Annotated in this window: 65 protein-coding genes and 1 tRNA gene (2 of these 66 running past the window's edge); 29 read left to right on the forward strand and 37 right to left on the reverse strand. The window is 67.5% G+C overall.

What is annotated here, in order from left to right:
• Both ASF71_RS13795 and ASF71_RS13800 read left to right on the forward strand, forming a co-directional pair.
• On the forward strand, positions 1-266 hold the 3' portion of the coding sequence (locus tag ASF71_RS13795) for a TatD family hydrolase (RefSeq protein WP_056301232.1). The gene continues 499 nt to the left of window position 1, outside the view; the window shows 266 of its 765 coding nt (coding positions 500-765); its start codon lies off the left edge, out of view; its stop codon occupies positions 264-266.
• Positions 267-326: 60 nt separating this feature from the next.
• Entirely contained in the window at positions 327-1,487 is a 1,161-nt protein-coding gene (locus ASF71_RS13800; RefSeq protein ID WP_056301236.1) for an acyl-CoA dehydrogenase family protein, read from the forward strand.
• Between the two features lie 223 nt (positions 1,488-1,710).
• Here ASF71_RS13800 and ASF71_RS13805 read toward each other — a convergent pair whose 3' ends face one another.
• Together ASF71_RS13805 and ASF71_RS13810 are read right to left on the reverse strand one after the other, a co-directional pair.
• Positions 1,711-2,223 (reverse strand): GNAT family N-acetyltransferase, encoded by a 513-nt coding sequence (locus ASF71_RS13805; RefSeq protein WP_056301240.1) that lies wholly within the window; start codon positions 2,221-2,223, stop codon positions 1,711-1,713.
• Positions 2,216-3,130, reverse strand: a complete 915-nt coding sequence (locus ASF71_RS13810; RefSeq protein WP_056301243.1) for a carbon-nitrogen hydrolase family protein — start codon at positions 3,128-3,130, stop codon at positions 2,216-2,218. Before ASF71_RS13810 ends, ASF71_RS13805 begins: the two co-directional genes overlap by 8 nt.
• A gap of 159 nt (positions 3,131-3,289) precedes the next feature.
• On the opposite strand from ASF71_RS13810, the gene def reads away from it, so the two are divergent.
• Genes def through ASF71_RS13825 form a run of 3 tightly spaced genes read left to right on the forward strand, consistent with a single transcriptional unit; the run spans position 3,290 to position 5,491 of the window.
• Positions 3,290-3,916: a peptide deformylase gene (gene def / locus ASF71_RS13815; RefSeq protein WP_056301245.1), complete on the forward strand. Its 627-nt coding sequence runs from the start codon at positions 3,290-3,292 to the stop codon at positions 3,914-3,916.
• Complete coding sequence (gene fmt, locus ASF71_RS13820; RefSeq protein ID WP_056301248.1) at positions 3,913-4,860, forward strand: methionyl-tRNA formyltransferase; 948 nt, start codon at positions 3,913-3,915, stop codon at positions 4,858-4,860. Before def ends, fmt begins: the two co-directional genes overlap by 4 nt.
• A gap of 16 nt (positions 4,861-4,876) precedes the next feature.
• Complete coding sequence (locus ASF71_RS13825) at positions 4,877-5,491, forward strand: hypothetical protein (RefSeq protein WP_056301251.1); 615 nt, start codon at positions 4,877-4,879, stop codon at positions 5,489-5,491.
• Here ASF71_RS13825 and nth read toward each other — a convergent pair.
• The 8 genes from nth to ASF71_RS13865 form a co-directional block, all read right to left on the reverse strand.
• Positions 5,458-6,195, reverse strand: a complete 738-nt coding sequence (gene nth / locus ASF71_RS13830; protein ID WP_235514505.1) for an endonuclease III — start codon at positions 6,193-6,195, stop codon at positions 5,458-5,460. The genes ASF71_RS13825 and nth overlap by 34 nt on opposite strands.
• Positions 6,196-6,269: 74 nt before the next feature.
• Positions 6,270-6,449, reverse strand: a complete 180-nt coding sequence (locus ASF71_RS13835; RefSeq protein WP_056301254.1) for a hypothetical protein — start codon at positions 6,447-6,449, stop codon at positions 6,270-6,272.
• Between the two features lie 83 nt (positions 6,450-6,532).
• Positions 6,533-6,997 (reverse strand): hypothetical protein, encoded by a 465-nt coding sequence (locus ASF71_RS13840; RefSeq protein ID WP_235514461.1) that lies wholly within the window; start codon positions 6,995-6,997, stop codon positions 6,533-6,535.
• 10 nt (positions 6,998-7,007) lie between these two features.
• Complete coding sequence (locus ASF71_RS13845) at positions 7,008-8,180, reverse strand: DUF1501 domain-containing protein (RefSeq protein WP_056301257.1); 1,173 nt, start codon at positions 8,178-8,180, stop codon at positions 7,008-7,010.
• A gap of 25 nt (positions 8,181-8,205) precedes the next feature.
• Positions 8,206-9,486: a DUF1800 family protein gene (locus ASF71_RS13850; RefSeq protein WP_056301260.1), complete on the reverse strand. Its 1,281-nt coding sequence runs from the start codon at positions 9,484-9,486 to the stop codon at positions 8,206-8,208.
• A 37-nt stretch (positions 9,487-9,523) separates the two neighbouring features.
• Positions 9,524-10,261: a transcriptional regulator gene (locus ASF71_RS13855; RefSeq protein ID WP_235514464.1), complete on the reverse strand. Its 738-nt coding sequence runs from the start codon at positions 10,259-10,261 to the stop codon at positions 9,524-9,526.
• A 38-nt stretch (positions 10,262-10,299) separates the two neighbouring features.
• Entirely contained in the window at positions 10,300-10,623 is a 324-nt protein-coding gene (locus ASF71_RS13860) for a hypothetical protein (protein ID WP_056301266.1), read from the reverse strand.
• 41 nt (positions 10,624-10,664) lie between these two features.
• Positions 10,665-11,225, reverse strand: coding sequence for an RNA polymerase sigma factor (locus ASF71_RS13865; RefSeq protein ID WP_369815000.1), 561 nt, complete (start codon positions 11,223-11,225; stop codon positions 10,665-10,667).
• 93 nt (positions 11,226-11,318) lie between these two features.
• Here ASF71_RS13865 and ASF71_RS13870 point away from each other — a divergent pair, with 93 nt between their 5' ends.
• From ASF71_RS13870 to ASF71_RS13880, 3 genes are read left to right on the forward strand one after another with little or no spacing between them, the layout of a single operon-like run.
• Positions 11,319-12,002, forward strand: a complete 684-nt coding sequence (locus tag ASF71_RS13870) for a metal-dependent transcriptional regulator (RefSeq protein ID WP_056301269.1) — start codon at positions 11,319-11,321, stop codon at positions 12,000-12,002.
• Between the two features lie 4 nt (positions 12,003-12,006).
• On the forward strand, positions 12,007-12,246 hold the full coding sequence (locus ASF71_RS13875) for a hypothetical protein (protein ID WP_056301272.1): 240 nt from the start codon (positions 12,007-12,009) through the stop codon (positions 12,244-12,246).
• Positions 12,243-12,872 carry a phosphoribosylanthranilate isomerase gene (locus ASF71_RS13880; protein ID WP_056301275.1) on the forward strand — a complete coding sequence of 210 codons (630 nt, stop codon included), beginning with the start codon at positions 12,243-12,245 and terminating at the stop codon, positions 12,870-12,872. The genes ASF71_RS13875 and ASF71_RS13880 overlap by 4 nt, the downstream gene beginning before the upstream one ends.
• Before the next feature lie 160 nt (positions 12,873-13,032).
• On the opposite strand, the gene ASF71_RS13885 is transcribed toward ASF71_RS13880, so the two are convergent.
• Positions 13,033-13,905, reverse strand: coding sequence for a metalloenzyme domain protein (locus ASF71_RS13885; protein WP_056301279.1), 873 nt, complete (start codon positions 13,903-13,905; stop codon positions 13,033-13,035).
• Between the two features lie 151 nt (positions 13,906-14,056).
• Between ASF71_RS13885 and ASF71_RS13890 the strand changes: the two genes are divergently transcribed.
• The 4 genes from ASF71_RS13890 (at position 14,057) to ASF71_RS22905 (ending at position 17,459) form a co-directional block, all read left to right on the forward strand.
• Positions 14,057-15,223, forward strand: coding sequence for a tetratricopeptide repeat protein (locus tag ASF71_RS13890; RefSeq protein WP_056301281.1), 1,167 nt, complete (start codon positions 14,057-14,059; stop codon positions 15,221-15,223).
• A 67-nt stretch (positions 15,224-15,290) separates the two neighbouring features.
• Positions 15,291-15,367, forward strand: a tRNA-Arg gene (locus tag ASF71_RS13895).
• 257 nt (positions 15,368-15,624) lie between these two features.
• Positions 15,625-16,299, forward strand: a complete 675-nt coding sequence (locus ASF71_RS13900; RefSeq protein WP_056301284.1) for a hypothetical protein — start codon at positions 15,625-15,627, stop codon at positions 16,297-16,299.
• A gap of 5 nt (positions 16,300-16,304) precedes the next feature.
• Complete coding sequence (locus ASF71_RS22905; protein ID WP_156372827.1) at positions 16,305-17,459, forward strand: ImmA/IrrE family metallo-endopeptidase; 1,155 nt, start codon at positions 16,305-16,307, stop codon at positions 17,457-17,459.
• Between the two features lie 37 nt (positions 17,460-17,496).
• Here the strand turns inward: ASF71_RS22905 and ASF71_RS13905 are convergent, their stop codons facing one another.
• Complete coding sequence (locus tag ASF71_RS13905) at positions 17,497-18,723, reverse strand: tyrosine-type recombinase/integrase (RefSeq protein ID WP_056301286.1); 1,227 nt, start codon at positions 18,721-18,723, stop codon at positions 17,497-17,499.
• A 3-nt stretch (positions 18,724-18,726) separates the two neighbouring features.
• Positions 18,727-18,933 carry a helix-turn-helix transcriptional regulator gene (locus ASF71_RS13910; protein WP_235514466.1) on the reverse strand — a complete coding sequence of 69 codons (207 nt, stop codon included), beginning with the start codon at positions 18,931-18,933 and terminating at the stop codon, positions 18,727-18,729.
• 126 nt (positions 18,934-19,059) lie between these two features.
• On the opposite strand from ASF71_RS13910, the gene ASF71_RS13915 reads away from it, so the two are divergent.
• From ASF71_RS13915 to ASF71_RS23860, 3 genes are all read left to right on the forward strand, one after another.
• Positions 19,060-19,515 carry a hypothetical protein gene (locus ASF71_RS13915; RefSeq protein ID WP_056301291.1) on the forward strand — a complete coding sequence of 152 codons (456 nt, stop codon included), beginning with the start codon at positions 19,060-19,062 and terminating at the stop codon, positions 19,513-19,515.
• 125 nt (positions 19,516-19,640) lie between these two features.
• The gene (locus ASF71_RS13920; protein WP_056301293.1) at positions 19,641-19,979 is read left to right on the forward strand and encodes a hypothetical protein; all 339 of its coding nucleotides are present in this window, start codon (positions 19,641-19,643) and stop codon (positions 19,977-19,979) included.
• 101 nt (positions 19,980-20,080) lie between these two features.
• Positions 20,081-20,692 carry a hypothetical protein gene (locus ASF71_RS23860; RefSeq protein WP_156372828.1) on the forward strand — a complete coding sequence of 204 codons (612 nt, stop codon included), beginning with the start codon at positions 20,081-20,083 and terminating at the stop codon, positions 20,690-20,692.
• Between the two features lie 348 nt (positions 20,693-21,040).
• Here ASF71_RS23860 and ASF71_RS23865 read toward each other — a convergent pair whose 3' ends face one another.
• The 11 genes from ASF71_RS23865 to aguB all read right to left on the reverse strand — a co-directional run bounded on the left by ASF71_RS23865 (position 21,041) and on the right by aguB (position 29,492).
• Complete coding sequence (locus tag ASF71_RS23865; protein WP_156372829.1) at positions 21,041-22,531, reverse strand: hypothetical protein; 1,491 nt, start codon at positions 22,529-22,531, stop codon at positions 21,041-21,043.
• Between the two features lie 272 nt (positions 22,532-22,803).
• On the reverse strand, positions 22,804-23,061 hold the full coding sequence (locus ASF71_RS13925) for a hypothetical protein (protein ID WP_056301295.1): 258 nt from the start codon (positions 23,059-23,061) through the stop codon (positions 22,804-22,806).
• On the reverse strand, positions 23,058-23,240 hold the full coding sequence (locus tag ASF71_RS13930; RefSeq protein WP_056301296.1) for a hypothetical protein: 183 nt from the start codon (positions 23,238-23,240) through the stop codon (positions 23,058-23,060). Before ASF71_RS13930 ends, ASF71_RS13925 begins: the two co-directional genes overlap by 4 nt.
• A complete protein-coding gene (locus tag ASF71_RS13935; protein ID WP_056301298.1) occupies positions 23,237-23,500 on the reverse strand; it encodes a hypothetical protein in 264 nt (87 codons plus the stop codon). Before ASF71_RS13935 ends, ASF71_RS13930 begins: the two co-directional genes overlap by 4 nt.
• Positions 23,497-23,787 (reverse strand): hypothetical protein, encoded by a 291-nt coding sequence (locus tag ASF71_RS23870; RefSeq protein ID WP_156372830.1) that lies wholly within the window; start codon positions 23,785-23,787, stop codon positions 23,497-23,499. Before ASF71_RS23870 ends, ASF71_RS13935 begins: the two co-directional genes overlap by 4 nt.
• Positions 23,788-23,862: 75 nt before the next feature.
• The gene (locus ASF71_RS23875; protein WP_156372831.1) at positions 23,863-24,387 is read right to left on the reverse strand and encodes a hypothetical protein; all 525 of its coding nucleotides are present in this window, start codon (positions 24,385-24,387) and stop codon (positions 23,863-23,865) included.
• On the reverse strand, positions 24,384-27,041 hold the full coding sequence (locus ASF71_RS13940; protein ID WP_056301300.1) for a hypothetical protein: 2,658 nt from the start codon (positions 27,039-27,041) through the stop codon (positions 24,384-24,386). The genes ASF71_RS23875 and ASF71_RS13940 overlap by 4 nt, the downstream gene beginning before the upstream one ends.
• Complete coding sequence (locus ASF71_RS13945) at positions 27,038-27,310, reverse strand: hypothetical protein (protein ID WP_056301302.1); 273 nt, start codon at positions 27,308-27,310, stop codon at positions 27,038-27,040. Before ASF71_RS13945 ends, ASF71_RS13940 begins: the two co-directional genes overlap by 4 nt.
• An 83-nt stretch (positions 27,311-27,393) precedes the next feature.
• Positions 27,394-27,663 (reverse strand): helix-turn-helix domain-containing protein, encoded by a 270-nt coding sequence (locus tag ASF71_RS25815; protein ID WP_056301305.1) that lies wholly within the window; start codon positions 27,661-27,663, stop codon positions 27,394-27,396.
• 24 nt (positions 27,664-27,687) lie between these two features.
• Entirely contained in the window at positions 27,688-28,302 is a 615-nt protein-coding gene (locus ASF71_RS23880) for a hypothetical protein (RefSeq protein ID WP_156372832.1), read from the reverse strand.
• A 296-nt stretch (positions 28,303-28,598) separates the two neighbouring features.
• Positions 28,599-29,492: an N-carbamoylputrescine amidase gene (gene aguB / locus ASF71_RS13960; protein WP_056301312.1), complete on the reverse strand. Its 894-nt coding sequence runs from the start codon at positions 29,490-29,492 to the stop codon at positions 28,599-28,601.
• 192 nt (positions 29,493-29,684) lie between these two features.
• Here aguB and thrC point away from each other — a divergent pair, with 192 nt between their 5' ends.
• On the forward strand, positions 29,685-31,106 hold the full coding sequence (gene thrC, locus ASF71_RS13965; RefSeq protein WP_056301313.1) for a threonine synthase: 1,422 nt from the start codon (positions 29,685-29,687) through the stop codon (positions 31,104-31,106).
• A 30-nt stretch (positions 31,107-31,136) separates the two neighbouring features.
• Here thrC and ASF71_RS13970 read toward each other — a convergent pair whose 3' ends face one another.
• The 4 genes from ASF71_RS13970 to ASF71_RS13980 all read right to left on the reverse strand — a co-directional run bounded on the left by ASF71_RS13970 (position 31,137) and on the right by ASF71_RS13980 (position 34,189).
• Complete coding sequence (locus ASF71_RS13970; protein ID WP_235514468.1) at positions 31,137-31,949, reverse strand: ABC transporter permease; 813 nt, start codon at positions 31,947-31,949, stop codon at positions 31,137-31,139.
• A 95-nt stretch (positions 31,950-32,044) separates the two neighbouring features.
• On the reverse strand, positions 32,045-32,215 hold the full coding sequence (locus ASF71_RS23885) for a TOBE domain-containing protein (RefSeq protein WP_156372833.1): 171 nt from the start codon (positions 32,213-32,215) through the stop codon (positions 32,045-32,047).
• Positions 32,216-32,225: 10 nt separating this feature from the next.
• A complete protein-coding gene (modA, locus tag ASF71_RS13975) occupies positions 32,226-32,987 on the reverse strand; it encodes a molybdate ABC transporter substrate-binding protein (RefSeq protein WP_056301315.1) in 762 nt (253 codons plus the stop codon).
• Positions 32,988-33,037: 50 nt separating this feature from the next.
• Entirely contained in the window at positions 33,038-34,189 is a 1,152-nt protein-coding gene (locus ASF71_RS13980) for a substrate-binding domain-containing protein (RefSeq protein ID WP_056301317.1), read from the reverse strand.
• A 113-nt stretch (positions 34,190-34,302) separates the two neighbouring features.
• On the opposite strand from ASF71_RS13980, the gene ASF71_RS13985 reads away from it, so the two are divergent.
• Complete coding sequence (locus ASF71_RS13985) at positions 34,303-34,944, forward strand: DsbA family protein (protein ID WP_235514470.1); 642 nt, start codon at positions 34,303-34,305, stop codon at positions 34,942-34,944.
• Here the strand turns inward: ASF71_RS13985 and ASF71_RS13990 are convergent.
• The 6 genes from ASF71_RS13990 to ASF71_RS14015 form a co-directional block, all read right to left on the reverse strand.
• On the reverse strand, positions 34,941-36,110 hold the full coding sequence (locus ASF71_RS13990; protein ID WP_056301322.1) for a GNAT family N-acetyltransferase: 1,170 nt from the start codon (positions 36,108-36,110) through the stop codon (positions 34,941-34,943). The two genes, ASF71_RS13985 and ASF71_RS13990, sit on opposite strands and share 4 nt — an antisense overlap.
• Positions 36,095-37,171, reverse strand: a complete 1,077-nt coding sequence (locus ASF71_RS13995; protein WP_056301686.1) for an agmatine deiminase family protein — start codon at positions 37,169-37,171, stop codon at positions 36,095-36,097. Before ASF71_RS13995 ends, ASF71_RS13990 begins: the two co-directional genes overlap by 16 nt.
• Positions 37,172-37,225: 54 nt before the next feature.
• Positions 37,226-37,600, reverse strand: a complete 375-nt coding sequence (locus tag ASF71_RS14000; RefSeq protein WP_056301324.1) for a hypothetical protein — start codon at positions 37,598-37,600, stop codon at positions 37,226-37,228.
• Between the two features lie 58 nt (positions 37,601-37,658).
• Positions 37,659-38,000: a hypothetical protein gene (locus tag ASF71_RS14005; protein ID WP_056301326.1), complete on the reverse strand. Its 342-nt coding sequence runs from the start codon at positions 37,998-38,000 to the stop codon at positions 37,659-37,661.
• Positions 38,001-38,041: 41 nt separating this feature from the next.
• Positions 38,042-38,314, reverse strand: coding sequence for a hypothetical protein (locus ASF71_RS14010; RefSeq protein WP_056301329.1), 273 nt, complete (start codon positions 38,312-38,314; stop codon positions 38,042-38,044).
• Between the two features lie 139 nt (positions 38,315-38,453).
• On the reverse strand, positions 38,454-39,836 hold the full coding sequence (locus tag ASF71_RS14015) for a ribonuclease R family protein (protein WP_056301331.1): 1,383 nt from the start codon (positions 39,834-39,836) through the stop codon (positions 38,454-38,456).
• A gap of 171 nt (positions 39,837-40,007) precedes the next feature.
• Between ASF71_RS14015 and ASF71_RS14020 the strand changes: the two genes are divergently transcribed.
• From ASF71_RS14020 to ASF71_RS14030, 3 genes are read left to right on the forward strand one after another with little or no spacing between them, the layout of a single operon-like run.
• Positions 40,008-40,931 carry a hypothetical protein gene (locus ASF71_RS14020; protein ID WP_056301334.1) on the forward strand — a complete coding sequence of 308 codons (924 nt, stop codon included), beginning with the start codon at positions 40,008-40,010 and terminating at the stop codon, positions 40,929-40,931.
• Complete coding sequence (locus ASF71_RS14025; RefSeq protein WP_056301338.1) at positions 40,928-41,551, forward strand: hypothetical protein; 624 nt, start codon at positions 40,928-40,930, stop codon at positions 41,549-41,551. The genes ASF71_RS14020 and ASF71_RS14025 overlap by 4 nt, the downstream gene beginning before the upstream one ends.
• Positions 41,552-41,593: 42 nt before the next feature.
• Positions 41,594-41,950: a DUF2089 domain-containing protein gene (locus ASF71_RS14030; RefSeq protein ID WP_056301341.1), complete on the forward strand. Its 357-nt coding sequence runs from the start codon at positions 41,594-41,596 to the stop codon at positions 41,948-41,950.
• 32 nt (positions 41,951-41,982) lie between these two features.
• On the opposite strand, the gene ASF71_RS14035 is transcribed toward ASF71_RS14030, so the two are convergent.
• On the reverse strand, positions 41,983-42,495 hold the full coding sequence (locus ASF71_RS14035) for a GNAT family N-acetyltransferase (RefSeq protein ID WP_056301344.1): 513 nt from the start codon (positions 42,493-42,495) through the stop codon (positions 41,983-41,985).
• A gap of 62 nt (positions 42,496-42,557) precedes the next feature.
• Complete coding sequence (locus ASF71_RS14040) at positions 42,558-43,253, reverse strand: Crp/Fnr family transcriptional regulator (RefSeq protein WP_056301345.1); 696 nt, start codon at positions 43,251-43,253, stop codon at positions 42,558-42,560.
• Between the two features lie 296 nt (positions 43,254-43,549).
• On the opposite strand from ASF71_RS14040, the gene ASF71_RS14045 reads away from it, so the two are divergent.
• The 6 genes from ASF71_RS14045 (at position 43,550) to ASF71_RS14070 (ending at position 49,826) form a co-directional block, all read left to right on the forward strand.
• The gene (locus tag ASF71_RS14045) at positions 43,550-45,385 is read left to right on the forward strand and encodes an acyl-CoA dehydrogenase C-terminal domain-containing protein (RefSeq protein WP_056301346.1); all 1,836 of its coding nucleotides are present in this window, start codon (positions 43,550-43,552) and stop codon (positions 45,383-45,385) included.
• 320 nt (positions 45,386-45,705) lie between these two features.
• Positions 45,706-46,752: an SDR family oxidoreductase gene (locus tag ASF71_RS14050; protein WP_056301349.1), complete on the forward strand. Its 1,047-nt coding sequence runs from the start codon at positions 45,706-45,708 to the stop codon at positions 46,750-46,752.
• Positions 46,753-46,816: 64 nt separating this feature from the next.
• On the forward strand, positions 46,817-47,854 hold the full coding sequence (locus ASF71_RS14055) for a C39 family peptidase (protein WP_235514471.1): 1,038 nt from the start codon (positions 46,817-46,819) through the stop codon (positions 47,852-47,854).
• A 63-nt stretch (positions 47,855-47,917) separates the two neighbouring features.
• On the forward strand, positions 47,918-48,673 hold the full coding sequence (locus ASF71_RS14060) for a hypothetical protein (RefSeq protein WP_056301351.1): 756 nt from the start codon (positions 47,918-47,920) through the stop codon (positions 48,671-48,673).
• Entirely contained in the window at positions 48,670-48,858 is a 189-nt protein-coding gene (locus ASF71_RS14065; RefSeq protein ID WP_056301353.1) for a hypothetical protein, read from the forward strand. The genes ASF71_RS14060 and ASF71_RS14065 overlap by 4 nt, the downstream gene beginning before the upstream one ends.
• A 50-nt stretch (positions 48,859-48,908) precedes the next feature.
• A complete protein-coding gene (locus ASF71_RS14070) occupies positions 48,909-49,826 on the forward strand; it encodes a TAXI family TRAP transporter solute-binding subunit (protein WP_056301355.1) in 918 nt (305 codons plus the stop codon).
• A gap of 116 nt (positions 49,827-49,942) precedes the next feature.
• On the opposite strand, the gene ASF71_RS14075 is transcribed toward ASF71_RS14070, so the two are convergent.
• On the reverse strand, positions 49,943-51,406 hold the full coding sequence (locus tag ASF71_RS14075; protein WP_056301356.1) for an MBL fold metallo-hydrolase RNA specificity domain-containing protein: 1,464 nt from the start codon (positions 51,404-51,406) through the stop codon (positions 49,943-49,945).
• 92 nt (positions 51,407-51,498) lie between these two features.
• Here ASF71_RS14075 and ASF71_RS14080 point away from each other — a divergent pair, with 92 nt between their 5' ends.
• The 3 genes in view from ASF71_RS14080 to bshB1 are tightly spaced (at most 43 nt apart) and all read left to right on the forward strand, a layout consistent with a single transcriptional unit that may run on beyond the window.
• A complete protein-coding gene (locus ASF71_RS14080; RefSeq protein ID WP_056301358.1) occupies positions 51,499-51,969 on the forward strand; it encodes a universal stress protein in 471 nt (156 codons plus the stop codon).
• Positions 51,970-51,987: 18 nt separating this feature from the next.
• Entirely contained in the window at positions 51,988-52,896 is a 909-nt protein-coding gene (locus tag ASF71_RS14085; RefSeq protein ID WP_056301361.1) for an L-lactate dehydrogenase, read from the forward strand.
• Positions 52,897-52,939: 43 nt separating this feature from the next.
• Positions 52,940-53,349 carry the 5' portion of a bacillithiol biosynthesis deacetylase BshB1 gene (bshB1, locus tag ASF71_RS14090; RefSeq protein ID WP_056301363.1) on the forward strand. It continues 313 nt past the right edge of the window, so 410 of the gene's 723 nt are visible here — the first part of the coding sequence; its start codon is at positions 52,940-52,942; its stop codon lies beyond the right edge, outside the window.

Consider the following 53,349-nt stretch of genomic DNA (forward strand, 5'->3'; position numbering starts at 1 on the left):
CGTACTTCGGCTTCGCGGGCAACACGACCTACAAGACCGCCCAGCCCATCCAGGCAGCGGCGCGCGAGGTGCCGCTCGACCGTCTCCTCGTCGAGACCGACGCACCCTTTCTGGCCCCGGTGCCCAAGCGCGGCCGGCCCAATCGCCCCGGCTACGTGCGCCACACGCTGGAGTTCGTGGCGGGGCTGCGCGGTCTGGACGCGGCCGACCTCGAGCGCGTGACCGACGAGAACGCCCGGCGGGTGTACGGCATCCCGGCAGACTGACGCCGCGGGGCGGGCCGAGCTAAGGTGGGGCCACATCCACAGCCCCAAGGAGAACCACCCATGTTCGACGAATTTGCCGTTGCCGAGCTGCTGACCCCCGACGAACGCCTCATCCGCGAGAGCGTGCGCGCCTACGCCGACGCCGAACTGCTGCCCCACATCGCCGGGTGGTGGGACAGCGGCGAGCTGCCGGTACGGGACGTGATGCGCAGTTTCGGCAAGATGGGCCTGCTTGGCCCGACGATCCCCGAGGAATACGGCGGCGCGGGCGCGAGCTACAGCGCCTACGGGGCGATGATGTACGAGCTCGAGCGCGTGGACAGCGGCCTGCGCAGCGCGGCGAGCGTGCAGGGCAGCCTCGTGATGTTCCCGATTCATGCGTTCGGCAGCGATGAACAAAAGAGACGCTGGCTGCCGGGCCTCGCCTCCGGGGAACTCATCGGCTGCTTCGGCCTGACCGAACCCGACGGCGGATCGGACCCCGGCGCGATGCGCACCCGCGCCCGTAAGGACGGCGACCACTACGTCCTGAACGGCAGCAAGATGTGGATCACCAACAGCCCCGCCGCCGATGTGGCGGTCGTATGGGCCAAGGACGACGAGGGCGTGGTCCGGGGCTTTACCGTGCCGACCGATACCCCCGGCTTCCACGCCCCCAAGATCGAACGCAAGATGAGCCTGCGCGCCTCGCTGACCGGCGAGATCGTACTGGAGGACTGCCGCATTCCGGCCGAGAACCTGCTGCCCGGCAGCCGGGGCCTCAAATCGCCCCTGTCCTGCCTGACCTCGGCCCGCTTCGGGATCGCCTGGGGAGCGATGGGCGCGCTGGAGGCCGTGTTGCAGACCGCGCTGGACTATGCGGGCAGCCGCACGACCTTCGGCAAACCCATCGCCGGGCGCCAGCTCATACAGGACAAGCTCGTACGGATGGCGACCGACCACTCGACCGGCCTGCTGCTCGCGTGGCGCCTGGGCACCCTGAAGGACGCGGGCCGCATGAACTTCGCCCAGGTGAGCTACGCCAAACGCAACAACGTGCGCGTGGCCCTGCAGGGTGCGCGGCTCGCCCGCGAAATGCTGGGCGGCAACGGCATCACGACCGAATACCCCGTCATCCGCCACATGCTCAACCTGGAGACTGTGGACACCTACGAGGGCACCCACGACATCCACACCCTGATCGTGGGCCGTCACCTGACCGGAGTGGGCGCGCTGGAGTGAGGGAGGGGAGCGTGTGGCGCGTGGCCTGTGGCCTGTAGAGGCCACCCGGTTGCCCCACCGCGCACGTCCCCACCAAGGCCGTCTGGCGCGAAGCGCGCGGGCCAAGCAGGCGGGCTGGAGAACAGAGCGGTCCCGCCGACTTCCGGAACGACTCTTTGCCGAGCGCAGCGGAAAAGCTCCCCTCTCCTACCGGGAGGGGGGCTGGGGGGAAGGCACCGCAGCCCTACAAAGCCGCCCCCATCTCCCGCACCATATGCACCTCCGCCAGCATGGTCCCGTCCACCCACACCGCGTCCGGCTGAATTCCCCACGCCACGAACCCGTGCCGCTCGTACAGCCGCCGCGCCGCCGCCTGCGACGCCGTGACCCCCAGGTGCAGCGCGGTCACGCCTGTCCACCCCTGCACCTCGGCGATCCCGGCCCGTAGCAGCGCGTCCCCGCAGCCCTGCCCCCGCGCCGCCGGCAGCACGGCCACCCCGAACACGTTCGCGCGGTGCCGCAGCCGCTCCCGCGTCTCACGCGAGACGGTCAGGATGCCGGCCAGCTCACCGCCGACAAACGCCCCGAAGGTGACACTGGCCTCACCGGTCAGGCGGGCCTCGACCGTTTCCAGCGGCTGTGAGGCGAATTCCTCGGCCGTCGTGATGAAGGCCGCCGGATCGGCGTGCAGGGCGGCCAGCCGGACCTCGCGGTAGGCCGGGGCGTCGGCCAGACCCAGCCGGCGGACCTCAACCATGCGCGGCCTCCCCGGCGCCGTTCAGTTGGACGACTTCGGCCGCGCCGGGCCGCTCCTGCGCCGCCCCACGGTCACGCCAGTTCAGGACATGACCCTGCGCCCGCACGTGGCGTGTGAGGGTGAAGTCGAGGTCGTGGACGAGCCAGCCCTCGGCGTTCCACTTGCCCTGCGCGACCACGCCGTCCTCGGGCAAACCGTCGTCGGCGGGGGCGTACAGCGCACTCTGGCCCACCGCGTCCTCAACCGCGTAGCTCCAGGCGGCGTCGGCGATCAGCGGGGCGTGCAACGCGTACATCTGACCCTCCAGCGCGCGCGCCATGCTGCCCACCCGCACGCGCGTGTAGCCCCGGCGCGACCCCGTGAAGGACGGCACCACGAGCAGTTCGGCCCCCGCCTCGGCAATCTGGCGGGCCAGCCCCGGAAATTCCGAGTCGTAGCAGATCGCCACGCCGAAGCGCAGGTCCTCCAGCTCGAACACGCGCACGCCCTCGCCCGGCACGATGTCCCACTCCTCGGCCTCGAACCGGGTCATCAGGAGCTTGTCCTGCCAAGCGTATTTGCCGTCCGGTCCGAACACATAGGCGCGGTTCACGAACCCCCCCGCGTGCGCTACCGGATAGCTGCCCGCCACGATGCCCACGCCGTGCTCTCGGGCCAACCGGGCATGCAGGGCCAGGAAGTCGGGCAGGAAGGTCTGCAGGGCCGGGCGCATCCCCAGGATGTCGTGGTGCAGCGCCGGGGGCAGCAGGCTGACGAGTTCCAGCGCGGCGTACTCGGGAAACACCAGCAGCCGCGCGCCCCCAGAGGCCGCCCGCGCGGTCCAGGCCGCGAGCTTGGCCTCGTACTCGGCCCAGGTCTGGAAAAAAGAGATGGGATAGGCCGCCGCCGCGACGCGCAGGACTGTCATGCGGCCAGTGTAGGGGGAGCCGGGGCGAAGGCGAACGGCGCCACCGACCGCCCTAGCCACAAGGCTTAAACTGGGGCCATTGTGAGCGCGCCCGACGTTTCCCCCACTTCCCCGGCCCCCGGCCCATCCCGCTTCGGCGAGACCCCCCGCATCTACCCCATGCGCCTGTACGGCGACCCGGTGCTGCGGCGCAAGGCCCGGCCCCTCACGGCGACCGATACCCTCACCGTTCCCGGTTTCGGGCCGCAGACGGTGCGCGAGGTGGCCGACACCATGCTGGAGACCATGTTCGAGCAGCGCGGCGTGGGGCTGGCCGCTCCGCAGATCGGGCTGGGCGTGCGACTGTTCGTGGCAGTGGAGTACGAGGACGACGAGGAGGAAAACGAGGGCGACGACATGCCCCTCAAGTCGCGGGTGCTGCGCGACTTCGTGATGATCAACCCCGTGTTCGCCGTCCTGAACAAGAAGAAGGACAAGTCGTACCAGGAAGGCTGCCTGAGCATCCCCGGCATCTTCGAGGAGGGCGTGCCGCGCGCCCGGCAGATCGCGGTGCGCTATACCGACCTCGACGGCCAGGAGCAGACGGTCGAGGCCGAGGACTACCTCGCCCGCGTGTTCCAGCACGAGATTGACCACCTCGACGGCGTGCTGTTCCTCGACCGCCTGCCCGCCGAGGTCACCGACGATCACCGCAAGGACCTCCTCAAGATCCAGCAGCATTCGAAGAACCTCCTGGCCAACCTGAGCACCTGGGAAAAAGAACAGCACCTGCGGGAACGTCTTTGACCCGTCCCAAGGTCGCCTTCTTCGGCTCGCCCGCCTTCGCCCTGCCGGTGCTGGAGGCGATCCGAGCGGAGTTCGGGGTCGTGCTGGTCGCCGCGCAGCCAGACAAGCCGGTGGGGCGCGGCCTGAAGCTGACGCCGCCGCCCGTGGCCGCCCGCGCCACCGAACTGGGATTGCCGCTGGCCCAGCCCACGAAGCTGCGCGGCAACGCCGACTTCGCGGCGACGCTGCGGGAATCGGGGGCGGACGTGGCCGTCACCTGCGCCTACGGCAAGATCCTGCCTGCCGCGCTGCTGGCGGTGCCGCGCTACGGGTTCCTGAACACGCACACCAGCCTGCTGCCGCGCCTCCGGGGCGCCGCGCCGATCCAGTGGGCGCTGATCGGCGGCGAGACGGTCACGGGCACGACCATCATGCAGACCAACCCCGGCATGGATACGGGGCCGGTGCTGCTGCAAGAAGAGCTGCCGGTCGCTCCCGAATGGACCAGTCTGGAGCTGTCAGAAGCCCTGTCGACGCAGGCCGCGAGCCTCATCGTGTCGGCGCTCTCGCAGCTCGGCACGCTGACGCCCCGGCCGCAGGACGAGTCGCTCGCCACCCACGCCCCCATGCTGGTCAAGGAGGACGGTTTCGTACGCTGGCGCGACCCGGCCCTGGCGGTCGTGAACCGCTTCCGGGGCGTGGCCGCGTGGCCGCAGACAACCGCCTTTCTGGGCGGCGCGCGCCTCAAGCTCGGGGGCCTGGGCGCGGCGGGGGGCGAGGGCCAGCCCGGCGAGGTGCTGGCTGTGGACGACCAGGGAGTGACCGTCGCCTGCGGGGTGGGCGCCGTGAGGATCAATACCGTGCAGCCCGAGGCCCGCAGGGCCCAGCCGGCCGGCGCGTGGGCCTCGGCGGCCGGCGTGGGACCGGGCACGCGCTTCGACCTCTGGGAACCGCCCCGGCCCTGAACGCATACCCGGAGACGTGAATCCTCAGTTTCCGCTCTCCATCGAATTCCGGTTCAGCCTCTTCACGGAGCTGCGCGTCACTGACGCCTCAGGACGTCTGCTCGCCTTCGTCAAGGAAAAGACCTTCAGCATCCGCGACGAGGTGCGCGTCTACACCGACGAGTCGCGGCAGGTCCAGACCCACGGAATGCGCGCCCAGGGCCTCATGGCCGGAATGCTCGACTGGCGGGCGCGCCGGATCATCGTGCGGGCCGACGGCAGCGAGGTCGGTGCCCTTCAGGCGCAGGGGATGCGCACGCTGTGGGCCGCCGGCTACAACCTGCTGGGGCCGGGAGGACAGACCCGGTTCACCGTGCGGGACGACCACCCCTGGATGTCGCTCGTCGAGGCGGGAATCGGCGCGGTGCCCTTCATCGGGGACATCGTGGCGATGGGCTTCGACTACCTGGTCAACCCGACGTACACGGTCCTCGACCCAGGCGGCACGCCGGCCTACCGCGTCCACAAGAAGCGCAGCTTCCTGTCTCGCCGTTTCACGGTCGAGGAGCTGCGCCCGACCACCCCCGGCGACGACGAACTCGTGCTGTTGGGACTGATTCAGCTCGTGCTGCGCGAACGCGAACGCGGATGAGCGCCGTCCGCCGGTCCCGGCTTCGGCTTGCCCTTGCGGGCCGGCTTCTCGCTGAAGCTGGGCACGTGGCCGTCATAGATCCTGTAGGCGTCGCAGCGCTCACGGATAAAGCACTCGCCGCACTTCGGGGCCGTCCAGGTGCAGACCTGCCGGCCGTGCGACAACAGGTTGACGTGAAGCTCATACAGAAAGGGCGGATCGGGAGGCAGCAGCGCGAGCAGGGCGCGGTGGGCCACCTGCTCGCTCATCTGCGGGATGGTGCCCACCCGGATGTTGATGCGGAACACGTGTGTATCGACCGGAAACACGGGCCGGTGGTAGTTGAACAGCAGCACGAGCGAGGCCGTCTTGACCCCCACGCCCGGCAGATCAGTGAGCCATTTCAGGGCGTCTTTGACCGGCAGGTCGCGCAGAAAGTCGAGGTCGTAACCGCCCGGCGCGTCCCGGATGCGGCGCAGGGTCTCCTGGATACGCGGCGCCTTGCTCTCGGGGTAGTTGCTGCGGCGAATGGCGTGGGCCACGGCCTCGGTCGGCGCGGCGATGATGTCGGCCCAGTCGCCCAGTTCACGCAGCTCCTGGTAAGCAGCTTCCTCGTCAGCGTGGGTGGTGCGCTGCGAGAGGATCGTCGAGATGAGCTCGTGCATGGGGTCGCGCCGCGAGTCGAGCGGGCGCTCGCCGTATTCCTCACGGAGCCGGTCTTTCATCCAGACCAGCAGTTCGGCCCGCTCCTCGGCGGGGCGGGCCGCGTTCGGAACGGCGTCGTCAAAGAGACCCAGGGTCACGCGCCGGGGGTGCTGCTGCTCTCCACCTCATCGCGGCCGCCCTCGGCGGGCTCGTCCTTGGCGGCGGGGTCCACGTTCGGCGCCTTGCCCCGGTCTTCCTCGGGAATCGGGCGGCTCTGGCCCTCGGCGGGCGAGGTGTTGGCCGGATCGTAGCCCTTCTTCAGATCGTCGCTCATGCGCTCAGGGTGCGCCCCTGCTCTGCCCCGCAGGCGAGATGGGGGTAAAGAGTTTTTTAGAGAGGAGGCCGCCCCCGCCCGGTCTACTTTCCACCCCTCGGCACATACAGGGCCTCGCCGCCCGCCGCCCCGAAGGCCTCTTCGAGCTCGGCCACCGGCTGATCGGGATGGCTCTGCGGATCGCCGGGCAGGGTCTTCGCCCAGACCTCCAGCGCGTCGGCGTAGCCGTCGCCGTCGGCGTCCTTCCCGGCGGCCAGCACCTTGCCGAGCACCGCCGGAAACTTCACCCGGCCCCCGGCCTGCGCGTCGGCCCGGAACGCCGCGCGGATCTCCTCACCGAACGGATTCCAGGGCGCGCCGCCCGAGGCCCTCACGTGGCAGAAGGTACAGGCCATGACGCCCCGGTCGTACTCCCACAGCGGGTTGCCCTCGTCGTAGTGGAATTGCCGGATCGCGGCTGTGCGGTACTGCGGCAGCGCGAGGGCGGCCGGCACCGACAGGGCGAGGGCCGCGGCAATCAGCACTCCGGCGAGCCGCGCCCCCTTCACACCAAACCCTTCATGCCAACCACTGCGGCCCCTTGAACTCGCCGCCCAGCACACTGCGGGCGTCGAGGCCCAGCCAGCCGCCGAGCGCCCCGGCGTACACGCCCCGGAAGTCCTGCTTGTACCGGATGTCGCCCAGCGACAGGTTCTCCAGGTCGGGGCTGTCGCCGTGCACGCCGCCCTTCACGCCGTGCCCCAGCGCGAACATCACGCTGCCCTGGCCGTGGTCGGTGCCCGCGCTGGCGTTCTCGGCCACCCGGCGCCCGAACTCCGAAAAGCCCATGACGACCACCTTCTGCGCCAGCCCCTGCGCCTCCAGGTCGGCATGGAAGGCGGCCAGCCCGGCGGCGAGGTCGCCCAGCAGGCCGTCCTGCTCGCCGCGTTGCCCGGCGTGGGTATCGTAGTTGCCGTGCGACACGTACAGGATGCGCTGGCCCACCCCGGCGGCGATCAGGCGGGCGGCGTCGCGCAGTTGCGCGGCAAAGCGGCCCTCGGGATAGGTCGCCCCCTCGCGGTACTTCTTGGCATTTTTCTGCACGCGGGCGGTGTTTTTCAGCATCTGGCGGGTGGCGCGGCCCAGGTAGTCGGCCTCGCCGCCGCGCGGGGCGGCCAGCATCGCCCCGAAGGCGTCCTCCAGCCCGGCCGGCAGCTTGACCCCGAAATTGGCCACCGACTCGATGCTCGGCAGGCTGAAGGTGTCGGCCCGCAGCGCCAGGGGCGTGGTCCCGCCGACGTTGCTGGCACAGAACGGGTCGCCGAGTTTCTCGGCCACGCGCCCGATCCAGCCGTCCGCCTGCGCCTGGGCCGGGTCGGCCGTGTGCCAGATCGCCATGCTGGCGAAGTGCGAGCGGTTGGGATCGGGGTAGCCCACGTTCTCGATCCAGGCGAGCTGGCCCTTGTCCCACAGCCCCGCCAGGGGGCGCAGGCTGGGGTGCATCCCGAGGTCGGGGGTCAGGGTGAGCACGTCCTTTTTGGGAACGGCGATGGTGGGCCGCGCGGCGTAGTACGCGCCGTTCGAGTAGGGCACCAGGGTGTTGAGGCCGTCGTTGCCGCCCGTGAGCTGGATGACCACCAGGGTCCGGTCGCCGGTCGCCTGCGTGGCTGCGCGCGCCAGAAAGCCCGGCATCCCGGTCGTGGCCGCCACCGCGAGGGCGGAGAGTTTCAGGAAATCGCGCCGTGTCGTCATGAATACCTCGGAGAAAAGGCCCGCCCTAGGCGAGCTGGAATTCGGGGCTGATGAAGGCGAGGTACGTCCGCTGGGCCGGTTTGAGGCCCGCCATCGCCGGGCGCAGCAGCGTTCTCTCGCTGCCCAGCAGGGCGAGTTCGCCGGGCCACTGGGTCACCTCCGGCGCGGCCTTGCCCACAGTGAGGGACGCCGCCACGTTCATGCGGGTCAGCAGCGCTGAGTCGTTGATCCATTCCCGGCCCCCGTCCCAGCCCTTCACAGTGTCGGGTTGCAGCAGCAGTTGTCCCATGCGCCCGGCCGTCTGGGTCAGGGTCACGAGCTGCTTGGGGTCGAGCCGGGGCTGCCCCAGGGTGCGCAGCGCCGCCGCGAGATACTCGACCGGCCCCCGGATCACCGCCTGCCGCGAGCCGTAGAAGGCCGCGCTGGAGAGCAGTTCTTCGAGCACCGCTCCCAGGTCGCCCCCGGTGCGCCGGAAGGTCTCGGCGCTGCCCGTCACGGCCCCCTCGTCCGGCGTGTCGGCCACGAAGGCGCGGTGCAGCCGGCGGGCCACGAAGGTCGCCGTCTGGGGATGCGTGGCGGCCAGGCGCACCACGTCCTCGCCGGTCAGGTTGCCGCTCTGGCCCAGGTAGGTCTTGCGGCCGTCGTCGTGCTGGCGGGGCGTGAAGGTGAAGCGAGGCGTCTCCAGGTAGTTCTGGTTGCCGCGCCCACCCTCGAAGCCCCAGCCGCTCAGGGCGCGCGCCCCCTCGCGCACGTCGTCCTCGGTGTAGTGCCCGATGCCGGTCGTGAACAGTTCGAGCAGCTCGCGCGAGAAGTTCTCATTGGGCTTGCCCTTCTTGTTCTGGTCGTTGTCGAGGTAGCGCAGCATGGCGGGCGACCGCGCGATGTCCAGCGCGAAGGCCGCGAAGCTACGCCCCGCCGCGTGCGTGCGCAGCAGCCGCAGGTACTCGGCCAGCGCGGGACCGTTGCGGACCTTGTCGGTCCCGACCACGAAATGCCCGCTCCAGACCAGGGCCAGCTTTTCGCGCAGGGGCGTGGGCGAGTACGCCAGTTCGTACAGCCACCCCGCCCGCGTGAGCTGAATCATGGCGCCGGGGGTGGCCCCACTCTGGGGGTCGAAAGGATTGCCGGGCGTGGGCTGCGGCCCCGCACCCAGGGCAGGAAAATTCAGGGCGGCGCGGGCGACCTCACGGGCGTCCTTGCCGGCCAGGGCGCGGATCTGCGCGTCGGTCGCGCCGAAAGCCGTGCGCCGCAGGAAATGCGCGGCGTCCTCGGCCGAAAGGGGTTTGGAATAGGGGGACAGACTCATGGGCACCTCGCCGGAAAGCGGATAAAAAGAGGGGACTTCAGGGGTTGGAGGCGGCGGGAGGCAGAAAAGTTCCCAGCTCCGCCTCGGCCACGCCGCGCACCCCGGCCAGGGCCGCCGCTAGGGCGCTTTGCGGCAGGTTGCCGACGAGCCACACCGCCCGCGCGCCCACCCGCCGCGAGGCCACGCCGGGGGCCGGGGCGACCGCGCGCGGGGCCGTCACGAGGGCCAGCACGTTCACCCCGTCGCTGAGGGTGATCTCCACACCGCCCTGCGCGCGCGGCCGCGCTTCTACCGGCACGAACCCAGGCGGTAGCCGCAGGCCCGGCAGAGCGGCCAGGACCGCTGCCCGCAGGCCCGCAGGCGCGGCGGCGGGCGCGGGCCGGGCAACCCGCCGGGGCGAGGCCTCGACCGTCCGGAGGGCGGCGCGGCGCGACAGACCCCCCTGCGCGTCCCGTTCCTCATAGGCCAGCGGGACATTCCAGGCGAGGTCCACCCATAGCGACCATCGCGCCGCCTGCCCAGTCTTGGGCACGAGGTCGAACCGGGCCGTGGGCCGCCCGGCCACCACGTCGCCGTCTGCCCGCGTCACTGAGAAGTTGCGCAGGAGCAGGGCGGGGCGCAGGGGCACCGCCGGAAGCTGGGCCGCCGAGCGGGTGGGCTGCGCGCGCGGCGGAAAGTTCACGGTGATCTCGGCGGCGCCGCGCGCCGACTGCGTGCGCGATTGCCGCAGGGCCGAGAGAAGGTCGTCGGCGGGAGCGGCCAGGGCGCCGGACACCCCTCCGGGCGCCAATAGCGCGGCCCAGACGAGCGCCCTCACCATCCAGCCTCGGCGCCCGTCGTCTCTGTCTCTGTGCCGGCCGTCTCCGTGCCGCCGTAGGCCGCCTGCACATAGACGTCGTAGGCGGCGCTGACCGGCAGAGGGGAAGAGGGGCGCAGTGCGGCGACCCCCGCGACCGCCGCCGCCGAGGCGAGCAGCGCCGAGAGGCCGCCCGCCCACGTCCGCCGCCGCTGGCGGGCCAGCCGGGCGCGGTGAGCGCTCAGAAACCGTCCGGCCGCGCCCTCGTCGGCTGGGGTGGGCTGCCGGGCCTCGGCCAACAGGCGGTCGAGGGGATCGAAATCGGGATGGGGATAGGTCATGGCAGGTTCCTCGGGAATCGGGTGGGGGCTTCGGGAGCGCCTCAGTCGTCGGCGCGCATCCCGGCCGCGGTCAGCCACACCCGCAGGGCGGCGCGGCCCCGCGCGATGCGGCTCTTGACGGTGCCGAGTTCCGCGCCCGTCACAGCTGAGATCTCGGCATAGTCCAGGCCCGAGATCTCGCGCAGGGTCACGGCCTCGCGCTGCTCGGGGGACAGGGTCGCCAGCGCCTGCGCCAGCCGCTCGCGCACCTGCGCCTGCTCCCCCCCACGCGCCGGGCTGTGCGGGGCGGCGGGCTCGGGCAGGATGTCGAGCGGCAGCGCCGAGCGGCGGCGCAGGGCGTGGGCGCAGGCGTTCAGGGTCACGCGGTGCAGCCAGGTCGAGAACTGCGCCTCACCCCGGAAACTCTTCAGCCCCCGGTGAGCGGCGATGAACACCTCCTGCACCACGTCGTCGGCCGCGCCGGGGCCCACCGTGCTGGCGGCCAGGCGGTGCACGGCCGGGGCGTGCCGCCTCACCAGCGCCTCGAAGGCCCGCTCGTCGCGCGCCGAGAGGCGAACCAGTTCGGCGTCGTCCAGAGAATCGTGGGGATCACGCAAAGTCACCTCACAGCTTAGAGGCGCCGCACGCGCGCAAAGTTCCCGGCTTCCCGCTTCGTCCCGTTCCGGGGAAGGAGACGCCCGCTAGACTGGGAGGCGATGACTCCGCGTTCCCTCTCGCGCTCAGCCGAGGACTACCTCAAGCACCTGCTGCGGCTGGGCCAGAGCGGCAAGGTGAGTACCCAGGCCCTGGCCGACGCCCTGGAAGTGGCGCCGGCCAGCGTCACCGGAATGCTCAAGAAGCTGGGCGAGCAGGGCCTGGTGTCGCACGCGCCGTACCAGGGCGCGCGCCTGACCGCCGAGGGCGAGCGCGTCGCGCTGGAGGTCCTGCGGCACCACCGCCTCCTCGAACTGTTTCTGCACCGGGCGCTGGGCGTGCCGCTCGACGAGGTCCACGAGGAAGCCGAGCGGCTGGAACACGCGCTGTCCGAGCGCCTCGAGGCCCGTATCGCCGCGTGGCTGGGCGACCCCACCCACGACCCGCACGGCGACCCGATTCCCACGCTGGAGGGAGAACTGCCCGAGCGCGCCGAGCGCCGGCTCTCGCAACTGGCTCCCGGCGACCACGCCACCGTCGCGCGCGTCCCCGACACCGACGCGGTGCAGCTCCGGGCGCTCATCGCCGCCGACCTGACCCCCGGCGCGCGGCTGCGGGTGCGCGCCGTGGACACCGCCCTGGGCACCCTGACGGCCGAGGTGGCCGGCCACCCGCTGACCCTGTCGCTGGGAGTCGCGGCGCAGGTCCAGGTGCACGCGGCGGTGGACGAAGAGGCGCCACAATAGACCCATGTCCGACAAGGAACTCAATTTCGCCCGCGAGATCCTCGGCGAGCGCCGTTACCGCGAGGTGCCCGACGACGAGATTCTGCGTGAGGCCGAACGCCTGCTGCACGAGTGGATGAGCGGCGAGGTCCGGATGGAGCGCCCCAAGCTGTACGACCACTATGCCCTGCTGCTGCTGGCCCTGACCCGCCACACCCGCGAGCTCGAAAACCGTGTGGCCGCCCTGGAAGGCCGCGCGCCGTGACGCCGAGGGTCAAGGTCTGCGGCACGACCAATGTGGCCGACGCGGTTCAGGCCGCCGAGGCCGGCGCCGACGCCCTGGGCTTCATCTTCGCGCCGGTCAGCAAGCGGCTCGTGACGGCCAAGGCGGCGCGTGAGGCCGGGCTGGCGGCGGGACCGACGGTGGCGCGCGTAGGGGTCTTTCTCAACCAGGGTCTCGACGAGGTGCTGCGCACCGCCGAGGCCGCCCGGGTCTCGGCGGTGCAGGTACACGGGTCTTTACCTGGACTTTACGTGAGGCATCTAGCGGCGTATTATCCCGTCTTGCGTGTCGTGCGCCCGGACGAACTGACCGGCGCGGCGCGTGAGTGGGCCGGCGTGCCCGGCGTCACCCTGATGCTTGACGCCCCGGAGCCGGGCGCAGGAAGGCCGCTGGACTGGGCCGCCCTGCGTGCCGACTTTCCGGCAGGGGCGTGGCTGGCCGGAGGCTTGGGAGCCGCGAACGTAGCGCAGGCAATTTCCGAGTTGAACCCGGCAGGAGTGGACGCAGTCAGCTGCCTGGAGCGGGCCCCTGGCCGCAAAGAGCCGGCAGCCGTTCGGGCCTTCGTGGAGGCGGTAAGGGGCACGGCCGGGGCAGGTTATCCACAGTGAAACGGCCAGATGTGGATAAATAGGCGAGTCCAGGTCGCCGGGGGCTGCGGTCCGTGCTACACGTCATTCCTGTTCCCAGTCGTCTGGGAGCCCTGGCCCTTTCGCTCCCCCTTGTCCACAGGGGCTGTGGATAACTTTGTGGATAACCCGAAAGTGCCCGCTACGGCGCCGCCAGGGGGGAAAGCCCGAGCCCATTCGCCAGCGCGCGGCCAGCCTGAACGATGTCGGCCGCGCCGCCCAGATCTATGCCCACTCCCGCAAACGGCACCCGCGCGAGCGTGTGCGCCTTGACGTTCAGATTTTCCAGGTTGCCGTGATCGCTGCCCAGGACCACCCGCGGGCCCGCCTGCAAGATTCCTTCCAGCAGGGCATCCACCCGCGCCAAGTAGGCGCGGCACGCCGCCAGCACCTCTGGCGGCGTGGGCACGCGGCCCCGGTGGCCCAGCAGGTCCCCGAACCACAGGTCGGCCACGAGGAGGTCGGCACCGTGGGCCGCGAGACCCAGGGCCTCGCCCAGACGTGACAACTCGGCGAGGTCACGCACCGGCGTCCACGGCTCGGCGTAGCTCAGGCCCAGGGTCGCCGGAATCAGGGGGAACCCCGGCGGGTTCAGGGGGAGCCCGGCGGCCCCGAAAGCGTAGGGAAAGCAGCCGGCACGCGGCCGGCGGGCCTGCGCCGCGAAATACTCGGGCACGTAGGAGTTGACGAGGGCTGCGCGGCCCCCCGCCGCCGTCAGCCGCCCCGGCAGGCCCGCGGCGCGCAGCAGGCGCTGCAACGTGGGGCCAGGGTGGGGGCCGAAATGCTCGCCCATGTAGCGCACGGCGTCCTGACCGGTCAGCCAGCAGCTCTGGCCGGTCCCCGACTGCGGCAGGCCCGGCACCCCCAGGGTCGTGTCGAGGGCCAGTCCGGCGTCCACCAGCGGGCGCAGGGTAGGCAGGTCCTGATCCCACACCGATTCCGGCGGTGCGTCGGCCGGGTGGCCCACCCCGTCCAGGGCCAGCCACACCAGCCCGGCAGGGGAGGCGGCAGTCATGCCCCGAGGCTAGCGCAGCGGCGCACCGGGCTTCACGAGGATCAATCCTTCCTCACGCTCACCCCACGTCCGTTCAGGTCCGGTCGGGAGAATAGGCACACTGCGCCTCCTTTCTCCGCTCTCTTCCCTCGTCATCACCCCAGGAGTTTTCATGACCCGCACCGTCCTGCTGACCTTTTCCCTTCTTGCCGCGCCGCTGGCCCACGCCCAGACCGCGCCCGTCCAGACTCCGGCTGCACCCGCCCAGACCGCGCCCGAGGCCGCCACCTTCGCCTCGGCGGCCGACGCGGCGGCGCAGGCCCGCGACCTCGCCGCCCGTGCCCGGCAGACGTACCCCAGCGGCAGCGTCAATATCGACCAGCCGCTGTGGAAACAGGCCGCCGCCGCCGCCGAAGGCGCCGTGAAGGCCGAACCGCGCAACGCGGGCTACCTGCGCCTGCGGGCCGAGATCTATACCGAGGTGGGCTTCTGGCGTCAGGCGCAGCTCGGGTGGGAAGCCTATTTCCAGGTGAATCCGGGCGCGGGCGCGGAGGAAAAACGCGCCGCCGCGAGTGCGCTCTACAACCTCGGATACGCGGCCTACACGCGCAACCAGCCCTCACAGGCCTCTATCCTGTTCCGGCAGTGCCTGACGCTGGACCCCCAGAACGCGCTGTGCGCAGGCTGGGCGGCCCGCACCGCCCTGGAGGCTGGACAGTACGCCCAGGCCCAGGAGCTGTACGCCCAGGCGCTGCGCGGCGCCCCGAACGACAAGTCGCTGGCCTACTTCGCCGGACTGGCCCAGAAGGCCGGCACCTACGGCCCCGCCGCCACGCGGGCCTTCAGCCGGGCGTATGCCGACCTGGACGCGGGGCGTAAACCCCAGGCCCTGGCCGGATTTCAGGAGGCGGCGCGCTCGGCGCCCAACTTCGCCGAGGCGCAGCGAGAAGCCGGGCGACTGGCCCTCGAACTGGGCGACGCAGGCGCGGCCGTGACGGCTTACCAGGGCGCGACCGGACTGCCGGGCGCCAGCGCCGCCGACCGCTACAACCTCGCCCTGGCGCAGGAAGGCCAGCAGTTCGGTCTGGCGGCCGTGCAGACCTTCCGCGCGGCGTACGCCCGCTATACGGCAGGCGACAGGGCGGGCGCCGAGGCCGGTTTTGCCCAGGCGACCACTCAGAATGCCAACTACGCCAAGGCCTGGGCCTGGCTGGGCCGCGTGCGCTACGAGGCCAAGAACTACGCGGCGGCGGCCGAGGCCTACGGCAACGCCGCGCGCCTGGACCCTAATGACAAGACGAGCGCCTACTACCTGCGTCTGGCGCAGCAGGGCAAGTAACGCCGGAAAGGGGAGCCGGGCCGCTTGCTATACTGCGGGCTGCGCCGAAACTGCGCTCCCGTTCTCTGCACCCGTAGCTCAGATGGATAGAGCGGCCCCCTCCTAAGGGGCAGGCCACTGGTTCGAATCCAGTCGAGTGCACCAAGAAAGGCCCCGCCTAGTGCGGGGTTCTACTTTTCAAAGCCTCTTCCCTTCCTTCAGCCGTGACCAACCCATGACCAACGGTAAAACAGGAACAGTTCCCAAGGTCCTATCTAGACAAGTGTAGTGTTGGGTTACCCACAGAAAGACCGCTATGGCAAGGGCATAATTGAGACCATGGATACGCTATGAACAGTCATTAAATTTTGCCATGCTGCATTCCGGTTGACAAAATTGGCAGATTTCTTCAAGATTTGTCCATGACGATCTCTATCCCCCTGTTCGCGCATCTGGGCCCAAAACCTGACCTTGCCTTCCAAGCGGCGGTTGAGCATCCCGCTTTTTTCGCCATTGCTGGCATAGTCGAGCGGGTTTACGACGTCGCTATGGACGAGGGGAAGAAGCTTCTCGCATCTGGACCTGACAGGAGAAGGGTCGTTCCTCACCTGCGACAAGCCATCCTTGAGGAGGAGATTCGAAAGCTGCCGGTACGCTTCCCGGATGTGGTAGCGACAAATCAGCCCTACAAGACCGGGAATGGCAGCTTCGTCCTGCTGCGAATTCAAGATGCGCTGGTCTGTGTAGCGTGCGTAAGGAATGAGGACGCCTTGCCGCGTAAAGCAGAATTCCGGGCGGTGCTCAGACGCCTTAATCAGTGGACGTTGGAAGAGTCTATGAGTGGGGCAGGTCCTCTCCAACACATCTTGGTGACGCATGGGGCATCCAAAGGGGACATGAGTAAGCCCGCGTTCACCTTAGCTACCAAGCCCAGTGCCTGCGGCACTTACTACCTGCAAAAATACGACCTGCGTCAGCACCCTACGGCGAACTTGGTTCTCCCGACGCCGCAGACGCCTATTACCCCTGCTGCTGGTGTACAGCTTGAGCGCCAGGTATCTCTCAAAGCGCGCGCGAAGCAGCAGAACGAGGAGTGACGTACATGTCTGAAGTCCCCACAACTTTCGTTGGGACTCGTCTGAAACAAGCTCGTGAAGTTTTCGGTCTTTCAGTCGAGTCTTTGGGCGAAATGCTAGGTGTAACACGCCAAGCAGTCGATCAATTCGAGAAAGGTAAGGAACCGAGCTTGGATGTTCTCTTGAAGCTCTGTTCCATACTCAATAAACCTGCTAGCTATTTTGTAAGGCCAGTTATCACCTCTTACGCTGATGAAACTGTATTTTTTAGAAAACTTAAAAAGGCACCAGTAGTTGAGATTAAGAGTGCTAAATCCGTGGCTGAATGGGTAGGGGAAGTAGTTTACCTGTTAGATAAGGAGGTCAACTTCCCTAATGTAAATCTACCAAGAAGTCTAATAAGGCATGAAAATCCCCTACAAATTACCAATGATGAAATCGAGTTATCAGCAAAAACCCTAAGAAGTTTTTGGGGATTATCTGATCTACCAATAGATAATATGATTGCCCTATTGGAAAAAAACGGAATTGTCGTCGTTAGAACTCAACTACATTCGCACGATGTCGACGGCTTTTCAGTATGGGACAAAGCAATTGATAGACCCATTGTCGTGCTTAATGCAGACAAGGCTTCTGCTGTAAGATCGCGCTTCGATGCGGCACACGAATTAGGTCATCTAGTAATGCATCGCTGGATATCCAAGGATAAGCTTAAAGCTTACGACACAGAGCTTGAGAAACAAGCTCATTACTTTGCGTCATGCTTCTTGCTTCCTCCAGAGCCATTTACAAAACAGGTGTTTACAGCTTCTATGCTTGAACTTCGCTCACTAAAAACATATTGGAAAGTTTCTATTGGAGCTATGATCAAAAGGCTCGAAGCCCTTAGCTTAATTGACAAGGACGAGTCGCGTCGGGTATGGGCTAACTATAACCGTCGTGGCTGGAGAACAGAAGAACCTTTCGACGATGATTGGCAAGCAGAGTCGCCTTCTCTACTCAAAGACGCCGCTGAGATCTTAGTTGAAAATGATATATACGATAATATGCAACTCCTAGAATTACTTTTCCCAGACGAAAACTATCTTGCCAAAATTACCAACCTGGATCCATCTTTCTACAGACCTAAATCGAATATCTCCGTAAAGCAATCTCCTACTAATTTGAAATTTGCAAGATAGTGCAAGGGCCGGTAATTATACCGGCCCTTGCACTATCTTAGTTTACTGAAAACTTTCTACCGGATAATAGATCGGATAAACCAATCGCCCACTCTTCATGCTCGCTTTGATAGACGGTACGATAGACGTCCGCAGTGAAAGAAGGGCGCGAGTGCCCCAGTTTCTGACTAACTACTTCCAGCGGCACACCCCGGCGCAACATTAGGGAAGCGTGCGTATGCCGCAGCCCATGTACCGTCACCTGACGCACACGTGCCTTCTTGCAGAACACCTCGAGATAGCGCTTCAACTTATCAGGTAGTAAACGCACGCCAGAAATGCCCGTGAAGACATATCCTGTGTCCTGCCAGATACGTTTACGCTCATACCCTTTCTCATGCCCTGGCACAGGTTGCCCAGGCGAGAGAGCGGTCCGCTCCAGGTCTTGCACAGCCTGCTGCCGCCTCAGGCAATCCAGCGCCTCGCTGGACAGATGCACGCGCCGCGCACTCTTCGCCGTCTTGGGGGTGCTGATCTGCGACTTGCCGCCCACCGTGACCAGATTCTCAATGATACGGATGGTCCCCGCTTCTATGTCGACGTGCGCCCATTTCAGCCCACACGCCTCGCCCCTGCGTAGGCCGGTGTGCAGCATAAATTCAAAGACCAGCCCCCAACGACTCGCCTGAAGCGCGGGTAGAAGTGCGGCTACCTCTTCAGCCGTTAGGGCCTTCTCTTCCTGCGGTGCATCCCGCCTCACAGGCTGGGGCCGGATTACGGCTGTCGGGTCACGCATGACCAGCTCAAGGCGTAGTGCCTCGCTAAAGGCCCCATGCAAGATGTTGTGCGTCTGTCGCTGTGTGTCGGTCAGGCCGGCTGCGCCCAGCGCCGTGTACAGCGCTCGCAAGTCGGCGGGGCGCACATCCTGCAGGCGCTTCCGGCCTAGGCGAGGGGCAATGTGCAGGTCAATGAGCTTCCGGTAGTTGTGGTGGGTCTTGACGGCCAGACTAGAGCGCTTGCCTTCAAGCCATCTGTCCAGCCATTCGCTGAGCGTTACCCGATCGGGTGCTGCCACGCCGCCGCGCAGGTGGTCAGCCTGGGCCTGGGTCATAGCAGCCCAGGCGTCCTTCTCTGTGGCCTCTGTGCCGCTCTTACGGATGGGTGTCCCGTCCGGCTTCAGGCCGACTGTGATCCGCCAACGGTAGCGCCCACTGGGCAACAGGTCGAGACTGCCGCGCCCGTTCCCAGCCTTCTGCTCCCCAGCCTTTGCGCGCGCCTTGGGCATGGCTCAGCTCTCCTGCTTTGGGACGGCGATTAGTTCCATGCCTAGAGCGTCAAGCACCTTCTGCCAGTTGTCCGGCACCTTACCCACTGTCCCACTAAGTAGCCGGGTAACGTTTGCCCGCTCAATTCCAGTCATATCAGCGAGTTCTTGGTGGGTCAGATCTCGTGCCTTCAGGGTGTTTTTGACGCTCTGGCGAACCTTCTCATTCATTCCTTGCATTGTATCACCTCTTGACACAATGTATCATAAAGCGATACAATTTCAAGTAGCAGAAAGGCCGGTCAACCCTAGGAAAGTTCCCGGCCTTCTGACTCCCCCAAGACAGGAAGGAATCACATGCAAGAGTACGCCACCCACAGCACCACCGTTCCCGCCAAGGCCCGCGCGATCACCCGCACCTGGAACACCGTCACCCACGACTGCATGGACGGCGCAGTCGTGCAGGTCCGGCACCACACCGTCACCCTGACCCGCACGGACGCCGGCTTGGTCGCCGAGATCGACGGGCAGCCTGCCAACATACTCAAGGCTGACCAGATCCTGCGCGGCGCGACCTTCCGCACCGTGACGGCCGAGGTGCTTGAGGCCCCGGCCACCATCGGGAAGGCCCGCGCCTACCGCCTGCACAAGATCATGGGCCGCTTGGGTCTGCACGAGCACTACGGCCTGGCCGCCCGCGCCCTGGGCCGCGACGTCTTCAGCCTGGCCGCGCTGACCGAAGCCGAGGCGCGCACGGTCTGGGCCTTCGTGGTGAACTTGCTCCCCCACGCCCGCGAGCTGGCCGCCGCCTGATTCCCCAGAGGGACACGGCTCAGCGTGTCCCTTCCTGCTTCAAATCCCCCGGAGGAAGTCCCGGGCAGACCAGCCGCCGGGACCTTCCTTCAGTGCTCAGCTCGACCCGATAAGGAAGGCCCACCATGCGCGACAACACCCCAACCGCCCGCCTGGAAGACACGCCCACCCCCGAGGCCACCCCTGGCCGTGAAGATCGAGCCGCCGCCTACGCCGCGCTGCCCCGAGTGGCCCGACTCATCCCTGGGGCGCAGCCCTGGCACCTGACACTGGAACTGGACAGTGGAGAGCAGGTGGACCTCTCACCTGGGCGCATGAGGTGGGCCGCGCTGCACCCCAGCAGCCGCTTCGGTCCCGCTCTCACGGTGAACTGGGCGCCCGGTGAGCACACGGTCTACGCCGTGCCCGCTGAACTGCTCCCGGAGCTGCTGCCCTACTTCCCTGGCCTGGAGGAACAGTCATGAAGCCGCGCTTACCCCGCGCAGTCTGAAAGGTTTCAACTGATACTGCACTGCCCGCCATACACGGCGGGCAGTCGCCTATGGTGTCTCGGTACAATTATCCCGTGGCTTACTTTAGAGACGAATTCGAACTGGAATATAGACAGCCAGAGATTGTGCTTGGGCGTTTCCGAGAAGCGCTAGCTCTGTTTAGATCTGAGATTCCTCCCTTTGATCCTAAAACTGGTGAGCGAGCATTGGTCTTCCGCCTTGGTTTACATCTTCACACCCTATTTCGCCCTATGATTGTTGATTCTGAATATGATCGAAATATACGGGACAATAAGCGCATTCGTGAGCTTTTCGAAATTCGTTTCACAGATTTTGAAAATCAGCAGATTGGTCAGATCTTACCAAAGGTTCCGAATTCTTATCCAGCGCCACCGAGTACAAGGCGTTCGATCAAAGGAGATAGAATATATCCAGATTTGATTGTACATCACCGTCGTTATAATGATAATAATGTTTTAGTTGTAGAAGTAAAAAAGTCGAAAGGTAATCCTATAGCTATTCATAAAGATATACAGAAACTCAAGGGTTTTACTCAGCCTGATTACGGCTATGTGCTGGGAATATTTCTTGAACTTTCTCTTATTGAGCCGCGATGGCTCGCGTTTACTGAAGGCGAGCTTAATCTAGATCTCTCCTACTGGCCGCGGCCAGTTCCGAAGGCTTAGCACTCTCCATAGCAGTCACTAGCTATTTAATCTTTGCCTTGATTTGTAGCGGTGGTACGCTCAAGGCAGGACTGCGGCAAATCATAAATTCTCAGTGAGGTATGGTCAAGTGTGCGAGGTGTGACGATTAGCCCGCTACGAACTTACACTGGAATTAATAAAAGGTTGGTGCGTCGAAATGTGACGCGGCTGAGTTCTCTCGGTCGCGGAAGGCCTTCCCAGTGTATTGGCCAGAGTAGGAGAGGGGAGCGTCCCCGCGTTTTGCGGGCAGCTCCACTTATCAGTGCCTGAGATCCCGACTTAAATAAGCCACGCTTTATCTTTCGGCGTCACAGACGAACAAACATATTACTGCTCAGCTTCGATGCTGAACCTTTGCTCAATTAGCTTGTCGCCTCTGGGGAATCCAGCGAAGGCCATCACACCTTCACGAAAGGTGGCGGTCACCACTTCATTCCCCAGTTGGTCCGAACTGATGGTATTCCACGCCTGAACTTGGCGCTGCCCTGTCGGGTCCTCGTCTTGCGTCAGGCCTGTATGTTCAATCAGTTGCGCCTGGAAGCGGTTGACGGCCGAATGAATGGCTTCAGGTTGGCCCGTTGCTTCAATGTCTGGCTGACGGACCGGCTTGAATCGACCAGTCTCATCTCGCTCTTCTCGGACACCCCGTCGACCTGTAAATACTGCTAGAAGTTGCCGGAATATTCCTTCTTCAATGGCTATGAAAAGTGGTTTATCTTCATAGCCATCTTTCCAAAAACCTCTCGTCCCCCACCCTTCTTGACGGAAGAGGGAAAACGCCATTAGTTGACGAGAAGAGGAAAGTGATACTAGCTCGTACATATCATAGCCATCTCGGCTCACAGGAATGTTTACGACGAACGACATCGATCCCATAGTCAATATCGGCAGATCAATGGCACGGGGAGGCAATGTCAGGTTGATGAACGCGAGGTTGAAAAGTCGCCACCATTGCCGAAAGTGCGCCGTTGCAATAGCGCTTCCCGACAAGCCGCCTGCAACCGGGTGACCTACAGGCAGCTTGAAACGAATGGCATGAATGGCCGCGCCGGCGGGGGACTCATGGATATTCAGGCCACTCACGACACCATGCTGAATGTCTGCTCCTAGAGGAGCAGTACCTGGCGTGGTGGACATCGTCTGGATCATTCCAGGTACGAACGGATCTATTTGCCAGAGAGCGCCATCCAGAATTGAGCTGTCCATGAATCTCTGAACCTTCCCCGAGCCAGCCGTTGCTTTCGCTTCGAGCATGCCGAATTCATTCCTAGCGTTGACGGTTACGAAATCACCCTTTCTAGTGGACATGCGTGGTGCTTTTCCGCTACTTGAGGGTGGTGCACGCCTCGCGTACAACCTCGTCAGTCGGGCAACCGTGCCGTCGTCCACATCCTCGGCGTGCGCAAGATAGACCGCTCCGAGCTCCCGGGCGTACAGCGCCGCTACACCGGCGCCCAGCTGCCCCGCGAACCCACTCTTCAAGTAATCCGCAAGGCGCAGTTTTGTGCTGCGCCCGCCGGAGCGCGAGGCAGTCGACACAACCAGTCCAGGCGTTAATTCGAGGTGTCGCCCCATACCGTACATGAGGCTTACTACCTCAAAGTTGAGTTCGTGCCAGTTATCGCTCGTAACAGTGGTTAAGGCCAGGTTGAAAAACAACTCCAGGCGAGTGAATTTCAGGGAACGGATTGAGGTGGTCCCGACGGTCACCTTGGGCAGACTTGGCAGCGCCCTTGGGACACTCACGGTGTGCTCGTGTTCGGTCATGACCGGGATGGAGTGGACGTGGTGCAGGTTCAGAAAGGGCGGTGACGTCATACTGGCAAGATAGGCCGCACGGGCCCTTCAGGACGCCAAAAGTCCGCGCCGGGTCACCGGGCACCGTCCAGCTTGACTATGAAGGTGCGTCTCTCCGTCCTCACACGGGGCACGGCACGAAGCCTGACCCCAGCGCGGCCATGCCTCACTATGAAACGCCCCTGCCCAGGTCAAGCACTGGGCAGGGGCGTTTCACGGCTTAGCCAGCGCTTGCCAGGCGGCCCGGTCGACGGCAGACAGGCGGGCCAGAGTCTTCCCTTTCGCCGTCATGCTCACAGGTCCCCCCACCGCACGCCCTTGAGAATCTTCGGCTCACCTACAGGGGCCAGGATGAGCAGCCCCGACCCGGCCACCTGGGCTGCCCCTGCTTCCTGCAGGTCTTCCGGCGAAAGGGGAAGCTCACGCCCCTGTCCCTCGACCTCACGCCACACCCCAGCCACCGGGTCCGCCTCGAAGATCCCGTAGACGTCCCGGTCTTCCTTCCGCCGGGCCTCTTCGAGCTGGGCCAGCCGCCTGCGCCGCCCCGTCACTTCGCCCGCCTGGGAGACAGGGGCAGGCCACTTGGGTACAGCTCGAAGGTTCGGCGCACGATCCGCACAGCTTCCCCTTCGCCGCCCAGGATCCGGCGTGTGATGGTCACCCGCACGGCAGGGCGCTCACCCTGCCGCTCTTCGAGCTGCCGCACCCGGTCCCACTTCGCCCGCGTCATGCGCCACCGCCCAGCGCGCCCACCGCAGCGGCCACCACTTCAGGATCTGCTGCTCCGTACACCACGAAGACCCGGACCCCGATCAGCGTTTGAGCTTCCACTGCTTCCCGGGTCAGATGGCCAGGCCGCGCGGGACAGGCTGCCCGGTACACCTGGGCGAAGTGCCCCGGCAGATCTTCGACTTCCTGCCAGACCTCACAGGCCCACCCGCGCCCGTTCACTTCCAGCGTGTCCAGGCGCTTGAACCGGGCGCGCGTCATGCGGCCCCCCGGCCCAGTTGGGGCCCGCCGGTCGGGTCACTCTGGCCCTCGAGGGCCGCAATCCGCGCTTCGAGCTCACCTACTTCCACGATGCGGGCATAGGCCGCTGCGCCCTGGGAGATGGCGTGCACGGCTTTCAAGGCATGCGCCGGGTCTTCCTCTTCAAGCAGCTCACCGGCCCGGGTTAGGGCCCGCCACAGCAGCGCGCGGGCATCTTCCAGAGTGCCGGGTTTGCCTCTTCGCCGAGCACGTTTGGCCTGTCGGGCTTCCGTCGGATTGGGATTCATGCTTCACCACCTATAGAACGGGGGGGGCAGCGTGCGCCCCCAGGCTTTCGAGTGTGGCCCGGACGCTACTAGGCATCAGTTGCCCCGCCCGCAGATGATCCCTTTCATGGGCGTCCAGGCCTGCGCGGCGCATTCGTGTAGAGCGGTGGTCATGACTGGCGCGTCGCGCTGGCCATCAAGCCAGCCATGGGCTAGGCGGCCTAGGGGACACAGGCCATCTCCGTATTCGTCGGGTCCCTGCCAGTGGGCGCAGGAAGCGCAGCGACCGGGCCGCAGGCGGAGTACGACAGCATTCAGTCGACCGTCTGGCAGGCGCTCCGGTGTTTCGGGTGTTTGGTTTTCGGAAACACCGGAGAAACACCGGGCTATTTCCGGCGTCTCCGTGAGGTTTTCCGGTGTTTCGGGTGTTTCCGGTGTTTTTTCCCCAGTCCCCCGCTTCGCAAGAATCTGGGCCACTGCATCTCTCTCCGCCCTAAGCATCACCTTGAGGTTGGTGGGAATGAGGCTTGCCGGTTCCACAACAATCTTCCCCATAGCAGTGAGGGATACGCTGACGCCCAGGCCCTCCAGCGTGTCGACCAAAGAGGCTGCGCCGCTCAAAATTCCTCCCGGTCGTTTTCACTTTGGGCTGGAGGATCAAAAGAAACACCGGAAACACCCGAAACACCGGGAATGCTGTCCTGATCGTCGTTATTTGCCCGGTGTTTCTCCGGTGTTTCATTCTGGGCAACACCCGAAACACCCGGCGAGGTGACCAGCTCCACCCGATACAGCTTGTTTTTCGTGGTCGAATCCACGCCGGCCACTCGCAAGCGCCGCCCAGAGAACACCCGGTCGCGGTGGGCCAACAGGGCCCGGCCAATCTTCTGAAGCTGAGACAGGGGCTTACGCCCCTCCCACAGATCGATGTGTGAGCCGGTGGTCATCATGGCGGAGAGGAAGGCCCTCGCGGGGACAGGTTCTCCACCATGGGCGGTATAGACCGCATCAAGGACATTTCCCCACTCTTCCGGCTCCGGGTTGCTGATCTCGTACAGGTGCTCTCTGGCCTCCAGAAAACCTTCTATCCCGGCCACCTGGAGCACGCCGCCTACGGTTGCAGACCAGCTCTCATAGCTGCCCAGGCGAGTCGCCCCAGCTGGACGCCCGTCGGCTTTCCAGGCCTCAACCAGCGCAAGGCAGGCCCCCACCAGCTGAGCCCGGTGTTCTCTGATCCAGCGCAACAGGTTGGGGTGCCTGAACCCGGTCCGGTCTTCCGGCCGCTCTACGCCTGCATCAAGGCGAATCGGAATGATGCGGCGGGGCATGTCGTCGTCGAGGCTGACGTTGTTCCCAGTCGCCATCCAGAGAGCATCGTTCGGGAGGGTCAGCATCTCGGATTTACCCAATCTGCGCCCCCGCCAGGTGCGGGCCGTCAGGGCGGCGGCCAGGGCCTCACCCTGTAGGGCATGGACGTTGTCCAGCAAGATCACGCGAGAGCCTTCCAATAACATGGAAGTCACGCGCTTTTCGAATTCGTCACCGTCTTTCGGCTGCACCATGACGCCCGCGTCTGTTCCCAGCGCCACGGCCGGAATGACCTCAGACAGCAGGCCCTTCCCAGTGCCCCGTGTCGGCGCTTCAATCAGGTGCAGTGGGGTAGGGCCGTCGATCATGGGCCGCAAGAATGGCACCAGCAGCGCGCCGACCGTATGGGCGAATCCGGCCCGGTGGGCAAAGGGAAAATCATGCAGCAGCTCCCGCAAGAGCTCGAGTGCCCCCTCAACGGTCGGTAGGCTGGGTAGCTTCAGCCCGCCCAGGGTCAGGAAGACGCCGCTATCCGAGTGATAGCCCTCGGCAGCGATCAAGTCCCCAGCAGCGCTGTAAAGGGGTGTAGTGGCTAGCGTGCGCAGGATAGGGAAGGGCAGCTGGTCCACGCGGGCCAGCAGATCAGGGGCAAGGTCATTTGGGGGTCTGACGGCCACCATGTAGGACTCGTTGTCTTTGCCCATGACCTCTTTGACAAAGTCTGCCGACCGTTCCAACTCCCCCTTCAAGGCCACCTGATCGAATGACTTGAAACGTGTCTCGTTATCCTGCTGGATCAGTCGACCCAACTCGCCCGCCCGGCTGAACAGGCGAGGTGGATCGTTCCGGGCCAGGAGGGCGATGACCGATTCTTCTGCGATGTCCCGCAGACGCTGCGTGTTCACCACAATCTCTGGGTACTCGCTGCCCTGCTTCGGCTTCGGCAAGTCGGGGATGCTGAATCCGGCCTCCTTGAGGTAGGGCAGACCGCGGCGGTTCTCCGGGTCGCCGTCTTCCACATTCTCAGCCCAGCGGTCTATTTCTTCTGCCCACTCCTGAGCGGTACGGGAACTGTCAGCGCACCAGAGGTCAAAGACTTCTGGCTCTTTCAACCCCTCGACCATGCCAGCGAGGTTCCCAGCCCGCTGGGCGAGATTCAGGAACGCAGCTAGAGCGTCATGCCGCGTGTCTGGAGCGTGAGCGCGGGCAGCGGCCAGGAGCACGTCAACAGCTTCCGGCAGGAACTCGCTCTCCACAGGGGGAGTAACCTTTGAGCCCTCTGCCGAAGCAGGACGTGCCCTTGCCTCTTCCTCCTCAGCAAGCTCTTGGAGTGCTTGCACTGGGTTCTGCTCAATCCAGTCGTGCAGCTCGTCGACCGGGATAGGCTGCCCGTCCTCGCCCTCGAGATAGGTCCTCCCCAGGTAGGGCGGATCCTTCTTCAAGGCGGCGTAGTAGGGCGTGATAATCCACCGGCCCTTGCCGTCTGTGCCCATCGGGTACGTCTCGACGCTGGGCACATCTGCCCGCCGAGCAATGGAGCGCAAGGCATCCCGCATGACTTTGTAGGGCAGGGGGTCGCTGGCAAAGAGCCAGATGTGCCAGCCCTTCCCACTACTAGAGCGCTCGGCATAGGCATTCAAGTTCAGTCCAGCGCAGGTTTCCAGCACGGCACGCTTAGCCGCTTCTAACCCCTCGCCGGGGAAGTCCTTTCCGTCGAGATCAATAGCACCTACAGGAGTAGCCTCCTCTCCGCCGGGCAGGTAACCCAAGGCATTGCCGGCTAGCTTGCCTCCAACACCCAGGTTGGATTTAAGGTGCTGGATCTGCACAGCTTGACCTTCTAGCGTCTGTACCTTCTTCTTGCCGGTCTGTGGATCTCGCCCCAGCACACGCCCATGCTTGAACGGGTTGAGGGGGAAGAACCGGGCAAACGTATCCAGGGTGTCAGCATGAAGCTCTGCAGTCACGCGCGGCCTCTCTGCTTCTTCGCGTGGGGTGAGCAATACAGATCAACCTCGGCCACGTGCAGCCGGGCGTCAGGTAGGAGCTTTTCTACCTGGGCAAGGGTGACGATCTGGTCAAAGGCATACCTCGAGAAGCTGCCCAGCGCACCACGCACGACAAAGACGCTGACGATCGTTGATGTATGGAACTCGTCCTTCAGAGGAGGGCGCGTGTAGTGGTCGCGCCCCAGCCGGGCCAATGCAGCACGATCATGCGTGTCGGCGCGCTTCATTGCTGCCAGGAGCTTTCTAGGGTTCGGTACACTGTCGGGAGCGCTCGCCCGCGCCGCCCCGCCGGCCCGTCCACGGCGGGGCATTAACTTGCCCGGCCTTCCTGCTCCTGCAGGTATGCGGTCGTCTGCGTCTTGATGTATTGCTCTAGCGCCTCTCGAGAGATGCGAAGAACTTTGGCGCCTATCTTCACTGCTTGCAAGCGGCCAGCGCGGATCTCGCGGTACACCAAGGCGGTATGCACTCCTAGGTATGACGCCGTCTGGGGTACATCAAGGAATGCAGGCAGCGTGGGCGCAGATGCGTCCAGCACGTTGATATTTGTTGCAGTCAAGGGAAAACCCTCCAACTTCACCCGCAGAGAAGCGGGACAGAGACCTCAGTTCAGGGCTGAAGGTTCTGTGTTGGAGGGGGCGTTCGGCTTGATCTGTGGGGCCTGCTGAATAGGCAGAGGGGCGGCGACCGGTTCAGCTTGCTCGTAGGCCTGAAGCGCGTCATCCTCGCCGACCATCTCGGCCACAGCACGGGCTATGTAGGCGTGAAGATCTTCAGCAGTAAGGCCAGCCTCGTGAGCTTCCTGTCCCTTGAGTGCCCGGTAAAGATTGCGGTCGAAATGGAAAAGATCGTAAGCGAACGCTTTGAGATAGGCCGCAGTCTCGTCCGGAGCTTGAGCGCCTAAACGCTGGGCAAGTTCCGCAATGCCGATCTTTTGACCTTCTCGAACTTGGAGTGCATACCAGCTGCGCACAGCCTTATTGATGCTCCATTGCTTTGAGAGCGCTGACTGCGCATCGTCAAGTGCATCTTCAAAAGCCTGCCGGTTGTCTGCTCCACCCCGTAGCCCTACGCTGTAACCTTCAACACCGCATAGCCCTGGTTCAATGCTGAGAGCATCCGCCCAATTGAGGGTCGACAAGTCTGAACGGCGCTCCATCAGCCATTCAGACTCCACCTCCTCTTTGGAGCGGGTATCTGCTCTGCCGCGTATCCTCACATACATAGTTTATCACCGTCTGCAACGGAAATAGACATTCGTGCAAAGGGCATGATGTGACCAACCTGTGACCAACACATCCATACATCAGCGCAAACGAGAGCACATCAACAAGAATAGAGAATTCCCAAAAACGCTCTCTCGGAGCCACTTTTTGGGATATCTGTGTTCTTCTGTTGATATCCATAAAGCTGACCGGGCCTCCCTCCTAAGGGGCAGGCCACTGGTTCGAATCCAGTCGAGTGCACCAAGAAAGGCCCCCGGTACGATTTCCGGGGGCCAGCTCTATTCCGGTCTCAGCCCCGGCGTGTCACGCCGTCGGTGGTCAGCAGCGCGCCGTACAGCTCGGGGCGGCGGTCGCGGAAAAAACCCATGCCGGCGCGGAACTTTCTCGCCTCGGCCAGATTCAGGGTGTGCAGGAGCGGCCCTTCCTCTCGGTCACCGAACTCGGCGACGAGTTCACCCGTGTAGTCACTGACGAACGAGTGGCCGTAGTAGGTCTGCTTCAGCCCCTCCACCTGCTCGGTGCCGATGCGGTTGGCGGCAGCCACGTAGGCCGAGTTGCTCACGGCGTGACCGATCATGGCCCGCTGCCACATGTGGTGGCTGTTGGGCGACTCGACACCCTCGGGTTCGGAGCCGATAGCGGTCGGGTACAGCAGGAAGTCGGCGCCCTGGAGCATCATCACGCGGGCGGTCTCTGGATACCACTGGTCCCAGCAGATACCCACGCCCACGCGCCCATAGCGGGTCGCCCAGACCTTGAAGCCGGTGTCGCCGGGGTTGAAGTAGTACTTTTCCTCGTAGCCGGGGCCGTCGGGGATATGGGTCTTGCGGTAGTTGCCCAGCAGCGTGCCGTCGGCGTCAATGCACACCAGTGAGTTGTAGTGCGCCTGCCCCGCCTTCTCGAAATAGCTCAGCGGCAGCACCACCCCCAGCTCCTCGGCGAGCTTCTGAAAGCGCCCGACGAAGGGATGATCGTCGAGCGGGTGCGCCAGCCCGAAGTAGTCCTCGCGCTCGACCTGGCAAAAATACAGGTTCTCGAACAGTTCGGGCAGCAAGATCACCTGCGCGCCCTGGCGGGCAGCCTCACGCACGTGGGCCTCGGCGCGCGAGACGTTGTCTTCGAGCTGGTCGGTGACGTGCATCTGCACGACGGCGAGCTTGACGAGGTCGGGGGTGCGGGTCATGACCCCAGGCTAACGCGGCGGGCGTGGGCGGAAGGTGGCGCGGGTCCTGACCGGGGCGGAACGGCGCGGCGGAACGACGCATTGGTCTGGGCAGAGGCGGCCCCTCACCCGGCCACCCGCATAGATTGGGACGATGCGGCGCACCCCTGTCCCCCCACTCCAGCTGGCCCCAATCCCCGTGCAGGCCCGGCCATGAAGTACGTCTCGACGCGCGGCGCGCGGAACCTGGGCAGCTTCTGCGACGTGCTGCTGCTGGGCCTGGCCCCCGACGGCGGGCTGGCGATGCCCGAGAGCATCCCCACCCTGAGCCCGGACGAGGTCGAGGCCCTGCGCGGCCTGAGCTACCCCGAGCTGGCCTACGCGGTCATGCGCCCCTTCATCACCGATATTCCCGGAGACGACCTGAAACGGCTTCTGGAGCAGACCTACCGGGCTGAGGTGTTCGGCAGCCCTGAGATCACGCCGCTGACCCCGCTGGGCGACTCGGGCCTGTATCTGCTCGAACTGTCCAACGGCCCCTCGCTGGCCTTCAAGGACATGGCGATGCAGTTTCTGGGGCAGGTCTTCGAATACGTGCTGGAGACGCGCAATGAGCGCCTGAATATCCTGGGGGCGACCTCGGGTGACACGGGCTCGGCGGCCGAGTACGCCATGCTGGGCAAGGCGCGCGTGAACGTGTTCATGCTCTCGCCCCACGGCCGCATGAGCGCCTTTCAGCAGGCGCAGATGTTCAGTCTGCGCGAGCCCAACATCTTCAATATCGCCGTCCAGGGCGTATTTGACGATTGCCAGGACCTCGTCAAGGCCGTGAACGCCGACGCCGAGTTCAAGGAGCGTTTTGAAATCGGGGCCGTCAACTCGATCAACTGGGCGCGGGTGCTGGCGCAGGCGGTGTACTACTTCAAGGGGTACTTTGCGCTGGGGCTGCCCGCCGGGGCCGAGGCCGATTTCTGCGTACCCTCGGGCAACTTCGGCAACGTGTTCGCCGGGCATCTGGCGCGGGCGATGGGGCTGCCCATCGGGCAACTGGTCGTCGCCAGCAACGAGAACGACGTGCTGCACGAGTTCTTCACGACCGGCACCTACCACGTCCGGCCCGCCGCGCGCGTGGCGATGACCTCCAGCCCCAGCATGGACATCGGCAAGGCCAGCAACTTCGAGCGCTACCTGTACCTCATCACGGGTGGCAGCGGAACGCAGACACTGTCCTGGTGGCAGGAAGTCGGCGAGGGCCGCCCCGTGAGCCTCGCGGGCACGCCGCACTGGGACACCGTGAAGGCCAGCCGTTTCGCCGCCGGGCGCAGCACCCACGCCGACCGCCTGAGCACGATCCGCGAGGTGGACACCGAATTCGGCCGCCTGATCGACCCGCACACCGCCGACGGCGTGTTCGTGGCGCGCCCACACCAGCGTGTCGGCGTGCCGATGGTCTGCCTGGAAACCGCGCTGCCCATCAAATTCGAGGACACCGTGAAGGAAGCGGTGGGCCGTTCGCCCGAGCGCCCGACGAAATTCGGCGGCATTGAGACGCTGGAACGGCAGTTCACCGTGCTGGACAACGACGTGGACGCCCTCAAGGCGTTCGTCGCCGGGAAACTGGCAGAGCAGCGCTGAGGGGCCCAGCGGTGAGGGATGTGGGCGGCGCTACCCCCGCCGCCCCGCCGCCACCCGCACCACCAGGAGCAACGCAAAGGCCACGAAGACCATCACTGCCGAGAGCACGAGCGCCGGCCCCAGGTCGGATTCCATCGCGGCGTAGATCGCCAGCGTGACCGTGCGTGTGCGACCCTGCAAGGACCCGGCGAAGAGAATGGTCGCGCCGAACTCGCCCAGCGCCCGCGCCCAGGTGAGCACCAGTCCCTCCAGCAAAAAGGGAAAGGCCAGCGGCAGGGTCACGAAGCGGAACACCGCCCAGCCGCCCGCGCCGTCGGTGCGCGCCGCCGCCTCGACCTCCGGGTCGAAGCTGGCGAAACCCGCCCGCGCCGTGCGCAGGTAGAACGGCGCAGAGGTGAACAGCTGCGCCAGGACCACCGCCGCCGGGGAAAAGGCGATGCCGATGCCCGCGATCTCCAGCGGCGGCCCCAGAAGGCCGTTTCGCCCGAAGGCGAGCAGCAGCCCCACCCCCGCCACCACGGGCGGCAGCACGATGGGCAGGTCCAGCAGCGTCTCCAAGAGGGCCTTGCCGGAAAAGTGCGTGCGGGCCAGCAGCCACGCGACCGGCGTGACCAGGGCGACCGTGAGCAGCAGTGTGATCCCCGTCGTGAGCAGGCTGACGCGTAAGGCGTCGCCCACTGCCGCGCTCGCCAGCGTCGGCAGAAAGTCGGCGTTCAGGCCGCGCAGCAGCAGCGCCGCGACCGGCAGCAGCAAAAAGGCCACCAGCAATAGGCTCAGGCCCAGGGGCAGGGCGGGCGGGGCAGGCCGCCGGACTCCCGCCGCCTTAAGCGGGCCGGACGACACGTCTACCCGGCCAGTTCCCCACCGGCTGCCCACCCACGACCCTGCGCCTCACCCGCAGCAGTATGCCTGTCCCTGTGGGCGGTCGCCCACGCGCCTCACTCGACCGCAAGCATCACGTCGCTCGCCTTGATGACGGCCGAGGTGCGGGTGATGACCGAGGTGAGGACGACCACCGGCGAGAGTTCCAGCGAGATTTCGGCCTCTACCGAGCCGAGCTTGAGGGTGGTGATGCGACATGCAAAGACATTCTGGGCGCTGAGCTGCATGGGGACTCCCTTACTGCGGGGCCTGGAAGCCCCACTTGCGCATAATCTTCTGGCCCTCGGGCGAGAGGACGTAGGCGACGAAGGCCTGGGCCGCCGCCGCGTTGTTGCTGGCGCGTACCACGCCGATGGGGTAGCTCGCGCTCTGGTTGAAGCGGGTGGGCAGCGCGATCACACGCACGGCCGTCTTCAGGGCCGGCGTCACGTCGGTCGCATAGACCACCGCCGCGTCGGCCTCGCCGAGCTGCACCTTCAGGGCGACCTGCCGCACGTTCGGTTCCTCGGAGGCCACGTTGCGCGTCACGCGGGCTGAGAAGTCCCCGCCGTAACTGCCGGACTTGTCAATGGCCGCGAGCATCCGCCGGGCGTAGTCGCCTACCGGCACCGCCTTGTCGGCCAGCACGACCTTCACGCCGGGCCGCGCGAGGTCGGCCAGGCCAGCGACGCTGCTACCCCTGGGGGTGATGATCGCCAGCCGGTTGCCCACAAAGGCCCGGCCGGCCGCGACCACACCCCCAGTCACCAGCGGGTCGTACTGCGCCGTATTGGCGCTGGCGTACACGTCGGCCCGCGCGCCCTGCCCCAGTTGCGTGCGCAGCGCCTGCGACCCGGCGAACTGGAAGGCGGTGTGGTGACCGGTCCGGGCATCGAAGGCCCGGCCCAGCTCGGTAAAGGCGTCGGTGAGGGACGCGGCGGCGAACACGGTGAGGTTGGCGGCGCTCGCCGTGCCCCCCAGCAGGAGGGCAGTGAACAGCAGGAGTCGGGGTTGGATCATGAGGCCTCCGGGAGCACGGAAGAGGGAAGGGGAAGGCGCAGCGGGCAGTGTCAGGCGGTGCTCTTCCAGGGCTGCCCCGCGTGGGCCGGGTCGTAACCGCCCAGCGCGCGCAGTTCGGCCTGGAAGCCCGGCTGCGCGGCGCCGAGCAGCAGCGCCGCCAGCGCGGGGTGGTCCAGATGCTCGCCCGGCACCACGAGGTCGAAACGCTCGCGCTGCACCGGCACGAAGTCCAGGCCGTGCGCCCACGCCGCCGAGCGTGGCCCCGGCGCGAGGTCGGCCGCGCCCAAGGCGACCCGCGCCGCCGCCGCCAGGGGGGTGGGGGCCTCGTCGCGGTAGCCGGGCAGCCGGGCACGCTCGCTTTCGCCCAGGCCCAGCCCGGCGAGCCAAGCGTCGAGGAGCACGCGGCTGCCCGCGCCGGGCCCACGCCCGACGAGCCGCAGGCCGGGGCGCAGCAGGTCCGCTACGCCGGAAATGCCGTGCGGGTTGCCCGGCGCCACCATCAGCCCCTGCTCCCAGGACCAGAGGGTGAACAGCTGCGCGGGCATCCCCGGCAGCTCGCGCAGTACGGCCGGCAGGTTGGACTCGCCGCCCCCCGCTTCCCACAGGTGGATGCCCGCCGCGTGGGCCTCGCCGCGCCTCAGCGCCCGCAGGGCGTCCAGGCTGACAGCGGGGTGCCACAGCGCACGCACCTCCTGGGGCCGCGTCCCCGGCCCACCGCCGCCGCGCCCCAACTGCCGGGCCAGCAGCCCCAGCGCCGGGTCGCAGCCCGTCACGACCAGCGTGCGCCCGGGCCGGGCGGCGCCCTCCAGCAGCTCCACCCGGACCTCGCCCGGCGCCCCGGCGCCGTGTGCCAGCCCGTCGGCATCCTGCCCGAGCGAGGCCTCGCCGCTCAGCGGGTAGGCCAGGGTGCGCGTCCCCACCTGCGCGAGCTGCACGCGCACGGGACCGGTCAGGGCACCGCCCGGCGCAGCGCCGCACAGCGTGGCGCCCACCTCGGGGGCGGCCAGCGTGAACAGGTCCTCGACCCCGCAGCCCAGCACCTGCGCGAGCCGGAAGGTGGTCAGGGTACCCGGGACATAAGTGCCCGTCTCGACCGCGTGCAGCGCCTGCCGGCTGATGCCGACCTGCGCGGCCAGTTCGCCGGAGCGCAGACCGGCCGCCTCGCGCCGGGCGCGCACGTGCGCGGTCAGGCCAGGTTCCATGAAGCCAGCCTATGGCCTGATCGGACGTAAAGTCAAAAGGACATAATGTCGTTTGAACAAGACATGAGGGTTGTCGGTGCGGGCCAGACAGAGGGGCCATGCTAGCGTCAGCCATGACCGACCTGTACTTCGATTTTCTGTGTCCCTACGCCTGGCGCGGCGTCGAACTGGCGAACGTACTGAAGGCCGAGGGCGAGGCCTTCCGGCTGCGGCACTTCTCGCTCATGCAGGGCAACCACGCCGACAACGCGGCCACCAAGGACGCCGGCAGCGTGACGTGGTGGCTGAGCGACCAGCCTGCGGGCGAGGGTTCGGCCTACCAGCAGAGCAGCCTCGCTGCCTTCCTGGCGCACACGGCCGCCGCGCGTCAGGGCGAGGAACTGAGCTGGGCCTTTACCCTCACGCTGTTCCGCCGCCGCCACGAGCAGGGCGAGGAACTGGACGAGGCCGCCATTCAGTACGCCGCCGGGGACGCCGGGCTGGACGCCTCGCAGTTCGCCGCCGACCGTCAGGACGACGCAGGGCTGCGCGCCGCACTGCGCCGGGACCTGAGCGACGCCGCCGACCTCGGCGTGTTCGGCACCCCGACCTTCGTGCTGGAGGACGGCGCCGCCGCCTACTACCGCTTCGAGAACCTGACCCGCGACCCGCAGACTGCGCGGGCATGGTGGGACCTGTACCGCACGGTCCTGAACGACGAGGCGGGCATCGCCACCATCAAACGCGCCAAGAACCGTCCCGCGAAGAAGGCTTAACCCTCCACGTCCGCCACCATGCCCAGCTGCCGCGCCACCTCACCGCGCGGCCGAGTGAGGCCGCTGCGCACGTCCATGTACTCGCGATACACCTCGTCGTAGCTGTATATGAGTACCGCCATCACGCCGTGGTCGCCTACCTCCAGCCCCTGAAGACGGAAGCCCGCGTGCAGTTTAGGCACGAGTACGGCCGAGTTGGTGGCGTGGTGCTGGCTGCGCACGAGGTCGTAGCCCTCGGCGCGCAGGGCGTCCAGCACGGCGGGCAGCAGGCGCGAGTACACCCCCGCCCCCCGGTGCGCGGGCAGCAGCGCCGTGTTCACCATGTAGGCGGCACGCGCATTCCAGCCCCGCGAGGAGTGCCAGCCCACGACCTCCCCCGCGTGCCCGACCAGCCAGGTGTAGCTCGGGAGGTCGGGGTCGGGGCGCGCGGCGGGGCGCGGCCACTTCAGCGACACGCTCTCGTAGGCGCTGTCCTCCAGCACCGCATACACGTCCCAGTAGGTCTCGTAGTCGACCGGGCGCAGCACGTAGCCGCCGCCCAGGTCGAGGTCGGGGCCGATACCGGGGGGCAGGGGTAGGGCGGGCACCGGGGCAGGGCTCGTGGGCCGGGCCTCGGGCCAGCGCAGCCGCCGGGCCGCCTCTCCGGTCGCGGCCCGGAACCCGCTGCGGGCGTGCATGGCGTCCCGGTAGGTGTCGTCCAGCGCCAGGGTCAGCGAGACGTTCAGACCGCCCTCGTACAGGTTCAGGCCTTGAAGAAAGAAGCCCGCGCGCAGCTTGGGCACGATCACGCGGTTGTTCGTGGCGCGGTGGCGGCTGGTCACGAGGACGTAGCCCGCCGCCCGGAAGGTCTCCAGCAGTTCGGGCAGCAGCCGGGTATACAGGCCGCGCCCCTGGTGCCCAGGCAGCAGCCCCGTGTCGGCCATCTCCACCGTGCGTTCGTCGCGCTGCTCGGCGTGGCTCCAGCCGATGAGGCCGCCCAAAAAAAAGACGCCCCAGCTCAGGGTCTCGCCCAGCGGCACGGGCGGTTTGCGCGCCTTCCCGAAGGCGTACACCGAGTTGTCCCCAAAAATCTGGCCCTCCAGGCGCGCGCAGGCGTCCCGGTAGGTCTCCAGGGAAATGCGGCGGGCCGTGTACCCGCCTCCCAGATCAACTATTCGCCCGTCCACGTGGCGCCCACGGGCTGCTGCTGGGTCACACAGTGGAAGGAACCGCCGCCCTCGATGATCGCGCGGCTGCCCAGGCCGATGACCTCGCGCCCCGGAAAGAGCGGCCGCAGCACCTCCAGCGCGGGGCCGTCGTGGGGGTCGCCATACTGCGGCACGGCCACGAAGCCGTTGCCGATGTAGAAGTTCGCGTAGGTGGGCGGCAGCCGGCCCTCGGCGCCGTCGAGGCGGTTTGCCGGCAGCGGCAGTTCCACGACTCGCAGCGGCTGGCCCGCCGTGTCGGTCATCTCCCGCAGCGCGGCGAAGTTGCGGGCCATGACGGCGTGGTTGGGGTCGGCAGGGTCGCTCTCCACGCTCGTCACGACCGTCGTCTCGTCCACGAAGCGGGTGATGGTGTCGATGTGGCCGTCGGTGTGGTCATTTTCCAGGCCGCCGTCGAGCCACAGCAGCTTCTTGATCCCCAGCGTGTCGGCCAGCAGCGCGGCGTAGCCTTCTTCAGTCAGGCCGGGGTTACGCGTGTCGGTCAGGAAGCACGAGCGGGTGGTCAGGCCCAGGCCCAGGCCGTTGACCTCGATGCCGCCGCCTTCGAGTACCTCGGGGCGGTCCCAGTGGGCCATGCCCAGGTTCTGCGCCACATATTCGGGCACGCGGTCGTCGTGGTCCGACTCGAACTTGCCGCCCCAGGCATTGAAGCGCCAGTTCACGAAGGCGAGGTCGGCTTCCGGGCCCTCGCCGCGCGTGACGAAGATCGGGCCGTTGTCGCGCAGCCACACGTCGTCCAACGGGACATGGTGGTACGACACGTTGGCGCCTTCCAGACGGGCCCGGGCGTCCTGTTCGCTCTCCGGGTCACGCACGAGCAGGTGCACCGGCTCAAAGCGGGCGACGGTACGCACGAGCTCGGCGAACTCGGTACGCACCGCGTCCAGGTGGCCGAACCACAACTCATTATCGGCGGGCCAGCTCATCCAGGTGGCGGCGTGTGCGGCCCACTCGGCAGGCATCACGAAGCCCTGCTCGCGGGGGGTCGGGTCCTGGGGCAGGTAGTGGGACACGGGCGGCATGGTCATACCGACATTAGACCAGACGGATTCGGGGCAGACAGGGACGGCCGGACCTCAGCGCCGGCCCTGGAGGGTCAGGCGCTGAGGTCCCTCGTCCCGGCCGGTCGCCGCCGTGAGCCGCAGGGGCCCGGCGAGAGTCGTCGCCGAGACACCCGGCAGGGTCAGCGTGTAGAGCCGCGACGACGCCCCGCGCGTGACAAACACCCGGGCCGTCACCCGGCCCTGCACCAGACAGTAGGCGCGGGGCGGGCAGCGCGAATCGCTGAAACTCAGCAGCGTGACCTTCGCCGCGGGCTGTCCGGCGGCGGGCAGGGGGGCCGTCTGCCCGGCCCTCAGCGTCAGGGTCCAGAAGGTGGGGACAGCGGCAGCCGGGGCGGGCGTCCCCAGCAGGGCGGCGCCCAACAGCAGAGAGAGAAGGGTCCGGACCATGCCCCTACTACGCGGCGCAGACAGGTAGGGTTGCGCTGACCTCCGCCCGTCCCGAGGTCTACCGCCGGAAATCGTCGCTGAGAATCACGCGCAGCGGCTCCCCGGCCGGCGAGCCGACGAGGTGCAGCTCGTTCTGGCCCCGGTTCGGGCCGGCGGGTAGGGTCAGGCGCAGGAACCGGGTCCGTGGTCCCGGCTCGCCCGGAGCGGCCACGACGAGGAGCGCCGCGCTCAGTTCCCCGGCCCAGACGCAGTTTGCAGTCGGCGGACAGCGGCTGTCCTGCAGGCGCAGCAGCGTGACCTGCCGCTTACCGAGCCACACGGTCTTGCCGGGCGAGAGTTCCACGCGGGCCGCGCCCGCCAGACCGGACAACAGGGCCAGAACACACAACAAGGAGCGCATCCCCCCAGCATGCGCCCCGGTGCTGAACGGTGGCTGACGGCCTAGCCCAGCAGCGCCGGGCCCTCGCCCTGGTCGGCCAGCGCGCGGAAATCTTCGGCCTTGTGGCCCAGACCCATGGAGTCGTAGCAGTCGGCGAGGCGCAGCGCGAAGAATTCGACGGCGCGGCAGTCCTCGCGGCGCTCGGCCACTTCCAGGCAGGTGCGGTAGTGAAAGACGGCGAGGTGATACTGCTCTCCCCGCGCCGCCTGCTCAGCGCGGCAGTGAATCATGCGGAGGGACACGATGTCGCTGGGGACGCTGCTTACGGCGTTCATGGGCCGCAGTCTAAGCGGCCCGGCCGGCAGATGAATGAAAGGTGAATATCAATCCAGGCTCATAAAGTGCGTCTATAACGTTGTTTTTAAGTTCAGGGCGAAATAGATCTGTGACATTTGTCCCAGACCCGTACCCGTCTCAGAGTTTGGCCCGCACGCCGAGTGCCGGAAGGTTCACGTCGCTCAGGCGCAGTTTGATGGTCGTGCCGACCTGCGCGGAGGTCGTGAGGGGCAGGTCGTAGGCGAGGTCCGGAATGAGGAGCGTGGCCTGCGGGCCCCGGCGGTCCACCACGACGGCCTCCCACTCGCGCTCGGGCTGCGCGGCCACGTAGCGCAGGGTGTGGTGGCGGCGGCTCAGGCGCTCGGCCTGGCGGGTGCCGTCGGCGTTCAGGACCGCCTGGGCGATGTGGCTGGCGAGCACCTTGCCGCCCACCGGCTCACCCCCGTTCAGGAAGGCCCGGAGCTGCTGGTGCACCACGAGGTCGAGATACCGGCGCATGGGGCTGGTCGCCTGTACGTACACGTCCAGGCCCATGCCGCTGTGCGGCCCCGGCGAGGGCTGAAACCGGGTGCGCGACAGGGTGCGCCGCCGCGCCCACTGTGCGCCCAGGCCGTCGCCGCGCACGGTGGTGCGGGGGGGGTCCTGGGTGGCGAAGGGCAGCGGAATGCCGTTGTCGTCGGCGAAGATGGCGGCCCCCCAGCCGGCGAGCGTCATGCACTCCTGCACCACGAAACGCATGGGCGGCTTGGGCAGCGGCGTGACCTGCGCGCCCGCCTCGTCGGCCTTCACGCGCACCTCGGGCAGGTCGATGGTCAGCGCGCCCTCGGCTTCGCGCAGCGCCTGACTCGCGCGGGCGAGCTCCGCCAGGGCCACGAAGGCCGGGTCGCCCGCCTCCAGACGCCGCTGCGCCTCGCCGTAGGTCAGGCGGGTGACGCGCACGGTGGTCAGCACCACGTCCACCGCCTCGGCGTTGCCCTCGGCGTCGAGGTCCAGCGAGATCGAGAGCGCGGGCGAGGTGGGGGCCAGTCCCAGGCCTGCCTGCTCGACCAGGGCGTCGGGCAGCATCCCGATGGTCTGGTCCGGCAGGTACAGCGTCGCCCCGCGCGACCGGGCTTCGAGGTCCAGGGGGCTGTCGGGTTCGACCAGCGCGGCCACGTCGGCTACGTGGACCCACAGCCGCGTCAGGCCGCCCTCCAGGGCCTCGGTACACACCGCGTCGTCGGGGTCGCGATTGCCCTCGTCGTCGATGGCGAAGGCCTCGAGGTGCGTCAGGTCCAGGCGTTCCTCGTCGGGAAAGGGCGGCACCGGCAGCGTGCTGGGCGTGGTCGCGGCGCGCAGGCGGTCGGCGTAGGGCGTGCGGGCCTCGCTCCACAGGCCCAGGCGCAGCAGCAGGGTATGGGCGGCCTCGGGTGTCTCGCTCAGGCCGAGCTCGCGCAGCACGCGGCTCTTGTCCTGCCGGCCGCGCGCCAGTAGCTCGACTTCGGTGCGCTGTGCGGCGCCCAGTTCGGGGGGAATGGTCATGCCCCCAGCATATCGGGGGTGGCAAGGGGTGGGCAGTGGAAACTCCAGCTTGACAGTTTGTCTGCCAGGGTTCGCCTTAAGGGCGATCTATGTCCCTGGATTTCATCATCTAGAAACATATGTTTGACATTCTGGAAGATTTGTGTTTCTATTCTCTCCAAGGAGACGAACATGAATGAACAGGCAGCCGAAGATTTCCGTTCGCAGGTGCAGCGTCTGGTGGCCGATGGCAAACTCACCCCCGAGGAAGCGCGGGGCCTGCTGGCCGATCTGAACGGGCTGGCCCCCGTCTCGCTGGACAAGGACCCCGAGCCCGCCCCAGCCGCCGAGACCCCCAGCCCCGGACCGGCAGACGAACCCCGCACCGGGCCCAGCGTGCCGGACCTGACCCTGCGGGTCAGCGGGTACACCCTCACCGTGGTGCACGACGAGGGCGTTACCGCGCCCCAGATCAGCGCGAATCACGACGGCGAACTGCGCCTGAGCGGCGGCCACGGCGGCTGGACTGTCGAGCGCCAGCGCCGGGGCCACGACGCCCGGCACTGGCCGCCCCTCCAGGCGATCCTGAGCGTGCCCTTCGTGCCCCGGCAGGTCCACGCGCGGGTCGAGGGCGGTCAACTCACCCTGCCTGACCTGCGGGGCGACCTGACCGCCGAGGTCAACGGCGGCAGCGTGCGCGTGGGCCGCGCCCTGGCCCTGCGTGCCGAAGTGAACGGCGGCAACCTCACGGCCGGCGAGCTCGAAGGCCACACCGAACTGCGCGTGAACGGCGGCAACCTGACGGTTGGCGGGGCGCGCAGCCTGAACGCCAGCGTCAACGGCGGCAACCTCACCTGGACCGGCGAGCTGCGCGGCGGCGACCACCACGCCGAGGTGAACGCCAGCAATGTCAGCCTGCACCTGCGCGGCAGCAGCCTGCGCCTGGAAGCGAACGTGACCCTGGGCGCCCTGCGCACCGACTTTCCGACCCAGAAGAGCGGCGGCTTTATGGCCTCACGCTACGCGGGTCAGCTCGGTGACGGCGCGGCCCGCCTGAACTGCCAGATCACGGCCGGGCAGCTCTCGGTGACTTCGGAGGAGGGGAACGGGGGATGAAAGACAAGATCCGGCGCATTCTGGACCTCGTGCGCGGCGGCAAGCTGTCGCTGGACGACGCCTCACCGCTCCTCGTGGCCCTCAGTCCCCGGCTGGCGCTGTCGCCGGGCGACCATGAGTTCATCGCCTCGCTGCTGGGCCGGCCCGAACTGAGCAGCGCGCAGGTCGCCGAGCACCTCATGCTGCTGCGCGGCGTGCGCGAGGTGGCCCCCACGGCGCCCCGCCCCCCCCAGGCGCCCCCCTTCCCCGATCCCTTCGGCCCACGCTTCGGCGAGAGCCTGGAGAGTGTAATGGGCCGCGTGACCCAGCAGGTCGAGAAGGCGGTGAACGAGCGACTGGCCTCGGGCGGCCGCCACCGGGACCCGGCTCCTGAGGGTGACGTGCGCCTGTTGGTCATCGAAGTCGAGTCGGCAGGCGGCGACGAGTACAGCGCCAATCTGCCGCTGAGTCTGGCTCCCCACCTGGGCAAACTCATTCCGCCGCACGGCATCGGGGCCCTGGAAAGCGCGGGCCTGAGCCTCGAGGCCCTGCAACTGCTGATCGAGGCCGGGCCGCCGCCGGGCCGCCTCATCAGCGCCGAGGACAGCGGCGGCAACAGCGTGCAGATTTCCATCAAGTGAGCGGCGCGCGTGCCGGGTCACAGGAATCCATACAGTAACGCCATGCCCCGCCCCCTGCCCCTGCCCTTTCCGCTCGAGACCGAGGCGCCGCTGGTCACCGAACTGCGTTTTCCCAGCAGCGGCGTGACGGTGAGCGGCGTCTTCGAACTCAACGAATTCGCCGTCCTGACCGACGACAACCTGGAGTTCCTGCGCCTGTACATCCGGGTGCGCGGCAATCTCAAGGAGGTCGAGCGGGTGCTGGGGGTCAGCTACCCCACGGTGCGCGCCCGTTTCGACACCCTGCTGCGGGCCATCGGCTACGAGCCCGAAGCCGCCGACCCCCAGGGCGCGGTGCTCGACCAGCTCGAACGCGGCGAGCTGACCCCTGACGAAGCGGCGCGCAAGCTGCGGCGCTAGGGCGCCGGCCCGGTAGGACCCAGACCAGCATCTCAGCCCAGCAGCGTGTCCAGGTCATCCCAGACCATCCGCACCTCGCGTAGCGCGCCGTCCTGTTTCTCGCCGGCCTCGCGCGCACCCTGGCCGGCGTACCAGCCCCTTGTGGGGTTGGTGTCCAGCACCCACAGGGCGAGGCTCCGCGCTCCCCCGGCCCGCAACTCGCCGGCCACTTCCCGCAGCAGGGCCCGCCCGGTGCCCCGGCCCTGCGCGGCCCGCAGGCAGTACAGGGTGTGCAGCTCGGCGTCGTAGCCGGGATAGTCCTGCGGCGCACCGCCCGAGGCGAAGGCCACGACCTGCCCCCCGTCTACCGCTACCCTCACCGGTTCCGGCCTGACCGTCAGCGTGCTCCACATCGCGCGTCGCCGCTCCTGAGCCGCGCGGTCGGTCATGCGCTCCAGAAAGTCGCCGGGCAGCAGATCCCGGTACGTCTCACGCCAGCTCTGCACGTGCACGCGGGCGATGGCGCCGGCGTCGTCGGGGGTCGCGGCGCGGATCAGCAGGGTCATACCCCAGCGTAGGGGAGGGACGGGGCGGGCGGCAACGCCGCGCGCGACCCGCCCGGCCAGAGTTACTGGCTCTGTTCGATGTACTGCTTCAGGGCCTCGAGCCGCACGATGATGGGCGTGCGGGCGCGCACGATGGCGCCGTCCTTCTTCAGGCGGCTGAGGCTGTGGCTCACCGTCTCGCGGGTGGCGCCGACCATGCGGGCGATGTCTTCCTGGTTGAGCTTGAGGTTCAGCTCGACGCCCTGGTTGTGCGGCCGGCCGAACTCGCGCGCCAGCCGGTACAGCAGGCTGGCGACCCGCTCGGGGGCGCTGTAGGCACTGACCGTGGCGGTCCAGGCCTGCGCCTCGAAGAGCCGCGCGGCCATCAGCCGGATGAGCTTCATGGCGAGGTCGGGCTTGGTCGCCAGCAGCTTTTGCAGCTCGGCGCGCGGCAGCACGATCAGGGTGGTGCGCTCCAGCGCCTCGGCCTGGGTCGGGCGGCGCTCCTCGGGTTGCAGCAGCAGCTCGCCGAAGGTGTCGTGCTGCCCGATGACCCCCAGAATCGCTTCCTTGCCGTTGGGGAAGAGCTTGCTGATCTTGACCAAGCCGCTGCGCACGAAATACAGCGCGTCGGCCGGGTCGTCCATGCGGTAGATGACCTCTCCCGGCTGGTAGGAGCGGTAGGGCGTGGTCGCCGCGACGCGCTCCAGTTCGGTCAGCTCAAGGTCGGCGAAGAGTTCCGTCCGCTTGAGATGCCAGACCAGGCTTGGGTAGTTCATGACTTCGGTCAGAATACTCGAAATCCGGCCCTGCCGACCACCGCGCTGAAAAACAGGATCAGAGGCTCTTCATGAGAAAAGCCGCAAGGGAGTACCTGACTGTCCAGTCATTATGTCACATCCTCTGCGGTTGTCCTCCGGCAATGCCCTTGGCGCTGTGAGCGGGGTGCCTGCGCTCTGGCCACCGCAGGGGAGGTGACATTCCTCCATAAAAGTTTTAGACTCGGTTCAACTCAGTTAATTTTGCCGGCCGGGACCAGAGCTCCTGGCGCGGCGGACTCCAAGGAGGAGACACCATGCCGACCTACAAGGCCCCCCTGCGCGACATGAAATTCATCATGGAAGAGCTGCTCGGCGCCCCTGCCCAGCTGGCCCAGATGCCGTTCTATGCCCAGAACGACACGGCCGACGCCGACCTCATCGAGCAGGTGCTGGCCGAGGCCGCGCGCTTCGTCGAGACCGAACTCGTGCCGCTGAACGCCGTGGGCGACAAGGAAGGCTGCGTGCGCCACGACGACGGCGAGGTGACGACCCCCACCGGCTTCAAGGCCGCCTACGACAAGTACCGCGCGGCCGGCTGGACGGCGCTTGACGCCGACCCCGCCTACGGCGGTCAGGGCATGCCCCACCTCATCAGCAACGCGCTCGTCGAGATGATGAACAGCGCCAACGTGGCCTGGAGCATGTACCCGGGGCTCTCGCACGGGGCCTACAGCGCCCTGCACGCGGTCGGCAGCGACGAACTGAAGAACCTCTACCTGCCCAAGATCGTCTCGGGTGAGTGGACCGGCACGATGTGCCTCACCGAGCCGCACGCCGGCACCGACCTGGGCATCATCCGGACCAAGGCCACGGACAACGGCGACGGCACCTACGCGGTCACCGGCACCAAGATCTTCATCTCGGCGGGCGAACACGACCTCGCCGGCAATATCGTGCACCTCGTGTTGGCCCGTCTGGAAGGCAGCCCCCAGGGAACGAAGGGTATCTCGCTGTTCCTGGTGCCCAAGTACGTGCCCGACGCCCAGGGCAACCCCGGCGAACGCAACGGCGTGGTGTGCGGCAGCCTGGAGCACAAGATGGGCATCCACGGCAACGCGACCGCCGTGCTGAACTTCGACGGCGCCAGAGGCTGGCTGGTCGGCGAGGTCAACAAGGGCATGAACCACATGTTCATCATGATGAACGCCGCCCGCCTGGGCACCGGCCTTCAGGGTCTGGGCCTGGGCGAGGTCGCCTACCAGAACGCCCTGGCCTACGCCAAGGACCGCACCCAGATGCGCCACGAGCCGCGCGTGAACCCCGGCGAGTCGGCCGACCCGATCATCGTTCACCCCGACGTGCGCCGCATGCTGCTGACCGGCAAGGCCTACAGCGAGGGCGGGCGCGCCCTGGCGATGTGGCTGGCCCTGAGCCTGGACACCGAGCACCACCACCCCGACGAAGCGGCGCGCAAGGAAGCGGGCGACCTCGTCGCGCTGCTGACGCCCATCGCCAAGGCCTTCATGACCGACAACGGCTTCAACGTCGCGGTGCAGAGCCAGCAGGTCTTCGGTGGGCACGGCTACATCGCCGAGTGGGGGATGGAGCAGTTCGTGCGTGACGCCCGTATTGGGCAGATCTACGAGGGCACCAACGGGATCCAGGCACTGGACCTGCTGGGCCGCAAGGTCCTGATGGACGGCGGCAAGAAACTGCAGAAACTTGCGGGCACCCTGCAGGAATTTGTCGAGGAGAACGAGGGCGACGAGGTCATCGGCGACTACGTGAACGTGCTCGGCAAGGCCGCGCAGCAGCTCGGCAGCCTGACCATGGTCATCGGCCAGAAGGCGATGGGCGAGGGCGGGGCCGACGAGGTCAACGCCGCCGCCGTAGACTACCTGCGCTACTTCGGGCACGTCGTGTACGGCTACCTGTGGGCCCGCATGGCCAAGGCGGCCCAGGAAAAGATCGACGCCGGACAGGACCGGGACGGGTTCTACCTGAGCAAGGTCCAGACGGCCCGGTTCTACTTCGCCAAGCTGTTCCCCGAGACCAAGGCGCTCGCCGCGACCATCAAGACCGGCGCCGAGACCCTGGCTGTGGACGACCGCGCGGTCTTCGGCTGGGAAGGGCGGCTGGCGACGGCCTGAGCCTCTCCGGAGGGTCCCGCCCCCGCCCAGCGCGCTGCTGCGGCGGGGGTTGTTCTTGCCCGGGCGGTCGCAGACGCGGGTCGCCTCGTCGGACTCTCCTCCTTCCGGGAGTCCCAGTGAAAGGAGGCGCCGAGGAGTCTGGACCCTCCGCGCAGCCCCTGGCCGACCCAACTTGAGGTTTTCCCCATGAGGCGCCGCCTCGGGTGGACTTGGGGCGCGTTTCACTCGGCCGGACCCCACCCCCAGGACAATGGCACGCAGCTTCCCGGCGACCCGCGCCGGGGCCACGTCCCGCCGTCATTCCTGCCCTGGGAGGCCCCATGAACCCTAGCGACCCGACCCCCACCGAACATCCCGACACCCCCAAGACCTCCTCGCGCCGCCAGGTCCTCGGCAAGATCGGCGCTGGCCTGTTCGCCGCGACGACGCTGCCGGCCCTGGCACCGGCGCAGCAGGCCGCCGCCGCAGTGCGCGCCCCTGCTCAGAGCGTCAAACGCAACCCGCTGACCCAATACCCCCGGCCTCCATTCCCAGCGCAGAGCCAGCCCTGGCCTGGTCTGGCCGGCAAGATGACCCCCAGACCCGACCACGGCGAAACGAGCTATCAGGGGACGGGTCGTCTGCTGGGGCGCAAAGCACTCATCACCGGAGGCGACTCGGGGATCGGGCGCGCCGCTGCCATCGCCTACGCCCGCGAGGGCGCCGACGTGGCAATCAACTACCTCCCCGCCGAAGAAGCCGACGCCCGTGAGGTCGTCGCCCTGATCCGTGCGGCGGGTCGCAAAGCCGTCGCCATTCCCGGCGATCTGCGCGACGAAGCCTTCTGCAAGCGCCTGGTCACGGAGGCGGCCCGGCAGCTCGGCGGGCTGGACATCCTGGTGAGCAACGCCGCCCGGCAACAGGCCGTGGACTCCATCCTCGACCTGACGACCGAAAACTTCGACTGGACCATGAAGACCAATCTCTACGCGATGTTCTGGTTGGCCAAGGCCGCCGTGCCCCTGATGCAGCCCGGCGCGGTCATCATCACGACGACCTCCGTGCAGGCCTACGACCCCTCGGACAACCTGCTGGACTACGCGCAGACCAAGGCCGCGCAGGTGGCCTTCACCAAGTCGCTCGCCAAGCAGCTCGCCCCCAAGGGCATCCGCGTGAACGCCGTGGCCCCCGGCCCCTTCTGGACGCCGCTTCAGGTGACGGGCGGGCAGCCGACGAGCGCCCTGCCGCAGTTCGGGGCACAGACCCCCATCGGGCGGGCGGGTCAGCCGGCGGAACTGGCAGGCCTCTACGTGGTCCTGGCCTCGCAGGAGACAAGCTACTCGACCGGGCAGGTCTTCGGCGGCTCGGGCGGCGCCGGCAATCCCTGAGAACGTCGGCCAGGACACCATCGCGCCTCAGTGCCGGATCATGAAGGCAGAGGAAGCTGGGGGGGTGACGCGCCCCCGCCTGCTTGCTTCACTGCTGACGCTGGTCCTGCCTGTGGCCCTGTCCGCCTCCGCGCTGCCGGCTTCGGCCCGGGTGGACGGCATTCGCCACGAGTATCAGCGGCTGAACAACTGTGGCCCGGTGACGGTCGGCATGGCCCTGAGCCGCTGGGGAGGCACGCTGAACCAGTACGCGATCGCCCCCAAGCTCAAGAGCGGGGGAAGCGACGTGAATGTCAGCCCAGAGGAGCTGGCCTCCTACGCCCGCACGCAGGGCATGGACGTGCATCTCGCGCAGAACGGCAGCCGCGCGGTGCTCAAACGGCTGCTGGCGGCGGGCTACCCGGTGATCGTGGAGACCTGGTTCATCACGCACGACAGCGGCGGCATGGGGCACTACCGCCTCCTCACCGGGTACGACGACGCGCGGGGGAGCTTTCAGGCGCTCGACTCGTACCTGGGCCGCCTGAATTTCGGGTACGCCCAGTTCGACGACCTGTGGCGCAGCTACAACCGCACCTATCTGGTCGTGGCACCGCAGAGCCGCCACTCGGCCGTCAACGCGTTGCTGGGCTTCCGCGCCGACCCGGCCGCCGCCAGGAAGGAAACCCTGCGCGTGGCCCTGGCCGAGTCGGACCGGCTCGGGGACGCGCGGTCGTGGCACAACCTCGGCGACGCCAAGTTAGCCGTGGGGGACGCGCGCGGCGCGGCGCGGGCCTATGACCGGGCCTTCGCTGCCAAGCCCGACCTCAGCCTGGACCCCACCCGGCCGGCGCGGGTGGCCGGCGGGCTGCCCTGGCGCACCCTGTGGTACTCCTTCGGCGCGCTGGAGGCGTATACCCGCACCGGCCGCTACGCCGACGTGCTGCGCCTGAGCAGCGGCGTGCTGCGCGACGCTCCTGCCCACGAGGAGGCGCTGTACTGGCGCGGCCGGGCACTGGCGGGACTGGGCCGGCCGGCCGAGGCCCGGGCCGCCTACCAGGCCGCGCTGCGCCTGAAGCCCGGCTACGCGGCGGCCCGCAGCGCCCTGAACCGCCTGTCCTGAGCCCTCCGCCCGGCCAGCCCTGGCGCCGGCAACGCGGCGGGGCCTTTGGGCGTATAAGGGGGTATGAGCAAACCTGTCCTTCAGGAACCGGCCGTCGAGCTGCGGCCGGTGGGAGACCCGGCGCCGGCGCCCTTCTCGCCGGCCAAGATCGCGCTGGCGACCGGCGGCGGGGTGCTGGCCCTGGCCGTGCTGGGGGGCGCGGCCATCGCCCTGTTCAACGTCGCGCTCACCACCGTCACGCTGCTGGCCTTCGGGGTGGCGCTTGTGGCCGTGGTCGTGCTGTTCCCGGCGCTGCTCATGGCCCTGAACGCCACACGCCTGCGTGCCCGCGAGGCGGTGGCGCGGGCCATGCCGCTCGAAACGCTGATCCTGCAGCGCCAGCAGTTCGAGCAGCTCATCGGGGCCAAGGGACGGCAACTGGCCGAGGCCAACGGGCACCTCGAGGACTTCCGGCGCCTCATCGAAACCAACCGCGCCGACATGGACGCCGCCGACGTGGCGCGCTGGGAGGCCGACCTGCAAAGCAGCCGCGACGCCTTCGGCCGCGCGCAGACGCACATGGACGACCTGCGCGGCGACCTCGCCGCCTTCGACCGCCAGATCAAGAAGGCTCGCATCGACACGCAGCTCGCCCAAGCGCGCGGCAACGTGGCGGCGGCGCTGCGCCAGACCGACCTGAGCGCCGAGGACCGGCACGTCACCGAGTCGGCCCTCTCGGAAATCACCCGCCGCGCCGGGCGCAACGCCGCCCTGCTCGACGAGGCGCTCTCGGCCGGCGAGCAGCAGAGCCGCAGCCGGGCCGTGCGGGGTGAAGCTTGAACCGCGCCGCCCGCATCGGGGCGCTGCTGGCCCTGGTCCTGCTCGTGTGCGTGGCCGCCGTGGTCCTCGACCAGCGCGGCGCCTTCGGGGACCGGGCCGCCGTGCCCGCCCAGGGTTCGCCGGGTCAGACGGCCCCGGCACAGGGTGGCTCGGGCAGCGACCCCGGCTACGGCGACCTGAAATGACCGCTCTGCCCTCCCACATCCGTTTCCTCACTTCTTCCCGGAGGTCGTCCATGCGGTCCCTCATCTTCGCCCTGACCCTGCTGCCCCTCGGAGCCGCGCACGCGCAGACTTCGGCAGCCCAGACCTCACCGACGCCAGCCGCCGCTGCGGGCAGCCTCAACGTGGCGACCGGCAGCCCCACCGGCACCTACAGCGCCATGTTCAAGAACATCGGGCGGGTGTGCACCCAGAGCGCCTACCTGCGCGAGCGCGGCAGCAGTGGCAGTCTGGAGAACATTGACCTGCTGCTCAACAACGAGGTCTCGCTGGCCTTCGTGCAGAGCGACGTGCTCAAGGCCCGCCAGCAGATCGACAAGGACCCGCGCGTGGACGGCATCAAGGCGCTGCTGCCGCTGCACAACGAGGAACTGCACCTTTTCGCGTTGCCGCCCGTGGTCAGCAAGAACATCCTCGGCCAGACCAAGACGCAGGGGATCGCCAAATTCGAGGACCTCAAGGGCAAGAAGGTTGCGGCCTGGGGCGGCAGCCTCATCACCGCCCGCGTGGTGAGCGCGATGGCGGGCCTGCCCTTCGAGGTCGTGTCGGTCAAGGACCAAGCCGCCGCCTTCGCCGCCCTGCGGGCCAAGCAGGTGGAGGCCGTGCTGGCGGTCGTCGGGCAGCCCGCGAACTGGGTCAAGGACCTGAGCGGCGTGAACCTCGTCGCCGTGCCGATGGCCGGCAAGATGAACAGCATCTACACGGCGGCCAAGCTGTTCTACCCGAACATCAGCGCGGCGAGCGTGCCCACCGTGGCCGTGCAGAGCGTCCTGGCGACCCGCGACTTCAAGACGCCCGAACGCAAGAAGCTGCTGCTCGCCTACCAGAAGTGCGCCGTGAACAAACTGGTGAACTTGCAGGAGGACGAAGGGATGCACCCCAAGTGGCAGGACGTGACCTTCAAGACCTGGCCCTGGCCGCAGTACAAGTAAGCCAGACACCCCAGGGCAAAGAAGAAGGCGACCCGCTGAGGTCGCCTTGATTTCTTAAAGATAGCCCGGTATGCAGGCGCTGTCAAGCCTATGCCCTGGATACCTGAGCGGATAATTCACTCGCCACCCTCAGCCCGCGCCGCCTCAGCGGGCCGGGGGTCGAGGACCAGCCCCGGCGGGCGGCCGCCCGGATAGCCGCCGCCCAGCAGGTCCACCTCCTGACGGTCGGGCACGATGTCGCCCTTCAGGCCGCGCGCGCCCAGAACCGGCACGAACTCGGCCATGACCTCCGGCTCGCCGTGGACCAGCCAGACGTGTGGCGTGCCCGCCGTGTCCAGAAAGGCCAGCAGGTCGTCCTGATCGGCGTGGGCCGAGAAGCCGCCGATGGTGTGCACCTGGGCGCGCACCGCGACCTCCTCGCCCATGATCCGCACGTGCTCGGCGCCGCCCACGATGCGCCCACCGAGGCTGCTCGGCGACTGGTACGACACGATGATCAGGCTGGTCGAGGGCTTCCAGAGGTGGTGCTTGAGGTGGTGCTGGATGCGCCCCCCGGTCATCATCCCGTTGCCCGCCATGATGATCGCGGGGCCGTCATAGCGGTTGATGCGCTGCGACTCGGCGCTCGTAGGCACGACATGCAGCGTGGTGGGCCGGAAGGGGTCCTCGCCGGCGCGCAGTTCGTCGCGCACGTCAGCGCGCAGCTCGTCGCCGTACTCGAAATACTCGCCCGTGGCCCGCGCCGCCATCGGGGAATCGAGGAAGACCGGGATGCGCGGTACATCGCCCGAATCCATCAGGTCTTTGAGGGTCGAGAGGATGACCTGCGCGCGCTCGATGGCGAACGTGGGAATCAGGATCTTGCCTCCCTGGCGCACGCTGGTCCGCAGCGCCTGGGCGAACTCGGCCAGCGTGGCCTCCCAGGAGCGGTGGGTGCGGTTGGCGTAGGTCGTTTCGATGACGGCCGCGTCGGCCTCCGGGGGGGGCGTGAAGTCCAATTGCAGGCCGCTCTCGCGGTTGCCCAGGTCGCCCGACATGAGCAGGCGCTCGCCGCCCGCCTCCAGCAACAGGTACGCGCTGCCCAGGATATGCCCCGCGCGCCCCGGCGTGACCCACACCCCGGCGATGGTCGCCGTCTCCCCGAATTCCAGGCTGGGCCGCAACAGGGCCAGGGCGCGGTGCACGTCCTCTTCCTCATATAGCGGCAGGGGCACCTCGTCCTCGCGGCCCTGGCGGCGGGCGCGCCGCAGGTCCTGCTTGTAGCCCTCGACCTGGAGGCGGGCCGAGTCGAGCAGCACCGTCTCGGCCAGGGCGGCGGTCGGGGGCGTGCAGTACACGGCGCCCCGGTAGCCCCGGCGTACGAGCAGCGGCAATCTCCCCACGTGGTCGAGGTGAGCGTGCGTGAGGATCACGGCGTCGAGGCCCGCCACGTCGAAGGCGAAGTCCTCGCGGTTGCGCGCCTCCAGCTCGTCGCCGCCCTGAAACAGGCCGCAGTCCACCAGGATGCGCCGGTCTCCCAGCGTGAGCAGATGCATGCTGCCCGTGACCGTGCAGGCCGCCCCGAAGCTCTGAAGGTGCATGAAGCACACTCTAGGCGTCCGCCGGGTCAGGCCGCTTTACCGGGCCTTGAATTTTGGGGGAGGGGAAGGGCCGGCCCCGGTACAGTCGGGGCATGACCGAGTCCTCATTTGCCCCGGCCGGCGCGCCCGCCGGTTTCCGGAAGATCGTGGTGGCGCTCGACTTCTCGCCGGCTTCCGAGCGCGCCCTGGCACTGGCCCGCGCGCAGTTTCCCGGCGCGCAGCTGCGGATCGTGCACGTCACCGACGCCCGCGTCGTGACCACCCCCGACCTGATGGGCGGCGTGACCCCAGTCAGCGACCCGGCGCTTCTCCAGACCCTGGAAGACGCCGACGCCAGCCGCCTCGACCGCCGCCTGCGTGACGGCGAGGAGGTCGAGCAGCTCGTGGGCGACCCCGTGACCGGCATCGTGGCCGCCGCCGAGCGCTGGGGCGCCGACCTGATCGTGATGGGCACCCACCACCAGGGCGCGCTCGAGCACTTCTTCATGGGCAGCACCGCCGAGAAGGTCCTGGCCCGCAGCGCCGTGCCGGTGCTGGCCGTTCCCGTCTCCGGGCACCGCTGAGCCCGTGAAGGCCAGACCATGAAAGTCGGCGTGGTGGGCGCGGGGCTGGTCGGCGCGACGGCGGCCTACGCCCTGACCCTGCGCGGCTCGTGCAGCGAGATCGTCCTGACCGACAAGGACAGTGCGCGGGCCGAGGCCGAGGCGCAGGACATCGCCCACGCCTCGCCGGTCAGCCACGGTGGGCGGGTCTACAGTGGCGGCTACGACGCCCTGGCGGGCAGCGCGGTCGTGATCGTCGCGGCCGGCGCCAACCAGAAGCCCGGCGAGAGCCGCCTGGACCTGCTCGCCAAGAACGCCGCCATCTTCCGCGAGGTCATCACCCAGGTCACGGCCCACGCTCCGCAGGCAGCGCTGCTCGTGGCGACCAACCCGGTGGACCTGCTCACCGACCTCACGACCCGGCTGGCCCCGGAGCAGCCGGTCTTGGGTTCGGGGACGGTGCTCGACAGCGCCCGGTTCCGGCACCTCATCGCGCAGCGGGCCGGGGTGGACGCCACCCACGTCCACGGGTACGTTCTGGGCGAGCACGGCGACAGCGAGGTGCTGGCCTGGAGCACCGCCACCGTCGCCGGTCTGCCGGTGGCCGACTTCATGGCGGCGCGCGGCCGGCCCTGGAACGAGGAGGTGCGCGCCGAGATCGAGACTGGCACCCGTGACGCGGCGCGCAGCATCATTGACGGCAAGCAGGCGACCTACTACGGCATCGGCGCGGCGCTGGCCCGCATCACCGAGCGCATCCTGGGCGACCGCCGGGCCGTCCTGACCGTCAGCGCTCCCACGCCCGAGTTCGGCGTGAGCCTGAGCCTGCCGCGGATTGTGGCGCGCGCCGGGGTAATCGAGACGGTGATGCCGCGCGTGACCCCCGCCGAGCAGAAGGCGCTCTCGGCCAGCGCCGAGATCCTGCGGCAATCGGCAGACACCCTGTAGGCCCGGCCCCTGACCCACCGCGCCGGGTTTACCCTCTGGGCCTATGTCCACCCTCTCTTTCCAGACGACCTACGGCGAGGTCCAGCCCCTCGACTGGCTGTGCCTCGCCCCGCATCCCGACGACGCCGAGATCGGAGCGGGCGGCACCCTGATCCGGCTGGCCCGCTCTGGCCGGGCCGTGGGCATTCTCGAACTGTCGCGCGGTGAGAAGGGGACCCAGGGTACCCCCGAGGAGCGCGCGGCCGAGTGCGTGGCGGCGGCCCGGATCATGGGGCTGGCGTGGCGCGGGCAGCAGGGCCTTCGCGACGGCGAGCTGGCCGACACTCCGGCCGCCGCCCACGCACTGGCGGCGACCCTGCGGGCAGTGCGGCCGCGCGTGCTGGTGGTGCCGCACCACCTCGACCGGCACCCCGACCACTTTGGCACCTACCAGCTCGCCAGGCGGGCCGTCCA

The sequence above is a fragment of the Deinococcus sp. Leaf326 genome, from assembly GCF_001424185.1.
Lineage (GTDB): Bacteria > Deinococcota > Deinococci > Deinococcales > Deinococcaceae > Deinococcus.

Bases quoted from the DNA above. Each gene is read 5' to 3' on its own strand.
- ASF71_RS13800 (WP_056301236.1), top strand. From the start codon at position 327: ATGTTCGACGAATTTGCCGTTGCCGAGCTGCTGACCCCCGACGAACGC.
- ASF71_RS13805 (WP_056301240.1), bottom strand. From the start codon at position 2,223: ATGGTTGAGGTCCGCCGGCTGGGTCTGGCCGACGCCCCGGCCTACCGC.
- ASF71_RS13810 (WP_056301243.1), bottom strand. From the start codon at position 3,130: ATGACAGTCCTGCGCGTCGCGGCGGCGGCCTATCCCATCTCTTTTTTC.
- def (WP_056301245.1), top strand. From the start codon at position 3,290: ATGCGCCTGTACGGCGACCCGGTGCTGCGGCGCAAGGCCCGGCCCCTC.
- nth (WP_235514505.1), bottom strand. From the start codon at position 6,195: ATGAAAGACCGGCTCCGTGAGGAATACGGCGAGCGCCCGCTCGACTCG.
- ASF71_RS13835 (WP_056301254.1), bottom strand. From the start codon at position 6,449: ATGAGCGACGATCTGAAGAAGGGCTACGATCCGGCCAACACCTCGCCC.
- ASF71_RS13845 (WP_056301257.1), bottom strand. From the start codon at position 8,180: ATGACGACACGGCGCGATTTCCTGAAACTCTCCGCCCTCGCGGTGGCG.
- ASF71_RS13850 (WP_056301260.1), bottom strand. From the start codon at position 9,486: ATGAGTCTGTCCCCCTATTCCAAACCCCTTTCGGCCGAGGACGCCGCG.
- ASF71_RS13860 (WP_056301266.1), bottom strand. From the start codon at position 10,623: ATGACCTATCCCCATCCCGATTTCGATCCCCTCGACCGCCTGTTGGCC.
- ASF71_RS13870 (WP_056301269.1), top strand. From the start codon at position 11,319: ATGACTCCGCGTTCCCTCTCGCGCTCAGCCGAGGACTACCTCAAGCAC.
- ASF71_RS13875 (WP_056301272.1), top strand. From the start codon at position 12,007: ATGTCCGACAAGGAACTCAATTTCGCCCGCGAGATCCTCGGCGAGCGC.
- ASF71_RS13885 (WP_056301279.1), bottom strand. From the start codon at position 13,905: ATGACTGCCGCCTCCCCTGCCGGGCTGGTGTGGCTGGCCCTGGACGGG.
- ASF71_RS13890 (WP_056301281.1), top strand. From the start codon at position 14,057: ATGACCCGCACCGTCCTGCTGACCTTTTCCCTTCTTGCCGCGCCGCTG.
- ASF71_RS13900 (WP_056301284.1), top strand. From the start codon at position 15,625: ATGACGATCTCTATCCCCCTGTTCGCGCATCTGGGCCCAAAACCTGAC.
- ASF71_RS22905 (WP_156372827.1), top strand. From the start codon at position 16,305: ATGTCTGAAGTCCCCACAACTTTCGTTGGGACTCGTCTGAAACAAGCT.
- ASF71_RS13905 (WP_056301286.1), bottom strand. From the start codon at position 18,723: ATGCCCAAGGCGCGCGCAAAGGCTGGGGAGCAGAAGGCTGGGAACGGG.
- ASF71_RS13910 (WP_235514466.1), bottom strand. From the start codon at position 18,933: ATGAATGAGAAGGTTCGCCAGAGCGTCAAAAACACCCTGAAGGCACGA.
- ASF71_RS13915 (WP_056301291.1), top strand. From the start codon at position 19,060: ATGCAAGAGTACGCCACCCACAGCACCACCGTTCCCGCCAAGGCCCGC.
- ASF71_RS13920 (WP_056301293.1), top strand. From the start codon at position 19,641: ATGCGCGACAACACCCCAACCGCCCGCCTGGAAGACACGCCCACCCCC.
- ASF71_RS23865 (WP_156372829.1), bottom strand. From the start codon at position 22,531: ATGACGTCACCGCCCTTTCTGAACCTGCACCACGTCCACTCCATCCCG.
- ASF71_RS13930 (WP_056301296.1), bottom strand. From the start codon at position 23,240: ATGACGCGGGCGAAGTGGGACCGGGTGCGGCAGCTCGAAGAGCGGCAG.
- ASF71_RS13935 (WP_056301298.1), bottom strand. From the start codon at position 23,500: ATGACGCGCGCCCGGTTCAAGCGCCTGGACACGCTGGAAGTGAACGGG.
- ASF71_RS23870 (WP_156372830.1), bottom strand. From the start codon at position 23,787: ATGAATCCCAATCCGACGGAAGCCCGACAGGCCAAACGTGCTCGGCGA.
- ASF71_RS13945 (WP_056301302.1), bottom strand. From the start codon at position 27,310: ATGAAGCGCGCCGACACGCATGATCGTGCTGCATTGGCCCGGCTGGGG.
- aguB (WP_056301312.1), bottom strand. From the start codon at position 29,492: ATGACCCGCACCCCCGACCTCGTCAAGCTCGCCGTCGTGCAGATGCAC.
- thrC (WP_056301313.1), top strand. From the start codon at position 29,685: ATGAAGTACGTCTCGACGCGCGGCGCGCGGAACCTGGGCAGCTTCTGC.
- ASF71_RS23885 (WP_156372833.1), bottom strand. From the start codon at position 32,215: ATGCAGCTCAGCGCCCAGAATGTCTTTGCATGTCGCATCACCACCCTC.
- modA (WP_056301315.1), bottom strand. From the start codon at position 32,987: ATGATCCAACCCCGACTCCTGCTGTTCACTGCCCTCCTGCTGGGGGGC.
- ASF71_RS13980 (WP_056301317.1), bottom strand. From the start codon at position 34,189: ATGGAACCTGGCCTGACCGCGCACGTGCGCGCCCGGCGCGAGGCGGCC.
- ASF71_RS13985 (WP_235514470.1), top strand. From the start codon at position 34,303: ATGACCGACCTGTACTTCGATTTTCTGTGTCCCTACGCCTGGCGCGGC.
- ASF71_RS13995 (WP_056301686.1), bottom strand. From the start codon at position 37,171: ATGCCGCCCGTGTCCCACTACCTGCCCCAGGACCCGACCCCCCGCGAG.
- ASF71_RS14000 (WP_056301324.1), bottom strand. From the start codon at position 37,600: ATGGTCCGGACCCTTCTCTCTCTGCTGTTGGGCGCCGCCCTGCTGGGG.
- ASF71_RS14005 (WP_056301326.1), bottom strand. From the start codon at position 38,000: ATGCGCTCCTTGTTGTGTGTTCTGGCCCTGTTGTCCGGTCTGGCGGGC.
- ASF71_RS14010 (WP_056301329.1), bottom strand. From the start codon at position 38,314: ATGAACGCCGTAAGCAGCGTCCCCAGCGACATCGTGTCCCTCCGCATG.
- ASF71_RS14015 (WP_056301331.1), bottom strand. From the start codon at position 39,836: ATGACCATTCCCCCCGAACTGGGCGCCGCACAGCGCACCGAAGTCGAG.
- ASF71_RS14020 (WP_056301334.1), top strand. From the start codon at position 40,008: ATGAATGAACAGGCAGCCGAAGATTTCCGTTCGCAGGTGCAGCGTCTG.
- ASF71_RS14025 (WP_056301338.1), top strand. From the start codon at position 40,928: ATGAAAGACAAGATCCGGCGCATTCTGGACCTCGTGCGCGGCGGCAAG.
- ASF71_RS14030 (WP_056301341.1), top strand. From the start codon at position 41,594: ATGCCCCGCCCCCTGCCCCTGCCCTTTCCGCTCGAGACCGAGGCGCCG.
- ASF71_RS14035 (WP_056301344.1), bottom strand. From the start codon at position 42,495: ATGACCCTGCTGATCCGCGCCGCGACCCCCGACGACGCCGGCGCCATC.
- ASF71_RS14040 (WP_056301345.1), bottom strand. From the start codon at position 43,253: ATGAACTACCCAAGCCTGGTCTGGCATCTCAAGCGGACGGAACTCTTC.
- ASF71_RS14045 (WP_056301346.1), top strand. From the start codon at position 43,550: ATGCCGACCTACAAGGCCCCCCTGCGCGACATGAAATTCATCATGGAA.
- ASF71_RS14050 (WP_056301349.1), top strand. From the start codon at position 45,706: ATGAACCCTAGCGACCCGACCCCCACCGAACATCCCGACACCCCCAAG.
- ASF71_RS14060 (WP_056301351.1), top strand. From the start codon at position 47,918: ATGAGCAAACCTGTCCTTCAGGAACCGGCCGTCGAGCTGCGGCCGGTG.
- ASF71_RS14070 (WP_056301355.1), top strand. From the start codon at position 48,909: ATGCGGTCCCTCATCTTCGCCCTGACCCTGCTGCCCCTCGGAGCCGCG.
- ASF71_RS14075 (WP_056301356.1), bottom strand. From the start codon at position 51,406: ATGCACCTTCAGAGCTTCGGGGCGGCCTGCACGGTCACGGGCAGCATG.
- ASF71_RS14080 (WP_056301358.1), top strand. From the start codon at position 51,499: ATGACCGAGTCCTCATTTGCCCCGGCCGGCGCGCCCGCCGGTTTCCGG.
- ASF71_RS14085 (WP_056301361.1), top strand. From the start codon at position 51,988: ATGAAAGTCGGCGTGGTGGGCGCGGGGCTGGTCGGCGCGACGGCGGCC.